Genomic DNA, 57,671 nt, shown 5'->3' with positions numbered 1-57,671 from the left:
TTGGCATACTCAGGATCTAGATGATGAGTTTGATAATCTGACGATGATCAAGCTCCCTCCCTAGTCACCAGAACTCAACCCGATTGAACAAGTTTGGGGCTGGATGAGACAACGTCATTTAGCTAAAAAATGGTATTTTACCAATGATTAGGATATTGTCGAGTCATGCTCACAAGCATGAAATAGCTTTATTAGTGACATCGATAGGGTAAAGAATCTGTGTAAACGTTCATGGATAAATCTGACCAGATGATCATACCGATTGGGATAACTCAACATAAGTTAAAGGGTCAGAATAACCTTCTCAGGGTAATATAAATTGGAGTTGTGGTGAATAATATTTTTAACTATTATATAAAGCTATTTTAATCATTTATACGTAAAACAAAATGAAAATAAAACTCATTGCAATATTGACAACAATAGCATTATTTTCTCAATCTGCTAATGCAGCCAATCTTATCGAATTCTGGAACTCCCCTCAGCATGGTGGGAATGTTTTCAACCGTATGCCAGCTAGTTCTTCTCTTTATCTGGATCTTTCTGGATATAATGCATCTTGGGTTCGTATTGCTTATGGTAAATGGGAATCTGAACACAGAGACTTTCTAATTGGTGATGCAGATCATTTTCGCGGGATAATACAAAAGGATCTTGTTAAATTAAAAAAAGAAATTAACAACGCGGGTGAATCAGGTCTTAAAGTGGTTATAGCTCCTCTTTCTCTGCCTATGTACCGCTGGGCCCAAAATAACGACAATCGGTTTGATGGCCGCTTGTTTGAGAACGAAGAAAACTGGAAACCTGCCATCGCTTTCTGGCTTGAACTAGCAACAGAACTGAAGGATAACCCTCATGTTGCAGCCTATAACATTCTGAACGAACCTGCACCAGAAAAGCTGAATGGATTACCAGAACATTCAGACCTCACCACCATGAGCAATTGGTATAAAAAAGCTAAGGGTTCTAGCTACGATTTAGCCAAATTTTATAATACGATCATTACAGCTATACGCGAAGTTGATCCTCATACTCCCATAATGGTTGATGCCGGTTGGTATGCGGCTGCGGATAGTTTTAGCTATTGGGATCATCCTCTGAAAGATGACAAGGTACTTTACAGTTTCCATATGTACGAACCTTATGCAGCAACCAGCGCACCAAACTTGAAACGTAAGACCCCCTATAGATACCCAGGAGTGGTACCATTTTCAGGAGACAAAAAAGAAATGTGGGATAGTTCGCGCGTAGATACTTACCTTAACATGACAGTTGAATGGGCTAGATCTAGAGGTATCCCTGTGAATCGTCTCGTTGCAGGAGAATTTGGTTGTGTGCGCAAAATGAATGATTGTGCTGCCTATCTGAATGACGTGATTGCGGCGTTTGATAGAAATGCATTACACTGGGCTTTTTACAGCTTTAGAGAAGATGCTTGGGATGCAATGAATTATGAACTTGGTGTAAAGGGTAATGTCGGGTTTGCGTATTGGGAAGCGGTTAAAAACAATAAGCCAGATCCAAGTAAGTACAAGACCTCACCACTATTCTCCTTAATTCAGAAAAAACTCTGAACTTAATGCCCTGAGTGCCAACCTGACATTGGACAGCTATCAATCAAGGTAACATGAATTTTAGGTTCGCTATACCCTTTGTCGTGGCACACTACAGATCAACTATGAAAAATGACAAAGTAAGGTGTCCAGTTAGACTTGTCCAGAATAGGTTGCGACTGGCCAGTCAATCCCTCACTCAAAAGCGAACACTGAAAATGGCCTCATGCATCTACTCACCGTCGTTGTCGATGTTTTAACTCGCGTATCAGCGGGTAATTTTTCTACTTCCATTGGTATACAAACCTACTGAATCCATGAGTAAAATTGAAGATTGAACGATCTCACTTGATAATGGGTAGGACAAAGCCTGACCGTTGCTTAGGGAGTAAGGATAGGACAAAGCCTGACCGTTGCTTAGGGGGTATGGGGTATTGTTGTAATCAAATGATAATAACATAAAGCTGGGGGGGTATCCGCCGCCGCTTCTGAGCGCGATTAAATCATTCCAACCATTAGTTTTCGTGCTAGCAGCATAGATAGGTTGGCTGGTACCTACCGTTTTTGAAATTAATTGATAACGTAAACTGAGTTTGTCCCATTGATAGACGTACATATTACAACCACCAGTACCACAAGCGTCAGGACTTACAAGATGCACCACGGCTTCATCGATACCGTCACCGTTCAAATCATACCAACTAGAGTAATAATAGACTTGAGTTGCGAACTCATTATATAGCCCCCACACAGCTTGGTCGAGGAGCTGCATACTATTTTCTTTCGCTTGCAAGACTTGAGGGCAAGTAAGACTTAGAGCGAGAAGTAGAGTGCTGAAAGAGAGATGACGCATAGATTTAATTCTTATTACTGTGTCAGTGGAGACAATGAGTATACCAAGATTTAGAGTCATAAAATCTGGTTTATTTATGTTCAATTATGTCTTAATAATGACCGTGTAATTAAGTATATTAAAATGAACAGTTTGATTTCACATATTCTATGATGCATTTTTATCGTAAATGGGTTTTGCGGGCTTTGTTGCACAGATCGACGATTCAGCTAAGATGTTCTTTTGTTTTAAACGGTTCTGTTGCAAAGATTACTCTTAGCCCGAAAGTGCTCCGGTGATCTGGCTTCAAAAGCTTAATAGAATCTCGTGAGTGGGTGGAAGAATTTGTCAACTGGTACAACAACGAGCAATAAGTACAGTAAGCTCGATTTTGTGTCACCTGGTGTGCGTCATAAGATGCAAGATAAGAAGGTGTTGTCTAAACGAAAGCTGGTGCTGGAAGATGCGAGGGCTAGAAATCCCACGCGCTGGCCTAATGGTATCAGGAACTGAGATGCTATCGGCTAAGTGATACTGAACCCAGATAAAGAACCTGAAACAGAAGCAAGAAATGCCGCTTAAAATTTGAGTATAGAGTGCCAACTACCTTGAAAAACACCGGAAGGCTCATGATAGGATCTCAGCAAAAGTGAGTATAAGATCACAACATCATTAAATTTGAAAGCCCCCCCCATTTTAGTGGCTAAAACTTGTTCACCTTCTCGCCCTGCGTTAAACATCATTCGCTGGAACCAGTTCTGAAGTATTTTAAAAAGTCTGAACATTAAAATACTAAATCCCTATAATTCAGGAGCTATCCTATTCTTAATTAAACATTTAGCAGTGGTATTGAACGCTCTAGCATTGTTTTTTTTTATAAACCCATCTTTCCACATATTATCAAGAGTATTAATAATTTTATCCGTAATTTCAGGTTTATTGAATTTAGATTCTTCATGGATAAAAGCGAATGCAGATTTAACCTCTATAACCTCACAAATGAATCCAGGTAGTTTATGGTCAACATCCGATAGTAGATCATCTCCAACCAAAATGGCTAGGTCAGCTCTATTATTTTTCAAAAGAAGAATGTTAGTGGGGTGATCAAGAGTGTAATCTTTAACAATACCCTTTAGATCTAAATATTCAATTATCTTATCGGCGATCTCCTCCTCTCCTCTAGTTATCAACATTCGATTATAGTCTAGTGCCCCCTCTTTTCTGATCAAATAAATGTTCATTTTCATAACAGGCCCTAAATTCACAACCACATCTTTGAAATCATTCCTTTCGAAAAGTATAGAAAAATCCGTTTCACCAGTAGATAAAGATCTAGTCACTCGTTTAAGTGGTATAGCCATAATATTAAACTGAATATCCGTTCTCTTTTGAAGTTCTTTTATAATATCTATATAAATCCCTTCAACATTTCCAGTTTTTTCGTTTACAAACCCCCACGGAGGAATATCGTGTATCTGAGCATCAATTTTATTTTTGGCGTATGCCTCAAAACTAAAACTTGATAATATTAAAAAAACAATAAAGTAATTTGTTAAATAAAAACTCATTATTCAATCCTTTTTTATTTATCCATCTGAATTGTATATTATGACAAGTATGTTTTAAATATAGCATCTTAGCGTAGGATAATTTACTGATTCCCTGTCTACCCCTGAAATCCATAAAACCTGCGTACATAAATATACATTTTCAAACTTATATTATTGATTAATATGCATATTTCAAATAAACCCCTCTGTAGGGCTATGGTGAAAAGATCGTAGATTCAGCTAACCTCCTCTTTTTTTGGGCTTGGGCCCCCTTGAATTGTTATCTAAGTAGGCATTTTTATTGCGGCGCATATTTGATAACCCTGTGGTTCAGGCTTGAGTGGTCAAAATGGATATTACGCTCAGCGAATATTGCCTCAATATCACGATAACTGAGTTTATAAGGCTCTGTTGCAAAGATCGTCGATTCAGCTAAGCTCCTCTTTTGCTTTGCTCACTCATGAAACTCTTTAAATATCGACAATTTTCCCAGGGCGACCGCATGAGTGTTTATTCTTTAATCGAGCTATATAATCCAGCGAGTAAAACTTTCTCTAGATGTTGAGGATTCATTAAACAACGCTTTTGTTTACCAACGATGCTGAGCTCACAGGACTGGTATAAGCTGTAATAGCTAACCCAAGTGCTTTAACAATCCAAGCGATAATGCTTTCAGACGGATCTTGCTCTAAGCCTACCACCAAAGCCTCCCTGCGATTTGCTGCATGGGCCCCTAAAGCCTTACCTGCGAGGTAGAGTAAAATGGTGCGTACCGGAGCAGGCACTAGATCCCAGATGTTGAGTAAGTTTGTCAGTAGCGCCTGAAGGTTGGTCATCGCGGCATAGATTTTCTCCATATCATCGATGGATTGGATCTTATTGAGCACATAGATGTCGCCTGCCTTTAGCACGCTATTAATCGAGTGGGATTTGAAGAAATTCCATAGAGAACTCATCATCAGATCGCTTGCCATCGCAAGCTGAATTGTTTCCATCTTAGCTTGTGCGCTGGCATGACTTTCTGGGGCGGTAAGCAGTAGCTTTCTATCAGAAATACCTTGAAAGCTTAACGCTTTTTCGCCCATTTTGTCAGCTTCAACCTCAAGAGATTGGTCATTATTAATCGCAAGTCCATTGCGCTCAATGGTAGGCTTTACACGCCCCTGCTTTTGCTGAACAACATGCCAAGCTTCATGGGGTAAGTGCTTCTCCTGACCTGAAGCTAGATGTATCTGACTACCTTGAGCATAGGCATGAGCATTTAATTAAGCAGGTTTACGGGATCCTTTATGAACCGTAACATCCCCCATATCGAAATCTGACAGAGCCTCTATTCCACCACGTAACTGCGTAGGCAAGCCATTGGGACGATTATCATGCGGCACCTCTGGTGAGCTACTGGCATACAGCTCTGTATTGAATTGTGTGGCCTCACCAAGCTTCGCGATATCTTATAATACCATTTGTGCTGGGGACACGGGACGCCCATCACTAATCACCGCTCTCGAAAGAGTTGGTTTTGGACTGCGAGGGGTGAAACTAGCATTAACTTGAGTGTGATTTTGATTTTTATCGGCGTGAACTTTACTCATCAAACATTCCCTGTTTGGTCATCGCTTGTGATTTAACGTTATGATTAACTCAACCTATCAGGTCGTCGATAAATGTTCAAATAATGACTTTTCCATTTCACCTGATGCTTAGATAACTTCAGCTAAAGAGTTTCGTCATCAATATAGTGGTATTACTACTCATAGCCAGCCTATCTCAATTCATCCTGTATTTGTTAGGTTTAGCCGACAAACACAGGCAATACCAAGCTAATTCAATAAAGCACCGTAACGAACTCTCAAATCAATTTATTGGATTAAGGGCATACAAGGATAGGCTTTCGAAGCTGCTAAAACCTCACTGGAGAACAGCCATCAAGACACTGCAAGACTTAATTAGGGATCCACAGGCATGCTATTAAATTCGTGGAGATCCCTCAGGTATAGACCCAGCTTAGTGGTTTTATGTCTTAAATGGCTCAGTCGTATCTTGAAAGTTCTGGCATGCTCTTCATACATAACTAGATAAGCAGAACATACATAGGCAAGTCCTGCAGTGATGCTAAGCAGGCTTTTTATTTGATATGTGAATTCATTCTATGCTTTTAAGCTTCGCAAAAAACAGTTTCCTTCAGCCACTATACTGATGGCCGTTCGATGGTATGTTGCTTATAAGCTGATTTATCACAATATCGAAAAGTGACTAACTGAACGTGATGTTAACGTTGATCACGCAACAATCAACACTGTTGAGGAAGATGAAAGATTGCCTCTCAACTGTGCCCCTATTTATCTCCATTCAATATTTGCGAAATCTTATACTCAGCTTTTTCGATCACTTCTTTATGCTTGGCACTCGCCTTATTCAAATCAACGCCTCTCTCATTGAAAGTCTGATAATGAACTAGGCTTGAGGTGTACTGGTTCTTCACCACATAAGTAAGAATTGTCTCCATTAACTCACGCGTTGATAACCCATCATCATTATCTGAGTGCGCTAAAAGCCGCAACGCAAACAACGTTAACTCCCTCATTGCTTCCGCATCACTGGTCAGATTTTTGCTTTTTTTGTAATCCACCACGTTTGAATACAACTCAGGGGCACAAGCCACCTGGATCACTTTATTTCTAGCCATCACAAGACACTCCCTTACACTCAAACGTCCAATATAGGTGTATTGCACCGTTGAAATAACAATGAGAATAGAGCAATACACCGGTATTGCGCGCGTTTTTCGAGTATTGCACAGGCAAAGCACCAAAACAACAAACGATGAATAAACAGTAACTTGCAATAACCCTCAAAATGCAATATACGTGCAATACGCTTAACGCCAGCCCCGGCCGCAACTCAATCTAATACGATCATATTGGACCAGCAATATACGTGCAGTACGCTTTTACCGGGATTTCAAACGGTTTTTTTAAAATTTATTTACTGATCATCTTGAACTTTAATTAAATATAAATCAGTAAGTTAACCTTACAATTAGCCGTTTAAATGACCTGTCATTTCTGCGTGGGGTGTGGTCCTCATCTCGACGTAAAACTAACCACCCAATGACTGATGGCTCACTATTACAATTTAGGCGATTTTTTTGCTTAGTATGAACAGATAGCCTGCAGATTGGCGTTTGAAATCACGTTTTTGGGAAGGAGGATGTAGAGTGATTGAGGGTTGCCAGCGCGGCTTTGATTTTTCTAATATAAGTCAATCGTCTGCCTATCTAGTTCTGTATAAAGATCATCCCTGAACCTTCAAGATGCGACAGGATCCGTTATGGCCACTTTGACAATTCAGCCTCACGTACATACAGTGTACATACGATTAAATTCGAATGAAATGCAGTCAAAGCTGCAACAAATATCAAAAACACGGTGTTTCTTTTGATGAAGCTAAGTCCGTATTTTTTGATGCTTGGCATGAGTAATGAGACAAATTTATTACTTGTTTGTCACTGTGAACGTGACGGTGGCAATACGATAAGAATAATGTCAGCGAGAAAAGCAACCAAGAACGAAAGCAGAAACTATCAGCGAGGGTATTCATTATGAAAGAGGAATATGATTTATCAGCAATGAACTCACGTACAAATCCTTACGCGAGTAAATTAAAAAAGTCTGTGACTATACGTCTTGGTGAAGATGTCATTTCATACTTTAAAAGTATGGCAGAAGAGACTGGGGTTCCGTACCAAAGTCTCATTAATTTATATTTACGTGATTGTGTCGCTACACACAAAAAAATCGATATCAATTGGCATACGTAATCACTTCAACCACATCAATAGTCGCAATGAAGGGTGTGGTCCTCTTCTCCTCGTGAAATTAACCCGTCAATGACTGATGGCTCATATTTCAATTTGGACGATTTTTTGCTTAGTAGTAACTGATAGCCTGCAGATTGGCGTTTGAAATCACGTTTCCGGTAAGGAGTATGTAGACGGATTGAGGGTAGCCAGCGCGGCTTTGATTTTTCGAATATAAGTCAATCGTCGCGTGAGGGTCTTGGCACTAAATCCAGCATTGTAGGCACCAACACTATTCCAGTTATAACCATGGGTCGAAAAGTTTTGAGACAACACCCAGGCACCAATGTGGACGTTGTAGCACGCATCCGATAACAGGTTATCTTTATTAATCCCGAACTGAGCAAGACGAGAAAACCATGTTGAGTTTATTTGCATCAATCCATAATCGGTGCTGATTGTTTTACCTTGTGAGTTTTTATTAATATTAATGACGTTGGATTGATAATCACTTTCGACTTTAGCAATAGCAGTTAATAGTTTGGGGTTAACATGATAATAAAGACCAGCCTCATCAAAACAAAACGCGCTGACGTTTAATGAAGTGATGGCCATTAGTGATATCAGCTTTTTCATAGACGCAAAAAATAAAGGCCACAAGTGACCTTTATCATATCAGTTTAGCTTGAGCGTTTACATCGGTAAGATGTATTAGTATTCGCTGGGTAACAAAATGGTGGTGACACTTCTATCGGCTTCGGTGATTATCCAAATCACCTGATCGTTAAAAAGTAAGATGACATTATTCGGCCCCCCCCTCTTAGTGGCTTCATCATTTAATATTTTATCTTCTATCGGAGTATCACCCCAATCACCATTTAAGTGGCGAGTGATAAACAGCCTTAAATCTTTGTCGCTATCAATCGCTGACTTTTGTAGTTGATGAATACCTTGAGTGACAACACAGACACCTAGATCAAAATGACCCGCATTAGACGTATAACATTGTTCCATTGAATTGTTATCTATGTTAGATATATTCATATTTTTAATCCTGTCTTTATTGGTATGAATATTCCCCAGCAATAAACCAATCTATTGCTGGTTTTTTTATTTATGCCGCTTTATTTATCAGTTCATTGTTGTCGGCGTTGGTAAGCTCGGTTAAATATTGATGGGCTTTACTGGCAGCACTGGCCGCTTTAAAGATATATCGCTTGTCGTTGTGTAATCTTTTAAGCCATGACGCGATATAAGATTCGTGTTGAACCTCACCCGTCACGCCTAAGCTAGCCATTAAAAAGCTGCATCCCAATTCGGCAATTAATTCCTCGAAAGCGTAATCCTCAGAACCAAATTTATTTCGCATTGGACGGTCCAGGCGGGGCTTAGCGCCACACCAGTGGACCAGCTCATGAAGACCTGTTGCGTAAAAGTCAGCGGCATTAGTGAAACGCTCACGGCTCGGTAACACGATTTCATCGGTAGACGGTCTAAAAAAGGCGCTCTCGCCTTGTTCGGTAATATTGGCGCCCGTATCGATAAAGAACTGCTCGACATGTTCAAGCGCTTCAAACCCGCTAACAACCTCAATATCATTCACTGGCACAGGCTCGATATTCAGCCCATCTATTTGCTCAACATTAAAGACCGTGAAGCTCTTCAACATTGGAATATTTTCTTTCTCGCCCTGCTGATTTTCTTTTTCCAGCATCTTGTAAAAGATAATGCGCGTGCCCTTCTCTCCCTTACGCACACAACCACCCAGTGCAAGCGCTTGCTTGAACGTCAACCAACTACTGGAAGCAAACCCGCTAGCACTGGCCGCGCACCAGAGCAACAACACATTGATGCCGCTATACGCGTGACGCGTATCAAAATTAACTGGCAACCCACTGCTCCCGTTTGACGTTTCCCATGGACACACCCAAGGCTTAACCCCATTTTCAAGCGCGGCTATCACTTGGTCGGTTATCTCCTGATACAAATCGGTATGGCTTTTCTTGCCCTTCGCTCTGGTTTTTCTTTTGCTGTTAGAGATATCGGATTTGGGGGAGCCTGCTTGTGTCTTGTGGCTGGCAGTCTCGATGAAGGCATTAGTGGAAGTTGGCTGCGTAGGAAGTGAGTGTGTCATTGCGTTAGCTCCAGTGGGTTAAGTTATCGTTTTTTGTTTCCGCCTGTCTTCCTGGACTCAACACATGTTCTGACATGCAGGGGCGCGTAGCGGCGAAGCTTCCCTTGCATGGCGGGTTATGGGGTGAGACAGATAAGAAGGCAGAGCGAGTGCAAAAATGAGATGACCACTGGAGATAAATGACACTCGAAGGACAATGCAGGCTTACGCACACTTAAGCCGTCAAAGAGACTGACAGTGCCTGGTACTTTGCTGTTGATGTTGATTTGCGCTCGCCGCCGGGAAGGATTGGCTATCTGGAACTTAGGGCCACGGCAAGCTTGCTTGCCCGGGTGGCGCAAGTTAGCGATAGGAGGAGCTGGAGACGAAAAGCCCGATAATCGCTCAATAAAAGTTTGAGTTTAACTTCCTATTGCTTCAATTTTTCTTTCTGAGCACAGCGCCACCCATCTTGCCACTCTCTATGACGACTGGTGCTGTAATGATGTGGATTGTCAGTGAACTTAGCTCTGCTTTCATAAGCATCCCAACCTACTACACAGTCTTTAATTCTGCCACCTTGGTCCCGAATCATAAATTCCCTTCATTCAGAATTTTTGATAAATTTTAAATTATCCTGAACATTAATAACAAAATACTCGTCAGATCTAGGACGAAAAAAACCGTCAAAACCTAGTACACTTGGATCACCAATTGCTGTTACATCTTTTGCAAGTTGAGCATGATTCCAAGGTTTTCTGTAGATTTGTCTAAGTATCTCAACGTGATTGCCAGGAAATTCGAGGAGCTTTAGGGTTTTAATAGGCTCCGCTATTAATAATGTCTTTTTTAACTTAGGGTTTTCACTATCTCCCCAGTTCATATAAGATTCTGCTATGTTTTTATCTTTTTCAAGGTGAAACCAAAGAGCACCCTCAACAGAAACCGAGGGATCATGATGACCACCATGATAAATAATATTTGGTCTATGCTCTTTTATAGTTAAATCCCTAAAGTACTCTAATAGACTTTGATTTATTTCTGTTATTTCTGTTATTTCTGCATTATGCGCGTGATTCAAACTAGAGTGCTCACCAACAGCTTTCAGAGATGCATCGAGCACATTTGAATTAGCTTCACTTACACCAAACAAGCCTTTTATCCACTTAATCATAAATTTCCTATCATTTGATTAAGCTGCTTTAAGTACAGCTTGGGTGAATATTTTTGCCATGACCGGCGGAACAGCATTGCCGATTTAACCCCTGTAGAAGTCCCTCCCGCCCCAGCGAATAAGTCGATTCCTTTCATTACAAACTTCCCATCACTTAAATTCAAAATACTCTTTAAAAGCTAACGCTAATTCCTTAGCTTTTGCGTTGCTTGGTTCAAAGTAGTTTTCACCATCATAAGTAGGATCACCACCGCAACAACCACGAGTACCAAATGTGTAAGAATATAGACCTTGTTCCTGGTCTATTTCCATATACTCACCTTCTGACAAACTCAATTCTAGAGTCACTAAACCAAAAATAAAATCTGATCCCTCGGCATCATCTGAATCATGACAATCTATACGTGGAGGATTAAAACCAAGCCGTTTAATTTCATCTATTACGTCTGTCGTAAAAGGCCAAAGCTTCATATTTAAGTTTCCTATCGCGCTAATTGATAATCACGGATCAGAACTTCTAAGGGGATTTTAAGCCCTTCATTAAGCTTTCTGATCATCCCTAAGCTAAGGTGTCTTTTGTAGCTCAAAATCTCACTCACTCGGCTACGTTGCCCCAAATAAGGTACTAAGTCGGCATCCTCTAATCCTGCTTGCTCCATTCTGAAACGGATAGCTTGAACAGGATTAGGCGCATCAATGGGGTAGTGAAGTTCTTCAAACGCTTGCACTAACGTTACCAATACATCAAGTTCATCACGGTCAGATGTATTCGGCTGTGCATCCCAAAGCTGCTCTATACGCTCTAAAGCGGCCTTATTGTCGCTCTCTGTCTTAATTGGTTTAATGCTCATGTTCTTGACCTATTAAGTTTCGTCCTATGCCACTTCTACGGTTTGAACATCCATCGACAATTGACCATTACTAAATGTCGGTTTAAATCTAAACCCAATGCGATACAAGCAGTTCATCAACTTATCGATGCTGAACTTCTCAATGCGGCCATTCACTAGATCACTAACTCGCGGTTGAGTTAGCCCCATCTGCTCCGCAGCTTCAGCCTGTGACCATTTCTTTGCTGTGATGATGTCACGCACTGCAATCATTAAATCTGAGCGTGTTTGTAAGTCTGAGGCTTCTGAACCTTCCTCAACGACTGCTTCAAAGATGTTGTCATATTCTAGAGACATAATCATTTACCTAATTGTTCAACATATAAGCACATTATATCAATACCGATATATATACAAGCACTGATATAAATTATTTTCCAACCTCTGCCATCATTAACTTATAACGCGCTTTGGCTGTTTTCATGGCTTGCCGATCAACCCCGTTTGTAGTCTTAGTAAATGAATGAAGTATGTAAACAACATCATCAAATTTAGCCACATATATAGTCCGATATGCTGGTCGGCCATTCTCGATCAGCTCAACCGCCCCTATACCAACAGAGTCTTGTATGTGCTTATATTTTGAGAACGGGACTTTGTTTTGGGCTATCGCGTTCAAATCGTTACCGAACCGCTTTTGCACTTTATCAGACAAGGCTTTGAACTCTTTAAGCGATTGTTTATTAATAAACTTAAATTTTTTCATTCTTTCGGCTTTCTCCCTCTCTTTTTAGGCTTAGGAAACATCTGACGACTACATTTTCTAATATGGTCAAAATCGATATCCGTGTAGTCTCGTTGACTATCTATGCTCCTATGATGCAAAAGATTCTGAACTACAGGATCTGCATCTAAATCTTTTCGCTTTAAAAGTTTTTGAGCCAATCGAGCCATGCTATGTCGGCCTGTGTGGGAACTAGAGTTAGAGAACCCATAATCCTTGTAAAGTTTGGTAATTAAGTTCTGTACCGCTGTAGCAACATGATATTCCTTTCCTTTCCTTATTTTTCTGGTCAAAGAAAAATGCTTCCACACTCCATGATGAAAACTTAAAAACACATGGCTTTCTGGATCTAAACCTCGATATAACTCTTTATCAGCACCGAGTTTAATTCGATGCTTAACCCGATAACCCAGCCATTTGTTAACGTAAGATCGCTGTTCATCAATAACCACGGGCGCAATGGCGGGATAATTCCCCTTTGTTGCCTCTGCTCTTAGTCTCGTTAAATGAACAAGCTCCCCGTTTTTGTACAGAGCTTCTTTTACTTTCCATTGGCTAACTTCAACAGCTCTAAAGCATGAGCCGAAAGTCATCCACAACATAGCCTGATTACGAGTACACACCAAGGGATCAAATCGCTCATTATCGATGCGCTCGACTAGATCAATAAACTCGTCAGGGGTAACAGTTTCAGGTTGCTTAACGGTGCGTAAGTCAGGAACTTTCCAGATCCATTTAAAGTCAGATTCGCTCATAGTTTTCATATAGGAACTTTCATTTCCTATATAGTAGGGCGAAAATAAAGCGGCTGTCTACAAGCCGCATTAAATAAGGGTATATAGGAAAAAAGGATTAGTAATTTTAAGGCTAAAGACCGCTCCCCCCTCTTTTGACTGGTTATTTATTGGTCGTGGTCGCACCAGCTGCCGCACTGTATAGAGTTACAGTATAATGATTACAGGCTTATACAGCCTTACCTTAAAACAACATTGACAGAAGGAATTTATATGGGAAACAAACGAATTAAAGTAACCAACGAGACTGCTTCAGGTCGGAACACCAATTTTCATGATAACCGTCAAAATAAAGATATGACAAGGCAGCAGTTTGTTGGCGAAATAGAAAAAGGAAACTACTCAAACTATCATGTAAGAATGATCAATAACGTTAAAACACCAGTCTCGAATCCAGACGCGACCAGGAATAACAATCTAGATTAAGATGAATAGACTCAATATACTTCAAACGCTCAAAGGAGGCTCAAAGGAGGGCTCTGTTGCAAAGATCGTCGAATCAGCTAAGCTCCTCTTTTGTTTTAGGCCTGCTATCTCATGACACTCTTTAAGTATCGACAATTTTCCCATGACATTATCATTTGGGCTGTACGTTGGTATTGTAAATACGGGATCAGCTATCGAGAGCTCGAAGAGATGCTCAGTGAGCGTGGTATCAATGTTGACCACAGTACCATTTATCGCTGGATTCAGCGTTATGCGCCAGAAATAGAAAAACGATTAAGGTGGTATTGGAAGCCCAAAGCAGGATTAAGCTGGAAGGTCGATGAAACCTACATCAAAGTGAAAGGCAAATGGGTGTATCTGTATCGGGCTGTCGATAAACAAGGTCATACTGTCGACTTTTATTTATCGTCCAGACGTAATGCTAAGGCGGCTAAACGGTTTCTGGGTAAAGCTTTGAAAGGGCTCAAATGCTGGGAATGCCCCTCCGCCATCAATACCGACAAGGCCGCTTCCTACGGTGTAGCCATTACGGAATTAAAGAAAGAAGGCAAATGTTCTGAAGCGCTTGAACACCGGCAAATTAAATACCTGAACAATGCGGTAGAAGCCGATCATGGAAAATTGAAAAGGCTCATCAATCCTGTGAGAGGATTCAAATCGATGAAGACGGCTTATGCCACTATCAAAGGATTTGAAGTGATGCACATGTTTAAAAAAGGGCAGTTCAATATCTGGTTATCCGGTCAAGGAATAGCTGGAGAGATCCGTCTAATCACCAATGCACTGGTAAACTATTAATAATCAGCCAGATAACCGGAGCCTTTCGGACTAAAAGCAATCTTTGCAACAGAGCCAGCAAATGAAATTAGACGTATAAGCCCAATGGGAGTTATGTTAAATTACTTCCAATATATAGAGGAGATGCTAGGATATTTAGCACCGCCAATAGAAACGCACTCACTTGATACTAGCTCTATTTTTTTTCCTGCTGCCTTTGCAGTTAACAGCATCGAATACATTTCTTTTGCCAAAAAAGTACTGAAATATAAAACACCTGTTGTCTTAACATCACAATCTCCACCTTCAAAGGCTACATCGTAAACATACAGTCTAGACTCTTCTGCTGTAGATGATATAAGTTGAATTCCGTTATCACTTATATCAATAAATCCAGTCCTACTTCCTGCGCTTGCCCCAAACGACATCAACCCTATCAACCCAGCAAAAATAAACTTCTTCATTATTCTTCCGCAATCATTAATGTTTTTATTAAAAATTGATTATATATGGACGATATTAAATGCGCACTATCTCTTTTATGGTAAATCCCCCCCCCCGTTTTTAGCCAAATTATCTCTTCTTGTCGCTTGTCAGAAAAACAAAGAAAAATTGATTGAGCGCGGAGCGCAACCCTCCCGTTAACATACCCGTCGGCTAGGCTGATTGTGTGTAAAGCTCTGGGGAAGCTTGCTATCCCAGATTTTCCACATGAGGACTTAAATATACATTTATGTGATGACCTAGGGAAACTAAAAAATCATACCATGGGACTGTTAACGTGTGTAGAGCATTACTCATCAAGCAATTCGTTTAAATATAGACTAGAGAATGAATATCATGTAATTTCTCGGCATGGTTCAAAATCAGCGATTTTTAGTGAACACTTTCCGAAGCTGAAAAACTGCTGTGACCATTTGCCCCACATAGGTTTTGGAGTATTTCGGGAATTTAAAAGTGTTCACTTAATTTGAACCATGCCCAAATTCCTTACCGTCAAGTTCTATGTTAAGTTTATTTCTGAACCTTCAAGATGCGACAGAACCATCGTTGTGTCACTTTGGCACGCGAACTTGCAACAGAGCCGCCGAAAGTCATCCACAACATAGCCTGATTACGAGTACACACCAAGGGATCAAGTCGCTCATTATCGATGCGCTCGACTAGATCAATAAACTCGTCAGGGGTAACAGTTTCAGGTTGCTTAACGGTGCGTAAGTCAGGAACTTTCCAGATCCATTTAAAGTCAGATTCGCTCATAGTTTTCATATAGGAACTTTCATTTCCTATATAGTAGGGCGAAAATAAAGCGGCTGTCTACAAGCCGCATTAAATAAGGGTATATAGGAAACGGGAAAAACAATATTTAAGCTTAGACACTAGCTTCACAGGCGGCCTCCCCGAATATCTAGTCCATCATTTTAATCTGGCCTTTTGAGCGCCTTTGTTATCCGATTAATTACACTGTAACCGCTATTTAAAGCTGTTTAGCTGTCTTCGGGGGATGCATTCAAAAATAATCTAATTAATCCAGGTAACATCGCTAATTGAATACCGTAATTAGGTGTTATACGATGCACACATACGCAAAACGCAAAAAAACTTAGAAAGGCTACAACCTAACTGAGCTTTACCGTTCTGTAAGCTACAACTTACAGGCGTTTTTTAAGTGCTAACAAAATTTTTAAGATTGCTTGGATCTCATTCGAAAGATACCCAAGTGACTTAATCAACTCTATTAATGCGTCCATATAGGCGCTCCTACAATAGAAATCCAAGCCTGCCCTATGCAGGCTTTTTTTATCTCTAAACAATAGAGACATGACATGGTAGCTATCATTTTCAATGCTGTAAACTACGGATTTTATTGACGAAATCGTCAAAGGTTAGTTAACCAACCTTTGCTTCATGCTTATGCTGCGGAGCTATAGTTATCATATTGATTTTGTTATTAGTTCGGTTTTATAAAATAAATTCGGTTATTTTCAGCCAAACACACAAAAGCCCCATGGCTAGATGCATTTATGGTAGATATAGGAAACGCCAGAGATGAGAACGACCCGCTAGAAAGCGAGGCTGAATTGTTCGTTACTGGAGTGCTACAGAAATATCAGCCAAACTAGATACTGTATATTTAAACAGTACCTAGAGACCTGTTCATGAAAGCCATTCCCAATACAGCCAGCGCCGGCATTACAGGCTTCGAATCGCCTGCCGCCGAATACATCCAGCGGCCACTAAGTCTCGATGAACTGTTAATCGCTCACCCTAGTTCTACTTTTTTTGGTCATGCATCCGGGGAATCGATGCGCAATGTCGGCATATTCGATGGTGATACCCTTATCATCGATAGACATGTTACCGCCCAAAATGGTGATGTGGTGGTAGCTAACTACAATGGTGAGTTTGTCTGCAAGTTAATTGATACTGTCAGAAAACGCTTACTGTCTGCAAACGATGAACATCAACCACTGGTCATACATGAGCATGACCAGTTTTGCATTGAAGGTGTGGTAGTCAGTTCGATACGCTGCCACAGACCCAGCCCACTATTAACCGCTAGCATATGAATAACAGCCCACCCCGCTAATAGCCCCTCACTATTACCTATGTACGCACTCGTAGACGCCAATTCATTTTATTGCTCTGCAGAACAAGTCTTTCGCCCTGAATGGCGAGGGAGACCCATTGTTGTGCTCTCGAACAACGATGGCTGCATCGTCGCCGCCAATCGCCAGGCTAAAGACGTTGGCATCCCAAAATTCAAACCTTACTTTGAGGTCAAGGCACTGTGTGACAAGCACAACGTTATAGCGCTATCTTCAAATTATGAACTGTACGCTTCACTGTCTGCCCACATGATGGACGTGATAGGCCGCTTCGCGCCCAGACAACATATCTACAGCATCGATGAGTCCTTTCTCTCTCTCAAGCATTGCTACCCTGCGATACCCAACCTCACTGAGCATGCACATAAAATCAGACGCGCGGTATGGAAAGAAACCCGCCTCCCCGTCTGTGTTGGTATCGGCGCCACCCTGACACTGGCTAAGGTAGCCAATCATGCTGCCAAAAAACTAATGGGTTATAACGGTGTCTGTCACATAGATTCAAACGAGGAGCGTAAAGCGGTATTACTGGCGATAAAGCCAACAGATGTATGGGGGGTAGGTAATCGAATAGCCAAACGTCTGGACCTAATGGGAATAAAAAACGCCTTCCAACTCGCATCGATGCCGCCAGGCCTGGCAAGAAAATCATTCAGCATTGAAATTGAACGAACGGTCAGAGAACTCAATGGTGAGGAGTGCAAGCAATGGGATGAAGCCAGAGCAGACAAGAAACAGATATTCTCAACCCGAAGCATGGAAGACCGTGTAACTGACAAAGAGGCACTCAAACAAGCCCTCAGTAAACATGTCGGTATAGCGGCAGCGAAGGCCAGAAAACAAGGCTCTGTCTGTGGCTCCATGCTCATATTCGCAAGCAACTCTCCTTTTGATGAAAGGCCCACAGGCTTTAAACAAACCATAAAGTTCTCATTTCCCACCGCCGACACCCTGCAAATGACACACGCGGTGACAGCGGCCACAGACGCACTCTTTCAGCCAAATGTCAGGTATTACAAGGTCGGAATAGGGTTACTGGATTTGTGCTCATCCAGTCATGTGCAATCAGATTTATTTGAGACCATCAGCGACCCTAAACTTATGAGCGTCTATGACGCACTAAATGCCAGATTTGGCAGCGGCGCTATGTTTCTGGCTGCACAAGGTATTTCGCCGAAATGGAGAATGCGCAGAGACAGACTCACGCCACAGTACACGACAAACTGGGCAGATATACCCAAGATTCAATGTCGATAAACAGCCGAGGATACCCCCTCAGCAAAGTATCAATCATATGCTGTCAGTGAGACCAGTTGATCTAACCTGATTTTTTTGATTCAATATTCAACTCACACAATGACATGCCAAGGAATAACAAATTGAATTCTCGCGATTTCACCACTAAAGAAGAGAATGGCCAAATAACAGCAGCGCAAAGTAAAAGTTACTGGACTGTTGATAAAGGCGGAATGCTAATCACTGGCAGCGTTGATGGGCAGGATATATTAGAGTTTTCATCCAAACCGATTCAAAATAAATCTGCCTTAGTTAAGTGGGCTCTGAGAGTATTCTATTAACAGTTAGCTGTAATATAAAAACGCTACAGTAGCTTGTACAACTGTGGCCCAATATAATCACTGTAAATCGTTATTATTTAGGTACGTCTTAGAGTGATCACTCCAAGACGTTATTGCCCAAAAATTAGCTAGGGGAAATGTGTGTTCACATCCTGTTTATCAGCTTTTGCCATAACTCAGCTAATGTGAGGTGAAAAATACAAGACCTGACCCTAAAACTATGGAGTATTGGAGCAGCCTAATTAGCTACGACCCTTTGTTGGTACGTCTCCTTTGTTGATAATGATACAAAGACACCGTGAGCGATTACGGCTGTCCGGCTGATTAAGTAATGAAGTAAGAGCGGCGGTAAATATGTGATGGCTGTGCCGTTACTGATAGTGGAAACGCAATACCTTGTTGGTATAAATATCGACGAGGGCTAAAGGTTTTTTAGAAAGCGGAAGTTGAAATGTATAACCCAAAAAAGGCAAAGAGAGATGATGAAGGCCATGATGTGGATGTAATAAAGCTCAAACCATATCAAACAATTAACTGCGAGCTGTATAAAAAACGATTACCCCAGAAAAGCAAATTCCTATAGCATAAAGCATACCAAATAACATGGATGTGGCAGCGGCCAAGTTCAACACGCGATTTATGCCTTGCAAACAACACAACGCATAAATACTAAGACGTTAGCCACTTATGCCGTATATGCGGCATTCAAATTTTATAGGGATTTATATGATGAAAAAACTATTGCTATTATCAACTTTGTTTTTTGCTTCTCAAGGCGGAGCTCAAACTTGGGTTGAGGTCGATGATGCAAGTAAATTGCTATGGCAAATGAGTGCGGGTGGTACTGTTTATTTCAGAAATTTAAATGAATTCGATTCAGCTCAAGGTGCTTGTTGTTATGCATACAATCTGGATACAACAACTCCAGGTGGCAAATCAATATGGAGCATGATCTTAACTAAGATGGCATCAAAGAAAAGAATTACTTTAGGTTTCCCAAGTGTAGCTTCAAATGATAATCCGCAAACGTTAAACTACATCGGTCGGCATTCTCATGCTTCAAACGAATGATTTTATTAGCTAATCCATGTATGAACCCCACCATCATACATAGCTAATGTAAGATGGTTCGAATGAAAAAACAGGAGTTCTTTTATGACAAATTCTCAGATTATTGGTCTTGATTTAGCAAAGAATGTTATCCCAGTTTGTAAGATAGATAAGCATGGCGAGTTAATATCAAATAAAGCCATTAGTCCTAAGAAGCTAAAAGAGCTGCTGGCAAAATCAACCACATCAATAGTGGCAATGGAAGGGTGTGGTAGCTGTCATTACTGGGGAAGGCTAGCTAAAACGAAAACGGATAAAGGAGTCGGAACTAATTAGGGATTTCGAATGAAATTCAGATACTTTTTCTTATCTGAGCTTCTTTAGCATATCTCGCCCTTAGCGTAGGATAATTTACTAATTCCCTGTCTACCCCTTATCTAATTCCTGCTCCTTGACTTGCTGTGGAGGAGGCGTAACACGTCTCCGTCGTAGAAGGGAGATCAATCACGACCCCCCAGTCCTTACCTAAAGCAAATGCTGTCAGTACCATAGACATTGCAATTTTAGTGCGCTCTACTCCCATATCTGATACACGAAAACGCACACTATTACCTATACAAAAATTTGCAATGTTTTCATTAGACATCTCGACTTCAAAGCTGCCATCACTACTATATGCACTGATGTTGCTAACTTCTCCCCAATACCATGCATTTACAGCATGGCTATTAAAGCTGAAAGAGGTAAGTAAAAAAATACTTAAAAAAATTTTCATTTTTAGTTTCCTTGAGCACGCGTACAATACGCAGGCTATTTTTCCATAAAATAAATCGTACACAGTTCTATCTCATATTCGAGGAAAATAACGAAGACACGCAAAATTGTCAACTTGACCCTTGTTCAAAGTAGAAGTAAACCCTCAATTTATAGCCGCTCGCTCTCTACTTGCGACAGAACCATGTATGGTCTGCTTATCTAGCTCTGTATGAAGATAAATAACTTTCAAGATACGACAAAACCTAAAATAAAAGAGTGACTTATCTGAATCAACGATTTTTGCAACAGAGCCTTATTTCTTGTGTATGCCTTCTCCCTCCCGGCCAGCGAAAGCACATAATGCCATAGTTACACTACGAGCATATGCTCTAGAAATACATCGTTCGGAGACTTATATCCCGAGTTGCTCTCTTTAGTGTATTGGGGGGATGCTCGGTTCTGAAAATACCGGTCCTCCTAATAAAGCTCTATTCTGGTTAAATCCTCAGAGCCATTAACGATAGTGCACAAATCATTTCCTTTTAAAGCAATTGTTTTTTGTGCTGCATATGCAGTCAGGATTTGACTTAACATTTGTTTGCCAAATTCAGATTCAGTCGCTATCACATAGTCCCATGAATGGTTGGTATGACAATGCCCAGAACCTCTGGAAGGTGCTTCATCTACTTTGATGAATATAACCGAACCGTATGATTGACTCATCATTGTTTTGGTAATCTTTACGTCTTTAATTTCTGATGCATTCCCGGAGAGTGCTATCAATGAGAGTGCTGCAATGGTTAATGTCTTCATGTCTTCATGTCTTCATGTCTTCATGTCTTCATGTCTTCATGTCTTCATGTCTTCATGTCTTCATGTCTTCATGTCTTCATGTCTTCATGTCTTCATGTCTTCATGTCATTCCATTTAGTTCTTGGGGTTGGAGTAAAGCGAAATTTTACATTATTCCTGTGCCAGATTTGACATCAGGCCTGTTACAAAATGTATCCCTTAAGTTTCATTGGTTTACATTTAATGGGGGGAATGTAAAATCGAATTCCTTTCGTAATGCCAAGTTGCTGCAGGGTGTCGATTCATGCTTAAAAATGTTGCGCTATTCGCTCTCTTGTTTATATCTATCGTTGCTCGTGTTGAGGCGGGTACGCTTCCTGATTGCGATAAACATGAAGTCTACACCGACAGCAATGGCGATATTATCCTCAGAATCCCACCGACATTTGTACTTATTGCCGGCGAAATAAATATCCCCCTGCTTATTACTCCTAAAAATGGGGTGTTTAAGTTAGTTGAGTCATCCAATTCATGGGCACTTATCCCGATGACTCAAAGTGAGTTTGATTCACTCTCTCCTACCCCTGCTAGCCATTTAGCGCTTGAATGCCATGACATTGATGGCGACGGGGTCGCGGATATATTTATCCGCGACAGCAGCAGTTATCGTGACAGTTTTATTATTACTAACCTGCAAGGCACGGCCAATGTGGATGCGTACAGTGATGCGCGTAATGGAATCGACCTGTCACAAGGGGCGCAGCTCACCATTGTTGACGTTAACGGCGATGGTATCAACGATATTGTCTCCGGTGATACCACCTACTTAGGCTCACGTTCCGGCAAGCTGATTGATACCTCTCCCGCTCCAGAGTTTACTCATCCGGGGAATGTCATTGGCCTCTCTGCCGGTGAATTTAAAGTAACCGAGGCGGGGGCCGCCACGTACAATATTCCTCTTAGTTTACCGCCAGGAACTTCTGGTGTTGTGCCACAAGTCGGGCTGGCTTATAGCAGTCAGAGTGGCGATGGCATTTTAGGGGTTGGCTGGAGTATTTCTGGCCTGCCTGCCATTAGCCGCTGCCCTAAAAACCTCGCGATTGATGGGGTGCTTGATGGCATAAACTTTGACTCGGGCGATAGCTACTGCCTCAACGGTCAAAGACTGATGTTAAATGCCAACAGCACTGATGAGTATCACACTGAAATTGATAATTTTAGTGTGATTAAAGCCTACAGTGGTCGCTCTGGTCCTGAATACTTTACCGTTACGACTCAAGCTAACGAAGTCCACTATTATGGTAAAGCCCCTGTTATCTCCCCTGCTACTGATGCTTATATCGAGCGAGGTGGCTTTCCGGCTGGCTCAGAGGCCTCTGCGTGGGTGTTAAAAGCCATTGTCGACCATAAAGGCAACTACATTCGTTATGATTATGAGAAGGACACCGCGGCAGGAAGCCATCTACTCACCAATATAGCCTATGGCGGCAACTTAACCCACGCCCAACCCGCTTACAATAACGTTGAATTTCGATATATCGATGCAGCGAGTCCTTGGCAGGGGTTTGCTCATGGCGGCGTCGTCTCTCGCAATAAGCAGTTGGACCAAATCATGGTCAAGCAAGACGCTGACATATTCAGAAACTATCAGCTGATTTGGTCGAGAACCATTATTCCAGAAGAGCGTGATTACGTCATTGGTATTCAGGAGTGTTTCGATACCAATGCGAATAACTGCTTACCCGCAACCACCTTTGAGTTTGAGCAACCCAGCAGAAAGCCGTCAGCCGCAACGCTATACGAACCGTTTGAAACAACCACTACCGACATTATTCCCAGTAACTCAAATCGAATGTTTGCTCAGGTGGCCGATTTTAATGGTAATGGCTACGCTGACATGCTGGTGCCTAATGGCAGTGGCTGGGCTATCTATACCAGCGAGTGGCAAATACAATCAGGTGGGGTGGATACTGGTAGTGATGTTAAGTGGAAAAATGGCTATTTGAGTCAGCACCCCCTTGAAAGAACGATTAAGCGCAGCGTGGTGTCAGATAAGTACGAAACGGTTGCCGACTCAAAAGTCGGCGAAAAAGGGTACGCCCAAGTCATCGATTTTAATGGGGACGGAAAAAATGACCTGCTCATTCCCTTTGCATCGGGTGATTGGCATGTTATTACCCTGGACCCCGGCACAAGAGAAATACTGGAGTGTGAGCCAGATGGCCGCGGTGGGCAGTTTTGTGTCAATACTGATGTCAGTTACGACTTTACCTATAAATCACTCAACATCTCTTCATCGGCGTATAAGGACACTATTGTTGCCGACGTCAACGGCGATGGGCTTCACGATATCGTGTTTAAACAGGGAAAAGACTTATTTTACTATCAAAATCTGGGCGGCAGCTTCTCAGCGGCTAAATCCATTAACGTTGTTTATGGTGATTTCTATTATGAGCTAAACAAGCCTGAAAATGGGGTCTCTGTTTCAACCTCATCGCTTGATTTCATTAACGCTTCCATGATGGATGTGAATGGCAACGGGCTCAGCGATATCATCATGAAGCATGAGTACAGGTGGACGCAAAGCTGCCTTGACCCAAAAATGCTCGGCACTCGCTCGACTTGCGTACCGACAACCAGCTCATCAAGTCAAAATGGGGTGTATATTGCGTCAATGATTGATGGTGTTATCACCTACACCTATAGCAATACGGTCGATGCGGCTTCTGACTTACTTCGCACCGGTGACTTCAATGGTGACGGTCTGACCGATATTGCGGTTCGCAGTAGCTGGGGCTGGCGATATTACCTCTCTAAAGGCGATGGCACGTTTACTGATTGGCAGGCCCTGTCGGTGCTGGAGGCCGCCGATGCCGATATCGCCAACCGCCATATATTTATCGATATTAATGGCAATGGTCGCACCGACATATTAGAGGCAACCAGCTCTAATATGTACAATATCTATCTATCAGTGCCGAGCACCACAAAGGGTGGTGTGGACTTTGTTAATCGCGGCTCAATGAGTATTGGCAGCGATAGTAAGGCGACAGTTCGCCTGGCCGATATCAATGGTGATGGCAAGGTGGATCTGCTCAGTGCGTCCTCTGATTCTGGGCACTGGAAGCTACAGCAAGCCGCTCGCTCCTACATCAAGGACCATGTTGTCACCAAAATCACTAACGGTTTTGGGGTTGAGACTGATATCGCTTACGCCACGCTCAATAGCGGCATCCCATTAATCAACATCGACTCAAGCCAAAAGCCGGATAGCACTGACTATATTACGCCGTTCGCTGGCATCTTCGTGGTAACAGAGGCGGCGACTCAATCCAGTAGTAGTGAGTCGGCGTTACTGCAATACCGCTATGGCGGATTTTTAGCCCATAAAAAAGGCCGGGGTTATCTGGGGTTTGAAACCGTGCAAACCACCGACCCGCAATCAGGGGTGGTGACTACAACCAAGTACAATCAGCTGTTTCCGCTGACGGGGATGCCTATTGGCACGACGCGTGAGTATCAGGGGGTGTTACTCAGTACTGCAGATAACACTTACACGCAAGCGACCAGTGCCAATGGGGGGAGGCGGGTTTACCTGAAGACCTCCCGTGAGGAAAGTTACAATCTGGACTTATCATCTAACGGCGTAACGCCGACGGCTCACCAGAAGGTCAGCGAGACGTTGACCACCAACGGCTATGACAACTGGAATAACTTACTCTCCAGTACCGTTGACATCAAAGACGCCGCTGGCTCACTGGTGCATCGCACGACAACAAGCAACCAATTTAGCGATGGGGCTTACAACACATTAACTCCAGCGGCATTGTCCTTATCCCTGTCCCACAGTCAGGTGGCGAGCCAGACCGGCGCGAATCCAGATGCACAACAGTTTGGCCGCCTCTCTCAAACCAGTGTCACTAAAACGCGCTATAAAAACACCGCCTCTGGCAGCGCCGAATCTCAGAGCCGGCTGAGTAAATTTAGCTATTACGGCAATGGTATGCTGCGTGAATCACTGGTGAATGGATTCACCACCGCCTTGTTTTATGACAGGTTCGGAAACCGAGTCGCAGAGCAAGCCTACGCAAAAGTGGATGCAAGTAATTATCAGAAGCGAGGGCAGTATTGGTTCTATGACAGCCGAGGCCAATACCTGGCCAGCCAGATGAACCAAAGCGGTGAAACAGAAAGCTATCTTTATAACGGCAGTGCTGGCAGCGCTGCGACCAAGGGTCTGATTTACAGCAAAACGACTACAGGGCCGAATAAGCTGGCCTCAACCAGCCACTTTGATGTTCAGGGTCAAGTAATACGCCAAATTCTGGCCGATGGTAACCAGACCGAGGTTAGCCGTACTTTGTGTAGCGGTTGTGGCAGTAATTTCATCACCGAGACGACCGACAGCTCCAATAAGCCACAAACTCAGACCTATTTAGATAGGTTTGCCCGGGAGCGCGAAAAGCGAGTCAGGGGCTTTAATGGCAATTGGATTGTTGCTGCGACAACCTATGACAAGCTTGGGCAGGCCACTCACCAATCTGTACCCAACTATGGCTCTGCTTCTGCGGTGACGACGCAACAGGACTTTGATGCATTAGGTCGAGTCTATCAGCAAAGTCAGCCGACCGAATCCTCGAGCGTGTGGGTAACAAGTAAAATCAACGGTTTAGTGACCACCTCAACAGATGAAAACGGTTTAGTTTATAAAGATACGCACAGTGCGGATGGTAAGCTACTGACTCGCACCGACCCCAAACTTCAAACGATTAACTATTATTACGACGCGTATGGCAACAGCGGAAAAGTGACCACTCGCGCCAAAAACCAAACTGACAGCTGGCAAAGCCAGTCAATTAGCATCAACTACGATAACTACGGGCGTAAACTCGCCACCGATGACCCAGATAAGGGCCGTTGGAGTTATGACTACAACGACTTTGGCGAATTGATAAAGCAAACGGATGCAAAGGGTCAGGCAACGACCATGGGCTTTGATGTCATGGGGCGCATGACATGGCGCAAAGATAATACGAACCTTGCATGCTGGGGCTATGGCAGTAGCGCAAATAAACATAACGTGGGCAAGCCTACCTGGGTTAAACAGTGGGCTAGGCAGAGTAGTTGCAATACGTCAGCGGCAGTTCAGAGCAGCGAGAATTACTCGTATGATTCATTTGGTCGTCCAGAGCAAACTGATTTTGTCATCGATGGCAATAGCTACAATACCCGCAGTGAATATAATGACAAGGGTCAACTGAGTCGCCAGTATTACCCCTCAAACAATGGCGCCTTCTACGTTGACTTTCATTATAACGCTGACCATTTCCTCTACCTGCAAACCGATAGCAGTAACCGTAACCTACGCAGAATCACTGCCATGGATGCGCTAGGTAACATCACCAGTCAAACCTTTGGTAACGGCACCAGTGAGGCGCGCGGGTTTAGCAGTCGCACCGGGCGCATCAGCACCGTCGAGCTTAAAAAAGGCAGTCGACAAATCCATCAGCTTAGCTATGGGGATTTTGATGGCAAGGGTAACGTCATGTTCCGCGCCCATAACTATTACAACGGCGCAGGAGTGCTGTCTTTAGCCTTCAGTGAAGACTTTACTTACGACACGCTAAACAGACTAGAGACACGCAGTTTAAGTGTCGGCTCAGGCAGCTTGACCGACTACAGTTACGATGAGCAATACCAATACGATGGCTTTGGTAATATCAAGAGTCGCAAGGGTTACTCTGGGGGCAGTTATTCCGTTAATCTTGCCAGTTATCAATACCTGCAAACTACCAGCGTTAATCGGTTAAACAGTGCATCAGTGGACGGGAATCGCTATAGCCAGTTTACTTACGACAATAATGGGAATACCACCGCAGACGGCAACCGCACCTTTACTTACAATGCCTTCGATAAGGCGAGCCGTATTCAGTCAGGCGCACAGTACACCGATTATCGCTATAACCATAATCGAGCAGTGTTGAGCCGTAATGACTACCGACAGGACGAGGGTGAATGGAAGACATTTTCAACGGATTATGTGGGTAAGCTTTACCAGCAGGAGCGTCGCTACAAAGGTGATACCCTTGAAAACACCCGCCATAAATACATGGTCGGCAACATCATGGTGGTGCGAAATCAAAACAGCACGCTTGGCAACAGTGAAGAGGTTCAGTATCAGCATAGCGACCATCAAGGCTCAATTATCAGCATCACTAACCAGGCCGGTGACGTATTAGAGCAGTATTTTTATACCGCCTTTGGTAAGCCGATGAAATTGGCGGGCGATAGCATTGTGCAAAGCGTTATCCCGATGGAGCGAGGCTATACCGGTCATGAGATGCTGCCAGGCTTAGATATTATTCAGATGGGCGGGCGGATTTATGACCCTACCCTTGCCCGCTTCCTGCAGGCAGACCCCAACATCCAGGCGCCAGCCAACCTGCAAAACTATAACCGTTATAGCTACGTGCTCAATAATCCATTGACCTATACTGACCCCAGTGGCTACTTCTTCAAAAAAATATTTGGGTTCATTAAGGATAATTGGCGAGTCATTGCCGCCGCAGTGGTGACGTATTTCACTGCCGGAGTAGCGTCTGGCTGGGCGGCGTCCTGGGGCTTTACGGGGGCAGTTAGCAATGCCATCGTTGCTGGGGCCATAGTCGGCGCTGCAGGGGGCTATGTGGCCACGGGGTCATTGCGCGGGGCCATGATGGGGGCGCTCTCCGGGGCGGTATTTGGCGCCATTGGCGGGCAAATTAATGCCGATGCGTTGAGTGGGGGAACCTGGTCAACTGGTGAGCAAATGTTTGCACACGCGATGGCCGGCGGCGTCATGTCAGAGTTACAAGGGGGTAAGTTTGGCAATGGATTTATCACTGCCGGTATAATGAAAGGCGTTGGAAAAATACAGACCGGAGTTGAGTTTGGCAGAACCATGATACAGTCACTGGTCGGTGGCACACTGTCCAAATTAACTGGCGGTAAGTTTGCCAACGGAGCCATCACTTCGGTCATTCAGTATGTAGTTAATGAAGTGTCTAACGCCTTAGGCTTAAGTAAACCCAAGGCAGGAGCTCGCTACAAAGATACAGAGTGGCGCAAAACTGGTCGATATAGAACTAAGAAATTGTTTGAAGTTAACAATGAGCATAAACTTACTAATTTACTACTGGGGATGGGTAAAAATCATATAGTTGGTCAAATAGCAGATAGCAATATGAAATTCGCTTCTATTGTCTTGGACAAAATACCCACAATAGACTTGTTTGAAAATACAAGTTTTTCTGGCTATCAACGTGAATACCAATTATTCGAAGTTGAGTTTACTCAGTTAGAGAGTGGCAGGCATTATTGGAGCCAAGTGCCTACAGAATCGATAATGTGGATAAGTGATGAAGTTTTACCAATAATAACGCATACAGAGACTAAGTACTGTATTGGAGGGTATACATGTCCAACATACTCAAATTAAAAAAAATTAAAGTGATCTTGCTTTCTAGCTTTTTACTTATAATGTTGTATTTTTTGATTCTATTTTTAAGTGGAAACTTATCTAAAGTTATTATTGATTTAGAGGTTTTTGAGGATCCTACAAAAGTTGTGTTGGCTTTGGAGGATAGTCGTAATATAGAACCGTCAATCTCTGATTTCATTAACAAAAATGGAGATGTGGAATACATTGACCCTAGAGACATCGAAAAAATCAGAACTATTGAACAAAGTCAGCTTGAAAAATCAATAGAACGCTTTCGGCAAGAGCAGTCCCGACGGGATGATATCAGTTTGCTGTGGAGTGTTCATGGGCTGCTTTTGATCGTTTTGATCTTTTTTGTATTTATTGGGGAACCTGATGAGGAAGAGTTTAAATCAAAGGCATTATTTCTATTATCGTTTATGGCATTGAATCTACTGCTTGCAAATCTTATGCTTATCACAACCATGACAATTGTAGCGCTAGCCGGGCTTATTTTTAGAAAGTATTACCCTTATCTTATGTTTATGAAATAGGTCTTTACGGCTTTGTTGCAATGCTAAATCATCAGGTCTTTTGATGAACTTAGGTAGTTCTGCACGTCCGGTTCTGTATGGAAGTGTAATTGATTTGTATGTATTTTAGCGGTGGCAATTCCCAACAGCCTGATTCGTCTCTCACTATATATAGTGAGAGACGGCATAAATGACTGTATTTATGCCGTTAAAATTTGGTGTTATAACACCTAACTTCTAAATTTTCCCCACTAATTTCAAGCATACTTTTGAGAGCTACGATATAACATACAAATCAATTACACTTCCAAGTTGAGGCCGTTGTATTGGCTCAGGGAGAAGCGTACAGCTTCCCGAGGCAACGGCTGTTTCTATTATGCCAGCCATATTTTTGATGGCTGAAGCCGCTCACACCCCAGCAGTTAAAAGCTGCTGCCCCTTAAGCGAGGATGAGGCATGACATTACAGGATTGGTTAAATAAACAAGATGAAAGCGACTGCTATTGGTTAATTGCTCAAGCTGGGGAACAACCTGTGTCATGGCACCAGTGTTAGGTGCCGATGCGGCTCGCCAGTTTATTATTGCTTCAACAGGTCAAGACCCCGTTATACAATTAGCATTAAGTGTCGGCTCTACTGAAATCCAAGCCAATATGATAGCTGATGCAACAACCTATACAACTACCCTGTTGTCAGGTGCTACTGCGTGGAAAGGAATATTCAGTTTATCTGGTCAAAGCATAGGAGTTGGTACTGTAGGACTAGGGGCTATGGACGCATATACAATTCCATATTCAGTTGGACAATTGCCAAGTAATGGAAACGATTAAATGTATAAGGTACGTATATTACTAATCTTGTGGGTGGGTATGATTATTGGTGCCATCACGTCTGGAAGTGATGAGTATGACACTGATAAATATAAAGAATATAACGGTGTCGTGTTGGGTTCTCGATGTAAAAAGCCGCTTAAAAGACCGATGCAACTACAACTAAAACTAAAACTAAGTAATGGTGGTGTGGAACATTTTCTTGTTAATACCAATTGCGAATTAGGTAAGGGAAATGATTACTTAGGCAAAGATGCAATAGTACAGACTTATAATAAAAAGTCATTCGGCTTGACTATTAATGGTGAAGTTGTTGAAGGTTACAAGGAAAGTATAGCGATAACGTTGAATTCACCTTATCGAATGATATTTGTATTGCTGGCGATATTCATGTCTATGTATATAGCAATATGTGTGATTAGAGTGCGCCGGGGGGCAAGGCAGGGCTAACTGTAGATGCCTCAATTTTGATGCTGACTTGGCGACACGTGAATCTCCATGTCGAATGCGACTTTACACGGGGAGCCGCTAACGATGTTCAATTTGATCTAAACCGAATCTTGCTTTTGACAGTAGGTAGGGACTGGTCATTTCGAAGGGGAGGTGTGACTAACTAATTGTTATTTATCAGTGAAGTAAGTGGCGTAAGTTGTCATTTTTACCGCTTTTGTACGTAGGCACTTCAATCAGGTTACGGATGAGGAGATAGCGAAGATAGAACATATATTAAACACGAGAGTGAGCCTCGCTCGGATATTATTCACCTTATGACATATTTATGCAGCATTTGAACGCGGCTTAAGGTGTAAAGTGTTGAGTTTCATGTGGTGGAGGGGCTAAAGACTAAGACGTTAGCTACAACCTCATAATCAGGAAATATTTATGCTTCGAATATTATTTTTAACATTTTTTTTATTTTCAACATTCTCATACGGAGCTGCGGGTGACAGTGTAACAACGGGTAAGGATGTAATAAGCGAGCTAAAAATACAGCTATATCAAGGTAAAGCTCATTATTATTTTATGCCGTCAAAAGGCTATTGGGAAATAGAAGGGTGCGAAAAAACTAAATATGCTTATGTTGAAGAATCTGATTTTACTAAATCTATATTATCTGTTGGGTTAACCGCTCGGACAACGAAAACACCCGTTAAATTTATAGGTATCTGTGGGAGTGTTGAAGGGGATATGACATACATGCAAATCACTAATATTGTGATGTAGCTAACAAGGGCTCTGTTGCAAGTTCGCGTGCCAAAGTGACACAACGATGGTTCTGTCGCATCTTGAAGGTTCAGGAATAATCTTCACATAGAACTTGATAAGCAGGCGATACATAGGCCAACCCTCCAGCTGAGCCTGTAAATAATTTTGCATGGGCAGCTTCAGGTTCATTAGTGTTTTTTCCTCCTGCAGCTCCCGCATTAGCTTATATATCTTTATCTTTATCATCTGCGAGTACTTTAGCGGACGCATATATTAACTTTGAAGATTTAAGTGGCGTTAATAGTAACAATAGTGCTGCATTAGGTATGAGTTGGTCTACTTTTGCGACTCAGAAAATGTTACCTAATGCTCTACCTGCACCTCTGAGGCGTCCGGCGACGTGTGATTTTAGACTCTATTGCTACAACTACAAGTACTGCAGTATTTTTGAATGAAGGAAATAACTAGCAATGAATAATAAAAGTGAAAGAAACCTATATGGTGATATGGGAATGTTAGGTGGGCTGATTACTGCTTTACCTTGTTTCTTGATTGCTCTATTTACTAAAGGATGGTGGTTTGGGGTGTTGGGGATGGTTTTCTTTATATGGATGTTCCCTCTAAAAGAAGTTGTATTCTTGTCAAAAAGAAATTTAACCTTTGGCCTACTAACATTCCTTTTAGTTATTATGTCTATCTACTCTACGTATTCCTTTCTAGAATGGCGTGGTTTTGTTGGGTACTTGATGTATTGGTTTTTGTCATTTTTCTGGGGTGGAGCTTACTATTTCTTAACAACAAAATAAATGGCACCGTCAATCCTAAACTCTAATATTTCCCCATTGCTGCTGGTGTAGATTTCATATTTATCACAATCAGGAAGGAAGTGTGATCTCTCTTGAGATTGCACCAGGGCTACGGCCCAACTCTTTAGCGATACAACGTATCGATGTACTGTAAGCGTCCGAGCAAGTACATCTTCAACAAATGTCAATGACCCCTCATATTAACTCCTGGCTATTTACTAGGAGTTAATATGGCTCTGTTGCAAAGATCGTCGAATCAGCTAAGCTCCTCTTTTGTTTTAGGCCTGCTATCTCATGAGACTCTTTAAGTATCGACAATTTTCCCACGACATTATCATTTGGGCTGTACGTTGGTATTGTAAATATGGGATCGGTGTTTTTCAAGGTAAGTGTGGAACAGCGAGCTGGCTTTTGGCTCCGCGCAGCGGCTTAGTTCAACCTTTGTATAGTGCGCATGCGCGTTCACCTCATTAGACCAGTTAAAGTACGCATAGCTAATCTACTGTATATAAGAGGTTAATGAACCTATTGCCTTAAGCGAGCACCACAACTTTTGCATTTTTTCACTTTGATTCCGGAGCCTAAATTTTGCTTACATTTAGGGCATTTCCAATAAATGGTTAAGAAAAGTAAATTCACAGTCATTCCAAAAATGAACATTAAATTCGCGTTTGACCGAGTTATACCAATAAAGCTTTCAGAACCTAAAATGAAGATAGTAGTCAATGGAAGCCACATTAGAACTGCAAATATTTTAACTAAGATCGAATTACGATTAACAATTTTAAATTGGCTCTTAATCTCAGGTTCTTTCATGGTTATCCTTGGGTATATAACGCTACCAACCGTGGGGTGGTTGGCGCGATTTGTTGTGACTTTGTTGCAAGAAACGCGACAGCTGACGGAGTCGGATTACTTGGCCTTGTTATGAGTTTATTCCAAAGTAAAACCAGCTAGCCACCACTACGGCAATCACGAGAAAATGCTTGAATTCCCTTAAGGGGCCCCCGTTGATAAAAACAGCAGCATCCCGCTTTTTTTCAATAATCTTAAGTTCAGCAATTAACATCTCAGATTGAAGTATTTTTCTTCGTGCCCAGTACTCATCTGCTGCAACAAGCAGAAGCAATATGAATGCAACTAAAGAAAATATAATGGACGAAATCTCAGTTTGCGACAGAACCGTAGCAGATCCAGTGTAACGACCTAATTTATAATGGTGTTCTATGAGTGTTATGCCATCAGCGCTTTTAACCCGCGAGACTTAATGATGTTCAGCAGAACGACTGCTGGTCCTGTTGGTTTTGAGACACCTCGCTCCCACCGTTGTACACTCACTGGTGAAATGTTCAATGTTTCCGCTAGAACAGCTTGGCTGATGTGATTTACAATCCTAAGGTTCTTGATTTCGTCAGCGGTTATGTCTTCATTGAAGATAAGGTTACTCTTATCGAACTCACGCAGAGTGATTTGGTCAACAAGCCTTTCATCAACCAACCCTTCAAGATCGTCGCGTAAAGAGTTAAGGATATCGCTCATATTTCACCTCGATTAATACTTTTGAATCTGACTTGATTTTACTTAGGTCAATGCCAAAGTAAGTCTGTGCCATGATTTTTAGTTCTTTTAGCTCTTTGTCAGAAATCTCTTTAGCAGACTTCTTAACAGTGTTCTTTTTGTACCCAACCATGAAGACAATACGTTCACCTTCCTTCATCGCTATAATGTTTCGGGTTGCTCCACTTTTACCCTGACCTTACGTTGCAATCCGCTTTTTGTAGACACCCCGCCCAATTCTGCTTCAAAAAGTCCATTTTCCATCTCTCGAACGACATCAACTAATTGAACATCAGAGATACCTTCACTGGCGGCAAACTTGTTAAAGCTCTTTGATTTAAATACTCGCATCATACCCACACTGTGATCAATATGATTATGGTCACATTGATTACACTTAACAAATATAGCATGGCAATGTCAGTTTGATTGCATAACGACATTATCTTTTTTAATGCACTGACTAAGATACCGTGCACGTTGATTCAGCCTAGCGCTCATAATTTAGGGCGTGATCATTCTCCGATGATTCATGCATAAGACCCTACAGGTGATCCACTGACGAGTCATTCAGGCATCAGCCCTCTACTCTACCCTAACGCTATCAACCTCGTGTAGTCCCTCGTTCATCAAGGACCGCTGACATGACGCCGGTGGTGAAATACAGCTGCTTATGTACCATAAGTACATCCGCTAAAATTGCATTACACATATCCTTTTTACTCTCAGTTTCGAGGTGAAGAAACAGTCCATTTAACAGGTCGACTTTCTGGTACAGCATAAATTCATTAGTCATTATTCTCATCCATCGTTGGCACACTAAGACAGTGCCTCTGCCATTATTCACACATTAGCAAACAGGAACAGATAAAATGGATACTGTCATTCATCTACTCAGTAAATGATTGAGTCGATACACTAGTCCCCTCCCAGGAATTAAAAATAGTCAAATTCACTCTCTTCTTTATCAAGCAGGCGCTCGAACTGAAGCTGACCGTCACTTACCCACCACATTCGACCTGAATCGGTAAAAATTCTTAACCCCATGGCAAGCTGCTCAAGCGTATCGTGTTCGGTTACACCATGAGACGCGAGATACCGCAACACCTCCTCAGAGAATTTGGCCTGTTGGCTTCCCCAAACGACATCTGTACAGTTATTCCCACAAGTCCAAGTATCGCCGCTGCCGCGACTCTTAACGCCAGAGCTAAGCCCAACAGAGTAAACTTGCCGCCATTTGGGGATGGGCGCCCTATCCTGTTTTTTCTCGATGGAAGCATTGTGTTTAAAGATAAACGCCCGCGCTATTTTGAGCTGTTTGTAGTCCAGCTTTTCATCATCACTCATGGGCCTGATGGTCCACTTATCTCCCCGAGTGATCACCGATCTGACACCAATCTTTCCATCTGCTTTTGTCGCCAGGGCGCGCAGCCCAAACACCCGCTTGGTCATCTCACCAAATTCGTTGCCACATTGAGTTTCTTCATAGTCGAGTTTAATAGGGTTAACTGCTAAAGCTGCTTCAAACGCCTTCCAGTTTGAACTATCAGCGGCGGCGCGAGCAGGTTCAATCTCTGCCGGCTGCGGGCACGCTTTCAGCCTTCTTAGCTCACGCCATACCTGGACTGATGACGATCCAAAAAATTGAAACTGACGTAAACGGTAACGACTGGCCCAGGCTGCAGCATTAGTTGCAGCGTCATGGGCTGACAAACCCGATTCAAAATCGAGTTCCCCTTGCATGTGTTCACCTTTAATGTTTTTCGACAGGTACTTAATGATGTAACCCACTGCTGAACCTTTAGCTTTGTCTACGGGCTCGATGACTAAACGGTGTTCTGCCGCCCCTTCTTCGTCACCATCAACTTCAAACGCGTACTTTTCCAACAACGCGTTAAGCACCTCGGCATGCTCCGGATGAACGAAGATCAGCATATGCCAATGCGGCGTACCATCTTTGTGTGGTTCAGTGACTCGTAGTCCCTGAATGTGGATATTGCGGTATGACAAAGCCGCCCGGATTTTTCGCCATTGTCCAGACAGATAAGCCTGAGTAAAACGGGCGCTTTCACCATTCCATTTATCAGAGTTGAAGTGATATTGACTCGGTGCAGTCAGGGTGATCATCAATCCGTTTTGGCCTTGTTCTTCGGCCACTTCCTCAAGCCCCCGCGCCCTGACGATCAATTCAGTAAACCGATTGGCAGGATTAGCGTTACCCGCCATGGCTGCATCAATCAGTGGCAAAACCACACCCGCTTCCGATTCAATCATGGTGCGCTCTAGCCAGTCAAGGCTACTCTTTTGCTGTTCACACCACTCATTAAAACTGTCACGACTCAGAAAAGGGCTGTCTTCACCGACCAGGCCTGCAGCAACATTCAGGTGCTCACAACACAGATCACGTAAGGTACGCAGTTGATTGAGCCACCATTTAGGACTGGTCATACGCAATATGGCGCACTCAGCCGCGGCGATAATATGATCACTTTTCACCGCGCAATAATAAGGCGGGATCACTTGCCACAGCTGACAAATAACAGCAGCTGCGTCATAAGCCTTTAAAAAAGCAATATCACCCTGGTTCTGGCTCCCTGCATCTCTCACTTCATCGAGTACGGTTAAGGCCAAACGATTAGCCACATCTTTGAGACGTTGACTATTGCGGTATTTGATTAACGCAAAGCCGCCGTAGTGAGTTGTTTTTCTGCCGTTGCTTGCATTCACGTGTTTTGAGGTGGTACTGAGAAAACTACCGACATTGTGGAATGGGTATTTCAGCCAGACTTGGTTGATAAAGTCAGTGGTCTTTCTCAAATAGATATTAGCGTTTCGCAGTCGTCGCGTAGTACTAATAGAGCTGTCTTTGGGGGTCAAGCGGCGCTGATATTCAGCACTGATCTTAATCCGGATTTTATTCGGCAGATGGCTCAAGCGGGCATTGGCAAAACGGCGGTTACTATTGAGCACCGCATGATTGGGCGAAACCTCATCGAGTAAGGCATTGACCTCGAAAAGTGCCTGATGCGCATTGGCATTCTTTGGCCGTTCAACCGTTTGATAGCCGTCGATAAAGTGGCGTTCCTGGTGATCTTCTGCAGTGAGTACGCTGATTGGTTGAACAGGCAAGGTGTGTGGCTTGAATAGGCACCTTCCCCCTTTAGGCGGGGCTTTGACGAATCCAGAAAAAAGCGCCGAGGGTAACGCCCTGGACTGCGGTGATACAATTGGGGAATACATTACATTCCCTCGATCCCATGCACTACGTTGGCTTTAACTAGTGTGCGGCGGATCCCTTTAGCAAAATTAACCAAGCCATGGCCCATCGCCTGCCAGTACAGACAGTTCAACGCACCTGAATGTTTGGCAATAGACGAGGTGCTAGCGTCAGCGAGCGAATGTGAGTTTTCAAGATAACGCCTGATCTCACTCCTTAAATCGCACTTTTCAGCGCGATAGTGGTTAAGCAGGTGATGACAAACGGCAGTGTTCATCGCTTCACTCTGATAACGGCAAACTGCAACGCGTTTACCCACTTCGATTAGATGACTCATGCCACCTCCTCGCTTCATATGCTTCCAGTAATGTCTTCATATGGTCAACGACTGCACCACTCAATTTCCAAAGGTTGATGTCATCCTCAAGACACCAAAGTGCAGCGCTATTAATGCCTACCGCCTGATTAAACGCAGACTCGACATTGGGAAGCACACCTAAATCAAGATTAATCACATGATCCACATAGACATGAGCTAATATTCTCCGCATCGCTAAATGCTTCGGATTGGCTAAATCAAACTTCCCAACTTGAGCGACGGCTTTGGCTAATGCATTCATTTAAGTCACCACTTGATTAACGTGAATGTGATTACGAATGCCAATAAGGCGAATTCGGAGTGCCTTAGTGACATCCAGCTCAAGGCTTTCGGAGATGGCATGCAATGATTCGATAACCGATTCGGCAACAGCAGGCTCAACCGGATAATTAGGATTAGATAACGCGGCAATCACTTTATTCGCTTCATTGCGAAAAGCTTCATCAATTGTTAAACTCAATTTTGTCGTTTCCATATCTGTTATTCCTCAATGTTTAATTGAAATGAGCCGACACGGCCACATCCGCTGCGAACGGAAGTGGCTTTTTAATGCCTGTCTTTTGCTTCTTGAATTAACGATTTAGCTGTGGACAATCTCATCCCTTTTGGCTTGTGGTCGAAACGGTCACGAGTCAACAGGGTTCTGCCGAAGCGATCGCTGATATCACAGAGCGCGATAATCGATTGACGGATCTGTTCACGCTCGGCAATCGTCATACTGTCTAGTGGGGTATTGATATGAGTACTTGGCTTAAGTTTGGCACCATAGAGGATCATGGCTTTTTGCTGATCGGATAACTGGCAATAACGACTGGCGACACAACTACGATCTAAGAGTTCCCTTAAGCAATCAACACCATGGATGACCTGAGTTACCTCATTGCCTTTTGGCTCATCATTTTGTTTCAGTCCCTGATTAAGGTCCGTTGCTATTTGGGGTGCGATTTTTGACACCAATGGCTGTAATGTTTTCATAAAATCCCCGATCACATCAGCACTGTCATTGGCCCAGTTTGTACGGAATAGACCGCGACAGATAAAACAGGCATAACGTGAAGCTGCAGTTCAACGTCATGTGCGTAAAGTCCTCGTTCTGTAATTACTCAATCCGCACTCTTACTGCTTCATGGCACTGACAATCGCAGTGCCTTTACATCAAGTGAAATTGAGCTCATACAACAATCCATCCTGCATGCAGTGATTAAATGCGTTTATGCCCAGATAACGGATACAGCAGAGTGAGCAGCCACTTATCACGCTGTTTCTGGCTGAAAACCTGTCTTAACAAGATATGACTGCTCACCGGATTTTTTGTGTACGCTCAGATGGGGTAAACACAAACGTAAAAAACCTTTTACTCACCTTCATTTAAAGAGGTAACAACTCAAATGATGATGTTAGTTGGTTCTCAGGATAAACAGAGCTCAGAAGCTTCTTTCATTAAGGCCAACATATTGATATAAGGCCGTTCTTGCGGCTTACACTTAGGGCGAATAGGTAGGCGTCCTTCACGGACAAGATATCGAACATTGTCAACGGTAGTGCCCGTGCGGCGGGCATACTCTTCAAATGACAAGAATGGGGCGTCAATGTGTAGTGATAGATTACTCATTTGATGCTATCCTCAAATTATGTGTCTTTCTGTCATGTTGAGTAACAGAGAGTAAAATCAACTGGCGAAACTATGATTGATCAATTTTACATCAATAGCAACAATGAAAAGGTAAATGTTTATACTTTTATTAAAAAACCGCTAGCTACGAAAGGTGGAAAGGTGCTAGTTGACCGACTTTTGCACGTGTTTAATCTGAGGAATAAGATTGAGTTATCAGAGATAATTGGTGTATCCACTGGGTCTATTGCAACTTGGCAAACACGGTCAACCGTACCCTATGAGCTATTAATTCGAATTCACTTGGCCACAGGTATTTCAATAGCGTATTTACTCTTTGATAAAGCTGAAGTTGATCTAAATGTAATGCAATATTGTCAGGATCCGAACAAGACGGCTAATTTTGCTTCGATTAATCAAAACATCCACAGTTTTCACTACCCACTACATCAGCTGCTCCATTGTGACGGTGGCGTCCCCATCATAAACCGCTTACTGAAGGTGTTAGGAGTTGAGAGTAAAGCTGAATTAGCCAGGTTATGTTCAGTGAACATAGGCACATTGGCCACGTGGCAAACCCGCAAAACGACACCGCATGAGTTGCTTTGCCGAGTTCATCTCGCTACTGGCGTTTCTATGCATGATTTATGCTTCGGTTATGAGTGGGAAGATCGTAAGGCTCAAGAAAACGACGTTGAGCCTGTTGATAACACATGCTCATCTCAGGACTCGCTAACCGACGGTGTAACGGGTTGTGATAACACCTATGTGCTTGATAACGGCAAGCTGACGACCACAACCCACTATGTGGCCAATAATTTTTTCTGGTCGAACATTGGTATTTCTCCCGCATCAGATATCGTGATAATTAGTGACAACAAATCATATTTCATTGATAAAAAAGCCTTAACGGTAACGAAAGGACTGTACCTATTTTTGGTAAATGGTGTATTTCAACTCGGTGAGTTACGACAACTACCGGACGGTAACGTGTATTTTATTGATGGTGATGATAAATATGAGGTTAACCCTGAAACCACCGAAGTACATGGCAAGGTTGTTTCAGTATTAGCGCGTTATTAAGTCATTGATAAATGAACTGGAGCGCCATGAGCAATCACCCGTGACGCTTAGTGCACTTCGTCAGCAGTGAACGGGGCGGGAAAGATGGCAGTGAAAAAGACAAAAAAGCCCGAACATCTACGGACTAAAGATTTATTCTTGCAGGTAACAGCCAAGATAGCCAGTTACCTAGAGAAATAGCTCACTTCATTGTAAACTGAAACGCCTGCTGTGTGGTCGCGGCCCCTCCTCATGTCGCTGGAAGCAAAGCCTGCCATAGGCAGCTTCCAGCTTTCAATAACTTATCTAAAAGATATAACCATACTCCGACATAAAATATACCCACAGCCTGACAAATCGGAGCCATCACCAACATCCCACTATCATAATGAACACCTTCATTACAACTAAGACACAATCTCTCGCTAGCTCACTTTTGGACAGAAACGTTTTAGATCATTGAGTCGAAACAGCCTGACATTGATTAGAAAAAGTATCTTAAATTATCAGAAAGCCCTAATTAGTTTCGACCCCTTTATTCAACGTGGCAGTTGTTATGGGAGAGGAACCCCTACCTAACAATTGTGGTGTCTTGATTATACTACGACACTCATAAGATTTCCCTTTAAAATCATCTACTTCCGTAAGGTAGGCGCGTCTAACTGTTCGGCTGTAGCAATGATAATATGGCGTATCTTAAATACTAATTTGAGTGCTGCGGGACGGGGCATAATAACCTCCTACTAAGGCTCATCATTAAAACTTAGTCGGAGGAATGTAAGTATGCCATTAACCATGCCTGTCCATATTTTTTTTATAGCGCACAATAAAATTGCTATGATTCTACAAGCTCTAGCCGTTTATCCTTCATGTTTATTGGTAACGTTTTCAAGCCAGCTTCGCTATATTTGTAATTAATATAATTAGCAACTTTGCTTTCATGGGTTGATAGTAAAATTTGCATATCTGGAAACTCATATCTCATTAGTTGTACAAAAGAAGCCATATTAACTTCATCCATTGTCTGGACGGGATCATCAATCATTATGGTAGAAAGCTTCGGAGGATAAACTTTATTCATCGCTAACATAAAGGAAATAACAACGCCGGCAAGCTGTCCTGAGCTCATTGTGTTCCATGCATCATGACTATCATTGGGAGTCGCGCTGAACTGTATAAACCCCTTAGCTCCACCTCTTTCTGGGGTAATTAAAAAAACACCACTACCTTCAGGTCTCGACTGCAATATTTTTGAGCTATAAACAAAAAGCGGTATAGCAATATGTTTCGCAACGGCTTTTTCATATGCCTTAATTTCATCGTTAAAAACTGAGCTAATGGCTGATATTACGCCTCTTTTTTGTGTTAATTTTTTAACTTTTGTTCTTAAAAGGGATAGCTCTTTTTCTTTCGCTTTATAAGATGCTGAGCTTTGTTGAACCATTAACCGAGATAGTAATGTTAAGTCCTTGGTTATATCACTCTCATCAATTGATAATCTGTCATTTTCATCAAACGCTAAATTAAACACTTTCAAATCTTGAACATAAAAAGGGTATTCTTTTGGTACTTCAGCTTCAATCAATTTCTTATGACTATTGATAAACCGTATAAGCTGATCTTTGACTTCGCCATAGTCTTGATTAATGTCAAATAAAGTGCCATCTAGAAATGATGAACAATCTCCAACATTGGTATTAAGCCAACTTCTTACTCTTACCATTCTGTCGAAATCAGTCTTTTCAATATACTTAACCTTAATCAAGGTTTCAAAATTAATGCTAATGTACTGTTCATACATAGCCGTAAACCGCTTCATTTTGACAACTAAAGGCGTCACAAGCTCTTTTATAAGCCGTTTAGTCACCTCAGCTAATAATTTACCATTTTCACCTAACTGATCGTCAAAACGCTTTGTTTGTACATCATACTCATCGAGTAAATCCTGCCATTCTGGCTTTATATCGCCACATAACGGGCAAGGTATACCTTCGTGCTCCTTACTTTCATCATGCCCAATATGCCCTCTGTAATGCGATAATAAACTCTTACGGCATCCCTCAATTTTAACTATTAGTGAATTAAATGAGCTATTAGTCAGTAATAAAGCATTGAAGGTGGCAATATCTGTTGCGAACATATCGTAGTATTTGGGAAATTTCTCTCTATATTTATCTAGAATATCTTTACTAAGAGCACTTGGTTCACCGTCAAAAAGTCTAATCAGATCGTTGTAGCTAGTTGCTTTTTTACACGTTTTTTTCCAAATTAAGTAATGTTTATTCAGTTTTACTATCGCTTGATAACTCTCAACAATGCCTACCTTTACAAAGCTATCAAGCTCAGCTGTACGTTTAGTGGTTATTTCTTTAAGAAGATAATTGAATTTTAATTCATTAAATTTTGAAAAATTCTTTAAAACCCAATCAACCCCTTCTAAGTTATTTTTGTAAGAATTAAGTTGTTCCACTGTACTTGACGACAAATCAGCTAACACAGAAATCTTACCGCTTCCAAGTATTGTTTCTTCATCTGATTTTTGAACATTAGGCTTTGACAACTCAGCAAGTTCATTTCCGATGTCAGCAATTTTAGGTGTATAAGCGTCAATTTCTTCTTTTACTTTAGTCTTAAGAGCATCTAATTTTATCGCCTTATTTGTTTCTTCTATCGTGCCAAACAAGTGACTTATTTGTTGATGGCGCTTATTTTCATCTAACTTTAAAAAATGGCAGGTTTCTTCTTGTTGAATATAATTAAACAAGGTAAAGGTTGAATCTAACTTTTCATTTTCTAGAAGCTGCTTTAACTTTTTTATATCAAGTGGAGTACTTCTCAAGCTATCAGTAACTAAGTTATCTAACCACTGTTCACTCTCAAATCGGTCTATTACGTCTCTATACTTGGATACTTTCCCTTGCGCCCCTGAAATGTCGGCAGGGATATATATACCGATGACTAAAAGCGTTTCATCTCCATTTAGTAATTCTAATTTAATAGTAGTTGGCTTGCCATTATCCCCTTTAAGAATATGATCCTTTTTTGATTTAATGTCAGTATGCTTTATTCGGGAAATTTGACCCGTAAAGCATAACTCCACAGCATCAAAAATAGTCGTTTTACCAAAACCATTCGGGCCATCAAAAAGAACCAAATCACGATCAGTAAAATCAAAAATCATCGGTTCGATAAAAGACTTAAAGTTTTCTATTAGCATCCTTCCTAATTTAATCATCGACCGTTTCCTTAACTATTTCGTTGATCCACTCATCTAACTTATTGATATCTAGTGCTAACAATTCACTACAATTGATACGCTGCTCTGTAGATAATTTGTTATCTATCTGTTGTTGTAAATTTTGTTGATTGGACTCTTTTACTAATAAGGTTAAGAAAGGTAGTTTTTCATACAGCTTCGCGGTAAAAAAATACTCAATACCGCTGCTATTAAGTCCCAATGACTTTGTGCTCGTAAATTCATTAAATCTTTCAACGTCAGAGATTAACCCTTGCAAGTAGGACGTATAGTTATCTTTATTCTGATCAAAGCTTACTGCAACAACTGTGCGCTCGTTAGTTGTAACGGATAGCACTTGTTTCTTAAAAAAATATGGATCTTCTTCTATCGCGATAGACTGTTTCAGTACCTTCAGTTGCTCACCTATTTCATGGGAGGTAAAGATGATTAAAGTCGCATTTTTATCAAATGAAGGTGATATTTCTACATCATCTAAACCACCAACACTTAGTTGTTCAAATTGTTCAAATCCATCTTTTATCAAAGAAAACAACTTGATTTGAATATCGTTAATGACATCAGCCAGCAAGTTTTCCGGAAGGTTAAGGTATATAAAATAATCACCATGCGGTTTATGAGCGATATAAACTGAAGTCGACCAATCACCTTCAGTAAATGGTGTTTTTGCCAGAGAAAACTGTGACTCAACGAAAATGCGCGCCATCAGCTTATCAAAAAATTTATCCATTAATTTCCCCGAATGCTCTACGACTGTCCATAAATTTAATGTCCTTTCCGTTCGTGTATTTATCTGACTCTTTTGCCTTTGGTGGCGAATTTTTGTAGCTGCATATTTCTGTTATTTTTTCTATGCCAGCTGAGAATACATCATTAGCGTCAGTTGAATTAACGACAATGTAATCAACATTTTTATCAATTGCTGATTGGTTTCCATGATTATCTACTAGGCCTTTTTTTACTGTATTAATTTCAATTTTTTTGCGTCGTTCACTAGTTAGGTTAAAGTTGATACAACTAGGTTGATATTTCGAAATGTTATTTGGACAATTCAACGTTAGCTCACCTGAAGGTTTTATAATTTGTTGAATAAAATCTAAAAAGACGTTTTTAATTTTTTCTGGCTCTGATATTGCCTCATAGAACTGACGAACATTATCGCCCAGTATTTTGTGCGGATAGATTTGTCTTAAAAAACCAATGCAGTCATCAGGAAAATAATCCTCAATGATATTAATGCGCACAAATTCCAGCCTAAAGACAAATTGGCGATATGATTCAACAGCAGCTTCTGACGTTGAGCTTTTTATCTCTTGATAAAGCTCATCAAGCTGCTCGCTGTAGGCGGTTTCAAAATTTTCACGGCAAATCAAATTCCAATATTGTGCGTTGTGAACTCTGTAGTCTTCTCTAAGCTCATTAACAATGGCTTTGAATGAAAGCGTTGGCTTAATACGTTGCAGGTACGGAATATCATTATCTCGTTTATCTCGAATGTGCTGGTGTCTGGTGACTATACTTTGATCAAGCAATGCACATAGGGCTGCTTTATATAATTTAACCTCAGCGTCACCAAAGCTTGTTCCTATATGTATCTTTTGTAAAAGCTCATTAATTAGATGCTCAACTTCAGCATTAAGGGCGTCATCGGATAGCGCTAAATTGTATGCAGTTGGCTTATCGAAGCTGAGAAAAATATCCATTTCAGCTAGGCTTTTAGGATTGGTTAAACCGCCAACTAAATGGCTAGGAATGCCTTTGACCTGGGAAATATCCGCTGACGAAATATCAACTTCTTCGGAAGTATGGAAATAGGTAATTGATGAGTTAAACGCTTTTTGTAACAACAGTTCAAAATCAGTAAAGCACTTAATCAGGTTTTCGCGGTATTGGCTATCAACACTTTTTATCTTCTCTTCCCAGTTGCTGTCGAGTAAGTCATTATCATCAATTAGGTTGTTATTATTTATTTCACTTTTGATCGCGGCTTTTAATGCAGCCGCATCACCTGATTTTTGACTTTTTATTTTAAAATATTTAAATATATCAGTATCAGACAATACACCGTTCTTGCGATGTAAAATCGTTGCGATAGCGTCAACATGATCCGTAAAGTTGTTCGCCGCTTTATGTTTAACCTGATGAAGAGATAAGTAATCTTCATTCTTTTTGATCGAAAAATCTTCAATCCATTCATATTCAATATGATGCTCATCAAGAAAAACATCAAAAGCTGGTAAATCGATACCCGCTTGCGCTTCTCTGGAAATGTTGACTAAACAAACATAAAGCCCAATTTTACCTTGATAATTATAGCCATTCCAAGAAGGGGTCGCATCATGCAACACACTTTTAACCGTATCTGCCATTTTAAATTCCTTTTTAAGTGAATAGCTAATTAAAAGAACTAGTACAACAATAAATAACTAAGACACCCATTGTTCAATCTAACTGATTGGGTGTTTTTGGGGAATGGCTTTTGCTGCAAAGCGTAAAAAAATAGGGGGAGGGTTGATATGAATCAATTGCTTGCGCTATTCTCTCTGCTTTTTCTCAAAAGAGTGAGTGCTGCTAGCTTGTCTTCATCCCTGAATGGCTACTTTCATGAGTAGCCTGCATTTCCCTAACTGCACCCACAATAACCTACTTTTATTGTGGGTTTCAATATACAGGCCGTTATTTTATTGAAAAATATAAGATAAAGGGATCGGAACGAATAAGGTAAAATAGCCTCAAGTTTCATTTTAATACTAACTCGTTTGGGGCAAATCGACCGTGTCAGCGTAGACTAGCTGACATGCCTATGGACAGATACGAGTTAAAGTTAAAGCTCTATAATGTCATTATCGCATTAGGTTTGTATGGCCAAATTCTGAAAGATTAAGGAGACTGTGGTGGTCGGCCTGTAATTAGGGGGACTAAACGCGTCATCTCTTTATTTTCTATAAACCGACATCTATTCAGTTTATGAACTATCTTTCTATTTTGATACTTTCTTTTTATATTTTTTACGCGATTCTCAATTGTCCAAGAATTACTCTCGGCCAGAAAAGCGTCAAGCTTTGAGTAATTATCAATAAAGCTTGTATTAAAAGTTCCCAACCCTGACTGAACTAAATCACGAATTATAAAACACAGGTATTGATGTACTTCAAACCATCTAGATATCTCAACAACATTTAGAGATCTAACCGCTGTAGTCATCGCACAATTCTCTTTTGTGCTTTTTGAATTGAGTGCATGCACCCACTGACCATGAGCTATTTTATTTCTAATGTTCTGAGGTTTTTCGATATAAGAAGCAATAACATCCCTAATATGATCTCTTTTTAAAGCAATGCCAGTATCTACTTGATAATCCCCTACATGGCTTAGAGCAAGGTCTAACATGCACTTCCACTTATCAACAATCGAGTATTTAGCCTGCACGTTCTTAATTTCAGGGTATGAGAAACCATTAGGCGTATAAAGAATTTGAAGAAACTGAGCTTCAGATAGTGAACTGTAAAGAAGAGAATAGAAATTAGTTTTTATAGCCACTTTAAAATCATCACCTTTAAGAAGGTAATGATTTATATCCATAGTTAAATTCTTCTCGACTTTTTTTAAATATCGAACATTTCGACTTTGAATTTTGAAGAGTTCTTTAATTTCAGATTTAGTCATGGGATCTCGAGTGATGGTGGGGGGGCGGGAATCGAACCCGCCTCTCCTCTTCTAATACAAGTAATAGAAGTGACGCATTAGGCCTAACTATGCTACCCCATATGTTTGAATCTAAAAGATTATACATATACAAATGACCGAGCACAAGAATTCAGACAAGAGCCTTATAAAGCTTACATCAAGCGCCGCTGTATACGGTCGCTTGGATGCACTTATTAAGCCGTGGAAGCTGATGACCTTAAGTCTTGGGACCAATGAGTTTCACCCGAAATCGTTGTAGCAACTTCATCTAACAATAAATCGTGAGGTAAAATGTCGGAAGGAATAGTCCCTTCTAGCCCAAATCGTATAGTTGTTTCAGCCCACTCAGAATCTTCAGGGCCTACCGAAGGTTGCAGTGCATGACAAAATACAGCTCGAACATTTTTGTTCTTATAATCAAATGTGTTTATAGAATTTGCTATTTTTTTGTGACGTTCAAATTCAACAAAGGGCCCGTGAAGAGTCTCATATGCTATGTGTACTATAGTATTGCCTTCATCAGGAGCTTGATTTACCGCTTTATTGAGTAGTTTCTTAACATCTTTGGCTTTTTTATCTATTGATGCGTCAGATAGGCACTCCCACTTTGCGCAGTAAGCCTTATGAACGCCAGTACAGAATAAATTTAAAATATGCTCATCATCATCAGGGCCTATTGCATTTATCCCTTTAGGTGAGTGCACTTGAGTATAACTCCCACTTCTTTCATACCCCCCTGAAAACAAAGCGACCATTTGTGGGGAGTTCCAAGATACTTGATATTTATCGAAATGTTTATTAACTTCATCCATATTTATATAATCTACAGATACAATTATTTGGTCATTCTCCAAGCACCTGCCAGAGCTAATCATTCCATTATCAGCAATTTCAGTAAATGCTGAAGCTATAATTGTTTGCGGCGTATCTGCCACTTCAACTTTGAAAGTAACATCTAAGAATGTTGGAGTCTTAAAACTAGACATGACATGAACCAGTTTATCCCAGCGTATATTCCATTCTTTCCTTTCTATTTCAGAATATTCAGTAACTTTCGCTTGTCTTTTACACTCTACGTAGAAACTTTCTGCCCCCTTCTCTACTAATAAGTCTGGTGTTTTTTTTATGGCTGTTTCAGGAATAAATGAAACACTCCAACCATTTCGTGCATACATCAATGCAACACTGATTTCAAAAAGCATTGAATCAGGTTGGTTATTTTTGCCCTTTAGCAATTCAGCCAGCTTTTCGTTTATCCCAGATATTTTTTTAGCTAGTTCAATATGTCGCCCAAAAGCTGAAAAGAAAGGGAGTATTCTGCAAGACTGTGATGGTTGACTGACATATGGCCGGTAATATTGTGATTCAACAAGATACAGGTACCAAGCAGTCCAATCTTGATGAAATGCAATTCTTTTATTTGAATCTGATAACTCTTCTCTATTCCCCCCTTTATTAGGAAAAAAACTATGTTGTTGCCTTTTAAAATATGAAACAACATCTTTTCTACGTTGGTTCCATTGCTCTTCGCCCATAATTTCTAGAAACCAATCTAATGCTTTCTTTGCATCTAGAATCCATGGTTCTTTTTTTCTGTCTTCTAGGTACTGCTCATGCTTTTTCCATCTACCATCATTATTTCCACTATTTATTTTCTTTGCTCTTTGTTTTTTGACGTTACGACAGACTTTTATTTTTTTACTTTTATTTTTATTTTTTTTCAACTTTATTCTCGATAGAAGAATTTATATATGAATTAACGGTGTCACCCATCATGCTAGCAGGCTCCTTTGTTGCCATTCATGCTATCTGAGTGGTAAAGCTTTCTCAACGATGTGATGCTTGTTTTGCGGGCTTTACACTCAATATAGAAATATTAATGGGTGATCATTGATGCCATCATCCATGTTATCTGCACAGTCATAGGATCAGGTCTTGATTCTTGCCCGATGCATTGACTTAGGTATGGCAAATATGACTAAACAATTTGTGCAATACTTGTTGCTCTAGCAAACTTTGGGGCAAAGGTGAGTCAGCCACGCACTCTGTCATTACTGTGGGAACATGACCGCATAAATACCAATCGATTTTTTCATGTTTCTACTGTGATAGCTACATGAGCAAGTTCAACTGAAAACATAAAGCCAAATTTAGCCAACAACACACAAGATCTTTCGCTATCATCTTCGATTTTATTCAGCACCTCTTTAACGAATTTCTGCTCTCTTTTTCGAACATACGCTAGAGTTCTCGGGAGTTCCTTTAACTCAATTTTTGACTTCATAAGATCATGAGCAAGCTTATTTCTGATGTTCTTTATTTCATGCAAAGGAGGTAGTAACTCTCTAAATTCTTTTTTTTCACTAGCCTCTTCAAACTCATAAATATTGATAAATGACTTCAACGTCTCAATTTTCTTACCTAGCATTGCATCTTTTATTTCAGGCTCGATACAGACTAGCAAGTTACTAATTTTGTGTTCAATGAGAAGAACAATGCTAAAAAACATTCCCGTTTTTGCATTAGACTCTTGAGTCCTAGCTTTAAGCCACTTATTACCCTCTGCTACGATCTCTATCAGTTTTTGCGTATTTGCTTCCGGTGATTGAGGCACTCGATAAGTAATAGTTGGCTTAGCTTGAGCCTTTGGTTTTTTATAATAACCAAATTTATTAAGTAATTTTTCCACGATTCCCTCTTAAACATTCAACACCTGCAATAAGGTTGTACCTAAAGAGCCAATAAAACGCACTGGTAAGCTCCTAGTATCGTAAACAGGATACTTCCATGAGAAAAAGTATGTCAAATAACTCATTGGTAAAATGTGCTTTCTGTCAGCGCTGACTCACTTTGGGGCAGAAACGTGTCAGTCTGATTCGTATCGATGTAAAATAGATTGCGCGACTAGGGTATGCCTTTAGCAATAGCTTGAAAAACGTTTTGGGGCTCTTTCGAATCCAATTCGCCATGAAAAAACCAACAAGGCTACCCATTTTTTCAATACTTATTTGTTGGTTCGCGTGCCAAAATGACACAGCAATTGCTTGTTGAACACTTTAAGACCATAATATCCATGTGACACTTTGACACGACAGGATAATTACATTATGGCTACTACTTTGCCTCGCATCACTGCAAGAGTTGATGTCGATACACAAGATTTACTTACTAAGGCGGCAGCAATTGCTGGTATGTCTAGTATTAACTCATTTGTCTTGAGCGCTGCAATCGAAAAAGCAAAACAAGTTATTGAGCGTGAGCAATTGCTAAAACTTAGTCAAACTGATGCAATGTTGTTGATGAAAAGCTTAGACCGCCCAGCAACGACAAACTCAAAGCTTAAAGCTGCTTCTGAACGTTACGAGAACAAAGTTCAATGATGAATACGGTACTTCTAGACAAAGTTAAACACGGTAGAAACCGATTCAACTGTGGTATTGAATCTCTTAACAACTATCTGAAAGTGATGGCGAGTCAGCAAGCAAAGAAAGACAACACCAGAACTTTCGTTTTAGAAGATGATAACGATAACTCGCATATCATTAGCTTTTATACACTAACAATGACACCAATTGACTTAAAGGCTTTACCCGATAAGTTACAAAAAAAGCATCAATCATCTACTTCTGGCGGTCTCATTGCCCGTTTAGCTGTCGATGATCGCTATAAAGGGAAAGGCTTTGGTGAGTGGTTACTTATCGATGCACTACGAAAGCTACTAGCCGCCAGTGACAGCGTTGCATTCCCAGTGGTTATTGTTGACGCAAAAGACGGCGCAAAACACTTCTATGAGCGCTATGGATTCAAAACATTTCAAGATGAAGAGAACAAACTCTTCATCACCATTTCTGATGTTAGAGCGAGCTTAGGCTATTTAGAAGACTAAAAAATACCTTTCTTTCGACTATAGACGCCATCTTTTAATAATCTATGGGTTAGAAATAGACATCAAGGACTATAGACGGCTCAATGAAACATAAATCACCGTACCGCTGTCTATTCAAATAAGTTCTCGTAGGGCAAACTCGCATTAACAGCATGTGAATGAGTAATAGATCTAAATGATAATGTGTTATTCCTTAAGCTCTAATTTATGTTGTTATGCGAACGCGCTAAGGGACTTGCTGTATTAATGGCGTCATGGTCCAGCGCTTTTCTAATTTCTTTCCTTCTTTTAAGTTGATGGTTCCTTGTTGAGAAATGATAGCTTGTCCTTCTTCACTTAAAATATAGTTCATAATATCTCTGGTCTTTTGCTGGGGGTGATTAAGCACAACCATATATAACGGCCTAAAATAGGGATATTGCCCAGATGCAATATTCTGCTTCGATGGGTAAACACCATCAATCGATAATATTGACACAGCTCTTTTTCTTGCAGAACTGATGCCAGTAACAGCGATACCGTAAATGGAACGAGACTCAATGTTCTTTTCAAGCGGTCCTGACGATTCATGTTGCAAGGTTTTTATGGGTAATTCAAAATGAGGGTCATCAAAAATGAGCATTCTGAACATGTAACTAACGCCTGAAATGGATGAACTCCTGACATTGACATCTATCGCCTGATTATCCCCCCCAAGAGATTGCCAGTTACTGATTTTACCAACATAGATATTTCTTAATTGCTGTGATGAGATGTTTTTTACCGGGTTACTTTTATGTGTAATGACGACAATCGCATCCCAAGCCACATGAACCATCGTCACGCCTTGTTCCTCACTGACGATGTCCCCATTTAGCCGTAAGACATGCCTACATGAGCCACCCACATCCGCTATCCCGTTGGCTGTTAAACGAATTCCTTTAGTGGCGCCGCCCCCAGCCATTCTAAACTTGATGTCATATTTTTCTGTATATGCCTTAGCTATTTCTTCCATAAATGCCTTTCTTGATATCCCACAGCCCATCCAGGTGATCCTTTCATTTGCATACAGTGGTGAAACATTCGAGATCAATATGAAAGCAGTAAAAATACAGATTAACCTGTGCTTAGCAATCAAGGCGGCACCCGTCATTTAAGGGCTATATTTAATGACTATAGGTCAAATATGGGGAGGATGGTGCAACGGAACGGTAAACTATAGAGCGACAACTAGGATAAGGATTTATTCGTCCGAAAAATAGGTTAACCCCCGTCTTTAGACGGGTAGTTGTGGCTGCTCGCTTTCATAAATCGCAATTCTCGCACTTATCCGGTTTTTCTTTTAAACACATTTCTACCTGGCACAGACAATGGCTCGGCAACGTCTATGAATGGGCGGGGAAAATCAGAAATGTAGAGATGGGGAAAGCCGGATTTCAGTTCACTTCACCGCTTCAAATTGGCAAATGTCTAGATTTGTTTGGAGAAGAGTATTTATCCCAATTTCAATATTTACCACATTTTGATAAGGAAGAATTAGTCTCATATTTAGCACGTAGTCATATCGGATTTATCTTGATACATCCATTTCGAGAAGGGAATGGACGTTTGAGCCGATGACTCTTAGACGGTATGGACAACAAAGCTGGATTAGTCTTGTTAGACTACAGCCTTTGGGATAAGCACAAAGATTTTTACATCGCTTCCATTCAAGCTGGTGTATCACATGACTACCAGTCATATGGAAAGACTCGCTATGGATATCATTTAGTGGGCTAATGACAGGTAACGGTACTTGCCCTTGTTGTCTTTTAGCTTTTGTTCAATCGAACGTACCGACGCTCTTGTTTCAATCGCGGTAGAACTAGCAACGGCTCTGTATATCATTTTTTGCGTGACTTTTTTCTTCCCACTTTTCATGACTCACGCTCCTGTACAAGCTAACACATATTATTAATGCTCCATCACAAACTGCCATTTATCAATCTGGAGTCAATAAGCATCAGTGCACTTACCGCTAACAATACCTTTTGCTGATAAAGAATTCAGAATCTATCAATTATAAACCACACTATAACCTTCCCCCAATACATGCCACCACGTTGAGCGTATGATAAAAAACGCCTCAGTGAATAAGCAGACAAAAAACGGGCGCTCATAGTCAAACTCAAAGGCACATTTTTAGCGAACCATTATGAATATTGAACAGTTCACCATGAAAAAGACGATGACAAACTCTGGCTAGGTGCAAAGACCGATAAGTTAGCACTTGTCTGAGTTGATAAAGAGGTGGCACGATGTTCACGGCCGCCAATTGATCAATCCTGAACATTGATAAATTGTAGCTTGTGGGATACAATTCTATGAAATATACGGTGCATAAAACGGCAGAATTTGATAAATGGCTTTCAAAAATGAAAGACAAGAGCGCGTTAAAAGCGATACTGATGCGGATCATGCGAGCGGAAAATGGCCACTTTGGTGACAGCAAAAGTGTGGGTGCACCGATACTAGAGATGCGGATTTTTGTCAGTAAAAGCTATCGGGTTTATTTTACCACCCGCGATCAAAAAATTATCTTGTTATTGCATGGTGGCCACAAAGGTACACAGCAGCAAGACATTAACAAAGCCCATGCGCTTCTCGCTCAGTTGGAGGATTGATATGAATACGATAACAACGGCCTTTAATCCTTTTGATTATATGGATACCCAAGAGGAAATTAATGCATTTCTGCGTGACTGCTTAGCAGATGAAGATCCCAATGTGTTTGTTTCTGCTCTCGGGCATTTAGTTAAAAAACACGGGGTAACTGATATCGCCGAGCTCACCGGGTTAAGCCGTGAAAGTTTATATAAAACATTTAACGGAAAAACACAGCCTAAGTGGAGTACGATATTCAAAGTGACTCATGCGATAGGGCTTCATCTTAAAGTCGCTTAACAGGCCGCTAACGGAACATTAGCGGGGTAAAGTATCCGCTTTAAGGTGAGTGTGCTTGACTCGCCATGAAGTACAAGGCTGCAGCTCGCGTAGATTAAAAATCGGTATCCATCGCTCCTTGGGGCCGTGCGCTTAAACAATAGCACGAGTCCCTTTCTCGACAAGGTGAAAACCTGATGGCCTGCTTGATAAAGCTCAAATTGATTGAGCTTTATGACACAGCAACTTTCTGCCCAGAATTTATCAATTAATAAACAAAATTATTAGTTTCTCCCCCAATACATGCCACCACGTTGAGCGTATGATAAAAAGCGCTTCAATGAATGAGTAGAAAAAAACGGGCGCTCATTGTCAATCTCAAAGGAACATTTTTTGAGTGAACAATAATGAGCATTGATCACTATAAAGAAAGCCGATGACAAACCCTGGCTAGGTGAAAAGGTCGATAACCGTCGATTGTCTGAATTGAGAAATAAGTGGCATGATTTTCATGGCCGCCAATTGACCAAACCCGAACAGCGCATGGCTAAGTTAACCATGGATAAGTCATGCCATGGGCGACCCTGTTGCCAGCAAGATCACCGTTAATGACTTGGCCAACTATCGCTAAATGCGACTCGATGGTGAAGTTGAAGATGCCCAGAGCAACAACAAAGTGAAACCGCACACGGTCAATCACGAACACGCCTATTTAATGCATTAGCGAGCCTAAAATAAAAGAGACGCTTAGCTGATAATGATCTTTGCAACGGAGACTCAAACTTGGACTTATATGATGCTTAATGACAATAGCCCACTAGTTCAGTAAAGGGACAAGGCATAATTTTCTCCCTCGCTAATGCCAATCGACTTACTATCCAAAACCATATTTTAAACTAATGCTATTCGGATTAGCAATAACGTATATAGCAGGTAGTTCCCAAGAGTCATTTGCATTAATAAATATTCCTTTATTAACGATTTTCACCCTCAATTATTATCGTTTTTATGATGTTTTCCATATTGAAAACGTGTAAACAATCACGAATAATTACCTTCGTAGCGACAAAGAACATCATATAAACACTTGGGGATTAACACCTTACAAAATAACACATCTAAATCTTTACTTAGCAATCACATTATGTATAATTTTAAAAGTTAAATTGATTTTTTGGGGGACAAAATGGCTATTAATATATCTATATTCAAATCATTTAGTGCTCTCCCATTCCCACCTCAATTTTCTTGGTTCACCAGAGAGCCGAGCATTAACCTCAGCACCATAAGATCACACTCTTTCTAATTATTTAAAATAAATTTATTTCCATAATTTTACTTTATTAAAATAGAGAGTTAATGCTGTGATTAATTTACCTCAACCTTATAAAATTAAGGCCGTTGAGCCTATCCACCTTCTCACTAAGCAACAGCGAGCACACGCGATCACTGAGGCGGGGTTTAATCTTTTCCTGTTAAAAAGCGATCAAGTCTTCATCGATCTGTTTACCGACTCTGGCACCGGCGCCATGAGTAACCAACAGTGGGCGGCCATCATGCGGGGAGACGAATCTTACGCTGGCAGCTCAAGTTATTATGCATTGGAAGCTGCGGTAACGGCTATTTTTGACTATCAATACACCATCCCCACCCATCAGGGACGAGGCGCAGAACAAATCCTGTTTCCTATTCTCATCCAGGATATGCAAGACAAACGAGGCGGGAAAAACCCGGTATTTATCTCCAATTACCATTTCGATACAACCGCCGCACACGTGGAGCTCAATGGCGCAAAGGCGGTCAATGTTGTCATTGAAGAGGCCTATAACGCCGACACGTTTCACCCGTGGAAGGGCAATTTCGACCTGACGCAATTGCTCGCAACCATTGAACATCATGGCGTCAATAATATTGCTGCCATTATCATGACCGTCACCTGTAATAGCATGGGGGGTCAGCCTGTCTCGATGAATAATATGGCCGAAGTTTATGCGATAGCTTCGCTTCACCAAATTCCGGTCGTTATTGATGCGGCGCGCTTTGCTGAAAATGCGTGGTTTATCAAACAGCGAGATCCAGACTATTTTGATGCCGATATCAAAGACATTGTGAACACCATGTTCCAGTATGGCGACATGTTTACCATGTCAGCCAAAAAAGATGCCATGGTCAATATTGGTGGTCTGTGCTGCTTCAAAAATAATGAAGAGCTATACCGAAAAACCCAGATCCTGTGTATCCCGATGGAAGGCTTTGCCACTTATGGAGGATTAGCGGGCAGAGACATGGAAGCGATGGCGGTAGGACTGTATGAAGCATTGGATCACGCCCACCTGACATCGCGAATAAATCAAGTCGCTTTCCTCAATAACAAGCTCGCAGATGCTGGCGTGCCCGTGCAACATCCTTGTGGCGGTCACGCAGTGTTTATTGACGCCAAAGCCTTCCTGCCCCACATACCCGCTCACCAGTTTCCTGGGCATGCACTCGCCATCGCCCTCTATCAGGAAGCGGGGATACGCAGTGTAGAAATAGGCTCATTGTTACTTGGACGGGATCCAGACACGGGTGAGCAAAAAACATCGCCAACGGAGTTGCTCAGGCTCGCGATCCCCAGACGAGTCTATACCAATGAACACATCGCGTATGCAGCCGATGCCATTATTAATGTGATGAAGCACAAAGTGCAGATCCCAGGCTATATATTCACTTACGAACCACCTGTACTCAGACATTTCCTCGCAAAATTAACGCCGGTTTAATCACCTAATGAAACTCATGTTTTTCAATGGCATGAGTTTCCGCTTACACGCCCCAGTTTGTCGTTATGCGCTAATGGACTCACTTGTTATCTCAGCCAATGAATATAGGTAATGGTACTAATGAACTCTCCGTCTGAAACTAAAAAAGTCTCGTTGATCTACGGCGCAGCCATGGTGATCAGCACCGCTGTGGGTGCAGGCATGATGAGTTTACCGATAGTCAGTATTGGTATGTGGTTTTTCCTCAGTGTCGCTGTGATCATAGTGACGTCATTATATATGCTTGCAACGGGTTCCATGTTACTTGAAGTGAATATGAAATACCCTTTAGGCACCGGGTTTCATTCAATGATAAAAGATTGCCTGGGTGAAAAATCAGTTTATATCAATGATATAGCGATGATGTTTAATGGTTTTGTTTTATTATATGCCTATATTACCGCAGGGACACATACGGTGATGATTTATAGTGAGTTATTCACAGGGTTTGAAATAAACGCATCTCTATCCGCCTTATTATTTACTGCAGTATTAGGGGCGGTCATCTGTTGTAAACCCATTATTATAAGTAAGGTATCAAGCGTACTTATTTTCACCATGCTGTGTACCTTTGCGTATATACTGATAAACCTTGGCTCAACCGTAGCTTTAAGTAACATAATTAACCATCAACAATCTGTATTCAGTATCACGATACCATTATTACCTTACGTCATATTAACCTTACCATTTTTCCTTGCTGCGACAGGTTATCAACAGATAATTCCCATGTTAAGAACGCTATATAAAAACAAACCAACTAAAGTCATGAAAAGTATTTTATTGGGCCTGTCACTGGTCAGCTTATTTTATATCTTATGGATGTTTGTCATTATGGGAAATCAAAGCCAAAGTGACATGATTAATACCGTCAATACGGAAAATGCGGATATTGAAGGCATCGTGTCACTGATCAGCCACAACAATAATGAGCTGAGTGCGGTGCTATTTTTCTTTGTACAAGTGGCGGTGATCACCTCCTTTATCGGTGTCGCTAAAGGCTTACTCGATTACCTGTCAGACATCATGATCAATCAACTGA

59 protein-coding genes and 5 pseudogenes (2 of these 64 cut by a window edge) are annotated in these 57,671 nt (G+C 41.4%); 27 read left to right on the top strand and 37 right to left on the bottom strand.

Going from position 1 to position 57,671, the window contains the following annotated elements:
* Nucleotides 1-253: pseudogene (locus tag FS373_RS18320) on the top strand (IS630 family transposase) (it extends 708 nt beyond the left edge of the window).
* Nucleotides 254-389: 136 nt separating this feature from the next.
* Complete coding sequence (locus FS373_RS18315; protein ID WP_152830126.1) at nt 390-1,574, top strand: glycoside hydrolase family 5 protein; 1,185 nt, start codon at nt 390-392, stop codon at nt 1,572-1,574.
* 247 nt (nt 1,575-1,821) lie between these two features.
* Here the strand turns inward: FS373_RS18315 and FS373_RS18310 are convergent, their stop codons facing one another.
* A complete protein-coding gene (locus tag FS373_RS18310) occupies nt 1,822-2,325 on the bottom strand; it encodes a hypothetical protein (RefSeq protein ID WP_152830124.1) in 504 nt (167 codons plus the stop codon).
* 359 nt (nt 2,326-2,684) lie between these two features.
* Between FS373_RS18310 and FS373_RS31595 the strand changes: the two are divergent.
* Nucleotides 2,685-2,913: pseudogene (locus FS373_RS31595) on the top strand (IS3 family transposase); the annotation flags it as partial.
* Between the two features lie 272 nt (nt 2,914-3,185).
* Here FS373_RS31595 and FS373_RS18305 read toward each other — a convergent pair.
* The 4 genes and pseudogenes from FS373_RS18305 to FS373_RS32125 form a co-directional block, all read right to left on the bottom strand.
* Entirely contained in the window at nt 3,186-3,953 is a 768-nt protein-coding gene (locus FS373_RS18305; protein WP_152830122.1) for a substrate-binding periplasmic protein, read from the bottom strand.
* Between the two features lie 283 nt (nt 3,954-4,236).
* Nucleotides 4,237-4,338 (bottom strand): annotated as a pseudogene (locus FS373_RS18300) (IS6 family transposase); the annotation flags it as partial.
* A gap of 169 nt (nt 4,339-4,507) precedes the next feature.
* Nucleotides 4,508-5,020: a hypothetical protein gene (locus FS373_RS18295; RefSeq protein ID WP_152830120.1), complete on the bottom strand. Its 513-nt coding sequence runs from the start codon at nt 5,018-5,020 to the stop codon at nt 4,508-4,510.
* Nucleotides 5,021-5,386: 366 nt separating this feature from the next.
* The gene (locus FS373_RS32125) at nt 5,387-5,527 is read right to left on the bottom strand and encodes a hypothetical protein (protein ID WP_227992962.1); all 141 of its coding nucleotides are present in this window, start codon (nt 5,525-5,527) and stop codon (nt 5,387-5,389) included.
* A 149-nt stretch (nt 5,528-5,676) separates the two neighbouring features.
* Between FS373_RS32125 and FS373_RS18290 the strand changes: the two are divergent.
* A pseudogene (locus tag FS373_RS18290) lies at nt 5,677-5,907 on the top strand (IS4 family transposase); the annotation flags it as partial.
* Nucleotides 5,908-6,270: 363 nt separating this feature from the next.
* On the opposite strand, the gene FS373_RS18280 reads toward FS373_RS18290, so the two are convergent.
* Entirely contained in the window at nt 6,271-6,621 is a 351-nt protein-coding gene (locus FS373_RS18280) for a hypothetical protein (RefSeq protein ID WP_152830118.1), read from the bottom strand.
* 915 nt (nt 6,622-7,536) lie between these two features.
* Between FS373_RS18280 and FS373_RS18270 the strand changes: the two genes are divergently transcribed.
* Nucleotides 7,537-7,755, top strand: coding sequence for a BrnA antitoxin family protein (locus FS373_RS18270; protein WP_152830114.1), 219 nt, complete (start codon nt 7,537-7,539; stop codon nt 7,753-7,755).
* A 147-nt stretch (nt 7,756-7,902) separates the two neighbouring features.
* On the opposite strand, the gene FS373_RS18265 is transcribed toward FS373_RS18270, so the two are convergent.
* The 10 genes from FS373_RS18265 to FS373_RS18225 form a co-directional block, all read right to left on the bottom strand.
* Complete coding sequence (locus FS373_RS18265; protein WP_227992961.1) at nt 7,903-8,349, bottom strand: lytic transglycosylase domain-containing protein; 447 nt, start codon at nt 8,347-8,349, stop codon at nt 7,903-7,905.
* Between the two features lie 96 nt (nt 8,350-8,445).
* The gene (locus FS373_RS18260; RefSeq protein WP_152830111.1) at nt 8,446-8,778 is read right to left on the bottom strand and encodes a type I restriction endonuclease subunit M; all 333 of its coding nucleotides are present in this window, start codon (nt 8,776-8,778) and stop codon (nt 8,446-8,448) included.
* Between the two features lie 70 nt (nt 8,779-8,848).
* Nucleotides 8,849-9,868, bottom strand: coding sequence for an ArdC family protein (locus tag FS373_RS18255; RefSeq protein ID WP_152830109.1), 1,020 nt, complete (start codon nt 9,866-9,868; stop codon nt 8,849-8,851).
* 409 nt (nt 9,869-10,277) lie between these two features.
* Entirely contained in the window at nt 10,278-10,442 is a 165-nt protein-coding gene (locus tag FS373_RS31590; protein ID WP_194165890.1) for a hypothetical protein, read from the bottom strand.
* 9 nt (nt 10,443-10,451) lie between these two features.
* Nucleotides 10,452-11,021, bottom strand: coding sequence for a hypothetical protein (locus FS373_RS18250; protein ID WP_152830107.1), 570 nt, complete (start codon nt 11,019-11,021; stop codon nt 10,452-10,454).
* Between the two features lie 150 nt (nt 11,022-11,171).
* Nucleotides 11,172-11,492 (bottom strand): hypothetical protein, encoded by a 321-nt coding sequence (locus tag FS373_RS18245; protein ID WP_152830105.1) that lies wholly within the window; start codon nt 11,490-11,492, stop codon nt 11,172-11,174.
* Nucleotides 11,493-11,503: 11 nt separating this feature from the next.
* Nucleotides 11,504-11,872 carry a helix-turn-helix domain-containing protein gene (locus tag FS373_RS18240; protein ID WP_152830103.1) on the bottom strand — a complete coding sequence of 123 codons (369 nt, stop codon included), beginning with the start codon at nt 11,870-11,872 and terminating at the stop codon, nt 11,504-11,506.
* A gap of 24 nt (nt 11,873-11,896) precedes the next feature.
* Complete coding sequence (locus tag FS373_RS18235; RefSeq protein WP_152830102.1) at nt 11,897-12,208, bottom strand: helix-turn-helix domain-containing protein; 312 nt, start codon at nt 12,206-12,208, stop codon at nt 11,897-11,899.
* Between the two features lie 73 nt (nt 12,209-12,281).
* The gene (locus FS373_RS18230; protein WP_152830101.1) at nt 12,282-12,617 is read right to left on the bottom strand and encodes a type II toxin-antitoxin system RelE/ParE family toxin; all 336 of its coding nucleotides are present in this window, start codon (nt 12,615-12,617) and stop codon (nt 12,282-12,284) included.
* Nucleotides 12,614-13,399 carry a tyrosine-type recombinase/integrase gene (locus tag FS373_RS18225; RefSeq protein ID WP_152830100.1) on the bottom strand — a complete coding sequence of 262 codons (786 nt, stop codon included), beginning with the start codon at nt 13,397-13,399 and terminating at the stop codon, nt 12,614-12,616. Before FS373_RS18225 ends, FS373_RS18230 begins: the two co-directional genes overlap by 4 nt.
* Before the next feature lie 243 nt (nt 13,400-13,642).
* Between FS373_RS18225 and FS373_RS18220 the strand changes: the two genes are divergently transcribed.
* Nucleotides 13,643-13,855, top strand: coding sequence for a hypothetical protein (locus FS373_RS18220; RefSeq protein ID WP_152830099.1), 213 nt, complete (start codon nt 13,643-13,645; stop codon nt 13,853-13,855).
* Nucleotides 13,856-13,966: 111 nt separating this feature from the next.
* Nucleotides 13,967-14,674, top strand: coding sequence for an IS6 family transposase (locus FS373_RS18215; RefSeq protein ID WP_152830098.1), 708 nt, complete (start codon nt 13,967-13,969; stop codon nt 14,672-14,674).
* 101 nt (nt 14,675-14,775) lie between these two features.
* On the opposite strand, the gene FS373_RS18210 is transcribed toward FS373_RS18215, so the two are convergent.
* Both FS373_RS18210 and FS373_RS18205 read right to left on the bottom strand, forming a co-directional pair.
* Nucleotides 14,776-15,117, bottom strand: a complete 342-nt coding sequence (locus tag FS373_RS18210) for a hypothetical protein (protein WP_152830097.1) — start codon at nt 15,115-15,117, stop codon at nt 14,776-14,778.
* Between the two features lie 550 nt (nt 15,118-15,667).
* Nucleotides 15,668-15,922: a hypothetical protein gene (locus FS373_RS18205; RefSeq protein ID WP_152830096.1), complete on the bottom strand. Its 255-nt coding sequence runs from the start codon at nt 15,920-15,922 to the stop codon at nt 15,668-15,670.
* Between the two features lie 890 nt (nt 15,923-16,812).
* On the opposite strand from FS373_RS18205, the gene FS373_RS18200 reads away from it, so the two are divergent.
* The 5 genes from FS373_RS18200 to FS373_RS18180 all read left to right on the top strand — a co-directional run bounded on the left by FS373_RS18200 (nt 16,813) and on the right by FS373_RS18180 (nt 20,225).
* Nucleotides 16,813-17,223, top strand: coding sequence for a LexA family protein (locus FS373_RS18200; protein ID WP_152830095.1), 411 nt, complete (start codon nt 16,813-16,815; stop codon nt 17,221-17,223).
* Nucleotides 17,224-17,262: 39 nt separating this feature from the next.
* Entirely contained in the window at nt 17,263-18,519 is a 1,257-nt protein-coding gene (locus FS373_RS18195; protein ID WP_152830094.1) for a Y-family DNA polymerase, read from the top strand.
* 122 nt (nt 18,520-18,641) lie between these two features.
* On the top strand, nt 18,642-18,839 hold the full coding sequence (locus tag FS373_RS18190) for a hypothetical protein (protein ID WP_144044797.1): 198 nt from the start codon (nt 18,642-18,644) through the stop codon (nt 18,837-18,839).
* Nucleotides 18,840-19,565: 726 nt separating this feature from the next.
* The gene (locus tag FS373_RS18185) at nt 19,566-19,910 is read left to right on the top strand and encodes a hypothetical protein (protein ID WP_152830093.1); all 345 of its coding nucleotides are present in this window, start codon (nt 19,566-19,568) and stop codon (nt 19,908-19,910) included.
* A gap of 84 nt (nt 19,911-19,994) precedes the next feature.
* Nucleotides 19,995-20,225: a hypothetical protein gene (locus FS373_RS18180; RefSeq protein WP_152830092.1), complete on the top strand. Its 231-nt coding sequence runs from the start codon at nt 19,995-19,997 to the stop codon at nt 20,223-20,225.
* A gap of 97 nt (nt 20,226-20,322) precedes the next feature.
* On the opposite strand, the gene FS373_RS18175 is transcribed toward FS373_RS18180, so the two are convergent.
* Nucleotides 20,323-20,664 (bottom strand): hypothetical protein, encoded by a 342-nt coding sequence (locus FS373_RS18175; protein WP_152830091.1) that lies wholly within the window; start codon nt 20,662-20,664, stop codon nt 20,323-20,325.
* Between the two features lie 458 nt (nt 20,665-21,122).
* Nucleotides 21,123-21,458 carry a hypothetical protein gene (locus FS373_RS18170; protein ID WP_152830090.1) on the bottom strand — a complete coding sequence of 112 codons (336 nt, stop codon included), beginning with the start codon at nt 21,456-21,458 and terminating at the stop codon, nt 21,123-21,125.
* Between the two features lie 283 nt (nt 21,459-21,741).
* Here FS373_RS18170 and FS373_RS18165 point away from each other — a divergent pair, with 283 nt between their 5' ends.
* The 6 genes from FS373_RS18165 (at nt 21,742) to FS373_RS18140 (ending at nt 32,271) form a co-directional block, all read left to right on the top strand.
* Entirely contained in the window at nt 21,742-28,914 is a 7,173-nt protein-coding gene (locus FS373_RS18165; RefSeq protein WP_152830089.1) for a toxin TcdB middle/N-terminal domain-containing protein, read from the top strand.
* Nucleotides 28,893-29,450 (top strand): hypothetical protein, encoded by a 558-nt coding sequence (locus FS373_RS18160; protein WP_152830088.1) that lies wholly within the window; start codon nt 28,893-28,895, stop codon nt 29,448-29,450. Before FS373_RS18165 ends, FS373_RS18160 begins: the two co-directional genes overlap by 22 nt.
* 518 nt (nt 29,451-29,968) lie before the next feature.
* Entirely contained in the window at nt 29,969-30,259 is a 291-nt protein-coding gene (locus FS373_RS18155; RefSeq protein ID WP_152830087.1) for a hypothetical protein, read from the top strand.
* Nucleotides 30,260-30,709, top strand: coding sequence for a hypothetical protein (locus FS373_RS18150; RefSeq protein WP_152830086.1), 450 nt, complete (start codon nt 30,260-30,262; stop codon nt 30,707-30,709).
* 432 nt (nt 30,710-31,141) lie between these two features.
* On the top strand, nt 31,142-31,483 hold the full coding sequence (locus FS373_RS18145; RefSeq protein WP_152830085.1) for a hypothetical protein: 342 nt from the start codon (nt 31,142-31,144) through the stop codon (nt 31,481-31,483).
* A 452-nt stretch (nt 31,484-31,935) separates the two neighbouring features.
* Nucleotides 31,936-32,271 carry a hypothetical protein gene (locus tag FS373_RS18140; RefSeq protein WP_152830084.1) on the top strand — a complete coding sequence of 112 codons (336 nt, stop codon included), beginning with the start codon at nt 31,936-31,938 and terminating at the stop codon, nt 32,269-32,271.
* Between the two features lie 1,233 nt (nt 32,272-33,504).
* On the opposite strand, the gene FS373_RS18125 is transcribed toward FS373_RS18140, so the two are convergent.
* From FS373_RS18125 to FS373_RS18080, 9 genes and pseudogenes are all read right to left on the bottom strand, one after another.
* A complete protein-coding gene (locus FS373_RS18125) occupies nt 33,505-33,810 on the bottom strand; it encodes a helix-turn-helix domain-containing protein (RefSeq protein WP_144044792.1) in 306 nt (101 codons plus the stop codon).
* Nucleotides 33,794-34,179, bottom strand: a pseudogene (locus FS373_RS32775) (type II toxin-antitoxin system RelE/ParE family toxin). Before FS373_RS32775 ends, FS373_RS18125 begins: the two are co-directional and overlap by 17 nt.
* A gap of 253 nt (nt 34,180-34,432) precedes the next feature.
* Complete coding sequence (locus FS373_RS18110) at nt 34,433-34,624, bottom strand: hypothetical protein (RefSeq protein ID WP_144044789.1); 192 nt, start codon at nt 34,622-34,624, stop codon at nt 34,433-34,435.
* Nucleotides 34,625-34,764: 140 nt separating this feature from the next.
* A complete protein-coding gene (locus FS373_RS18105) occupies nt 34,765-37,068 on the bottom strand; it encodes a replication endonuclease (RefSeq protein WP_152830081.1) in 2,304 nt (767 codons plus the stop codon).
* The gene (locus tag FS373_RS18100) at nt 37,068-37,382 is read right to left on the bottom strand and encodes a hypothetical protein (RefSeq protein ID WP_227992956.1); all 315 of its coding nucleotides are present in this window, start codon (nt 37,380-37,382) and stop codon (nt 37,068-37,070) included. Before FS373_RS18100 ends, FS373_RS18105 begins: the two co-directional genes overlap by 1 nt.
* Nucleotides 37,357-37,665, bottom strand: a complete 309-nt coding sequence (locus FS373_RS18095; protein WP_152830080.1) for a hypothetical protein — start codon at nt 37,663-37,665, stop codon at nt 37,357-37,359. Before FS373_RS18095 ends, FS373_RS18100 begins: the two co-directional genes overlap by 26 nt.
* A complete protein-coding gene (locus FS373_RS18090; protein WP_152830079.1) occupies nt 37,666-37,899 on the bottom strand; it encodes a hypothetical protein in 234 nt (77 codons plus the stop codon). It abuts the gene before it with no gap.
* A 71-nt stretch (nt 37,900-37,970) separates the two neighbouring features.
* Nucleotides 37,971-38,399, bottom strand: a complete 429-nt coding sequence (locus FS373_RS18085) for a hypothetical protein (RefSeq protein WP_152830078.1) — start codon at nt 38,397-38,399, stop codon at nt 37,971-37,973.
* Between the two features lie 433 nt (nt 38,400-38,832).
* Nucleotides 38,833-39,036 carry a DNA-binding protein gene (locus tag FS373_RS18080; protein WP_152830077.1) on the bottom strand — a complete coding sequence of 68 codons (204 nt, stop codon included), beginning with the start codon at nt 39,034-39,036 and terminating at the stop codon, nt 38,833-38,835.
* Between the two features lie 72 nt (nt 39,037-39,108).
* Here FS373_RS18080 and FS373_RS18075 point away from each other — a divergent pair, with 72 nt between their 5' ends.
* On the top strand, nt 39,109-40,119 hold the full coding sequence (locus FS373_RS18075) for a helix-turn-helix domain-containing protein (protein ID WP_152830076.1): 1,011 nt from the start codon (nt 39,109-39,111) through the stop codon (nt 40,117-40,119).
* Nucleotides 40,120-40,933: 814 nt separating this feature from the next.
* On the opposite strand, the gene FS373_RS18065 is transcribed toward FS373_RS18075, so the two are convergent.
* The 6 genes from FS373_RS18065 to FS373_RS18040 form a co-directional block, all read right to left on the bottom strand.
* Nucleotides 40,934-43,333, bottom strand: a complete 2,400-nt coding sequence (locus FS373_RS18065) for an AAA family ATPase (RefSeq protein WP_152830075.1) — start codon at nt 43,331-43,333, stop codon at nt 40,934-40,936.
* Nucleotides 43,326-44,084: an ABC-three component system middle component 1 gene (locus FS373_RS18060; protein WP_152830074.1), complete on the bottom strand. Its 759-nt coding sequence runs from the start codon at nt 44,082-44,084 to the stop codon at nt 43,326-43,328. Before FS373_RS18060 ends, FS373_RS18065 begins: the two co-directional genes overlap by 8 nt.
* A complete protein-coding gene (locus FS373_RS18055) occupies nt 44,077-45,723 on the bottom strand; it encodes an ABC-three component system protein (RefSeq protein ID WP_152830073.1) in 1,647 nt (548 codons plus the stop codon). Before FS373_RS18055 ends, FS373_RS18060 begins: the two co-directional genes overlap by 8 nt.
* A gap of 511 nt (nt 45,724-46,234) precedes the next feature.
* The gene (locus FS373_RS18050) at nt 46,235-47,020 is read right to left on the bottom strand and encodes a hypothetical protein (protein ID WP_152830072.1); all 786 of its coding nucleotides are present in this window, start codon (nt 47,018-47,020) and stop codon (nt 46,235-46,237) included.
* 215 nt (nt 47,021-47,235) lie between these two features.
* On the bottom strand, nt 47,236-48,765 hold the full coding sequence (locus FS373_RS18045) for a hypothetical protein (RefSeq protein WP_194165889.1): 1,530 nt from the start codon (nt 48,763-48,765) through the stop codon (nt 47,236-47,238).
* 368 nt (nt 48,766-49,133) lie between these two features.
* Nucleotides 49,134-49,730, bottom strand: a complete 597-nt coding sequence (locus tag FS373_RS18040; RefSeq protein WP_152830071.1) for a hypothetical protein — start codon at nt 49,728-49,730, stop codon at nt 49,134-49,136.
* Nucleotides 49,731-50,148: 418 nt separating this feature from the next.
* Between FS373_RS18040 and FS373_RS18035 the strand changes: the two genes are divergently transcribed.
* Together FS373_RS18035 and FS373_RS18030 are read left to right on the top strand one after the other, a co-directional pair.
* The gene (locus FS373_RS18035; RefSeq protein WP_152830070.1) at nt 50,149-50,421 is read left to right on the top strand and encodes a DUF1778 domain-containing protein; all 273 of its coding nucleotides are present in this window, start codon (nt 50,149-50,151) and stop codon (nt 50,419-50,421) included.
* Nucleotides 50,418-50,927 (top strand): GNAT family N-acetyltransferase, encoded by a 510-nt coding sequence (locus FS373_RS18030; protein WP_152830069.1) that lies wholly within the window; start codon nt 50,418-50,420, stop codon nt 50,925-50,927. The genes FS373_RS18035 and FS373_RS18030 overlap by 4 nt, the downstream gene beginning before the upstream one ends.
* 226 nt (nt 50,928-51,153) lie before the next feature.
* Here FS373_RS18030 and FS373_RS18025 read toward each other — a convergent pair whose 3' ends face one another.
* The gene (locus tag FS373_RS18025; protein WP_152830068.1) at nt 51,154-52,059 is read right to left on the bottom strand and encodes a substrate-binding domain-containing protein; all 906 of its coding nucleotides are present in this window, start codon (nt 52,057-52,059) and stop codon (nt 51,154-51,156) included.
* A 137-nt stretch (nt 52,060-52,196) separates the two neighbouring features.
* Here FS373_RS18025 and FS373_RS32770 point away from each other — a divergent pair, with 137 nt between their 5' ends.
* Entirely contained in the window at nt 52,197-52,526 is a 330-nt protein-coding gene (locus tag FS373_RS32770; RefSeq protein WP_416221767.1) for a Fic family protein, read from the top strand.
* Between the two features lie 147 nt (nt 52,527-52,673).
* Here the strand turns inward: FS373_RS32770 and FS373_RS31585 are convergent, their stop codons facing one another.
* Nucleotides 52,674-52,826, bottom strand: a complete 153-nt coding sequence (locus tag FS373_RS31585) for a hypothetical protein (protein WP_194165888.1) — start codon at nt 52,824-52,826, stop codon at nt 52,674-52,676.
* 443 nt (nt 52,827-53,269) lie between these two features.
* Between FS373_RS31585 and FS373_RS18015 the strand changes: the two genes are divergently transcribed.
* The 5 genes from FS373_RS18015 to FS373_RS17995 all read left to right on the top strand — a co-directional run.
* Entirely contained in the window at nt 53,270-53,569 is a 300-nt protein-coding gene (locus FS373_RS18015; RefSeq protein WP_152830067.1) for a type II toxin-antitoxin system RelE/ParE family toxin, read from the top strand.
* Nucleotide 53,570: 1 nt separating this feature from the next.
* Complete coding sequence (locus FS373_RS18010; protein ID WP_152830066.1) at nt 53,571-53,849, top strand: addiction module antidote protein; 279 nt, start codon at nt 53,571-53,573, stop codon at nt 53,847-53,849.
* Between the two features lie 393 nt (nt 53,850-54,242).
* A complete protein-coding gene (locus FS373_RS31580) occupies nt 54,243-54,437 on the top strand; it encodes a hypothetical protein (RefSeq protein WP_194165887.1) in 195 nt (64 codons plus the stop codon).
* 755 nt (nt 54,438-55,192) lie between these two features.
* On the top strand, nt 55,193-56,590 hold the full coding sequence (locus FS373_RS18000) for a tryptophanase (protein ID WP_322619527.1): 1,398 nt from the start codon (nt 55,193-55,195) through the stop codon (nt 56,588-56,590).
* 120 nt (nt 56,591-56,710) lie between these two features.
* On the top strand, nt 56,711-57,671 hold the 5' portion of the coding sequence (locus FS373_RS17995) for an aromatic amino acid transport family protein (RefSeq protein ID WP_194165886.1). 260 nt of this gene lie beyond the right edge of the window; 961 of the gene's 1,221 nt are visible here — the first part of the coding sequence; its start codon is at nt 56,711-56,713; its stop codon lies beyond the right edge, outside the window.

Source organism: Shewanella sp. YLB-07 (genome assembly GCF_009377275.1).
This window is presented reverse-complemented; position numbering and strand designations above follow the sequence as displayed.

Coding starts and splice junctions, on each gene's coding strand:
- FS373_RS18235 (WP_152830102.1), bottom strand. CDS start 12,208: ATGTCTCTAGAATATGACAACATCTTTGAAGCAGTCGTTGAGGAAGGT.
- FS373_RS18255 (WP_152830109.1), bottom strand. CDS start 9,868: ATGACACACTCACTTCCTACGCAGCCAACTTCCACTAATGCCTTCATC.
- FS373_RS18245 (WP_152830105.1), bottom strand. CDS start 11,492: ATGAAGCTTTGGCCTTTTACGACAGACGTAATAGATGAAATTAAACGG.
- FS373_RS18170 (WP_152830090.1), bottom strand. CDS start 21,458: ATGAAGACATTAACCATTGCAGCACTCTCATTGATAGCACTCTCCGGG.
- FS373_RS18080 (WP_152830077.1), bottom strand. CDS start 39,036: ATGAGTAATCTATCACTACACATTGACGCCCCATTCTTGTCATTTGAA.
- FS373_RS18175 (WP_152830091.1), bottom strand. CDS start 20,664: ATGAAAATTTTTTTAAGTATTTTTTTACTTACCTCTTTCAGCTTTAAT.
- FS373_RS18105 (WP_152830081.1), bottom strand. CDS start 37,068: ATGTATTCCCCAATTGTATCACCGCAGTCCAGGGCGTTACCCTCGGCG.
- FS373_RS18050 (WP_152830072.1), bottom strand. CDS start 47,020: ATGACTAAATCTGAAATTAAAGAACTCTTCAAAATTCAAAGTCGAAAT.
- FS373_RS18195 (WP_152830094.1), top strand. CDS start 17,263: ATGTACGCACTCGTAGACGCCAATTCATTTTATTGCTCTGCAGAACAA.
- FS373_RS18180 (WP_152830092.1), top strand. CDS start 19,995: ATGACAAATTCTCAGATTATTGGTCTTGATTTAGCAAAGAATGTTATC.
- FS373_RS18210 (WP_152830097.1), bottom strand. CDS start 15,117: ATGAAGAAGTTTATTTTTGCTGGGTTGATAGGGTTGATGTCGTTTGGG.
- FS373_RS18185 (WP_152830093.1), top strand. CDS start 19,566: ATGATGAAAAAACTATTGCTATTATCAACTTTGTTTTTTGCTTCTCAA.
- FS373_RS18265 (WP_227992961.1), bottom strand. CDS start 8,349: ATGGCCATCACTTCATTAAACGTCAGCGCGTTTTGTTTTGATGAGGCT.
- FS373_RS18310 (WP_152830124.1), bottom strand. CDS start 2,325: ATGCAGCTCCTCGACCAAGCTGTGTGGGGGCTATATAATGAGTTCGCA.
- FS373_RS18110 (WP_144044789.1), bottom strand. CDS start 34,624: ATGACTAATGAATTTATGCTGTACCAGAAAGTCGACCTGTTAAATGGA.
- FS373_RS18160 (WP_152830088.1), top strand. CDS start 28,893: ATGTCCAACATACTCAAATTAAAAAAAATTAAAGTGATCTTGCTTTCT.
- FS373_RS18065 (WP_152830075.1), bottom strand. CDS start 43,333: ATGATTAAATTAGGAAGGATGCTAATAGAAAACTTTAAGTCTTTTATC.
- FS373_RS31590 (WP_194165890.1), bottom strand. CDS start 10,442: ATGATTCGGGACCAAGGTGGCAGAATTAAAGACTGTGTAGTAGGTTGG.
- FS373_RS18055 (WP_152830073.1), bottom strand. CDS start 45,723: ATGGCAGATACGGTTAAAAGTGTGTTGCATGATGCGACCCCTTCTTGG.
- FS373_RS18230 (WP_152830101.1), bottom strand. CDS start 12,617: ATGAAAAAATTTAAGTTTATTAATAAACAATCGCTTAAAGAGTTCAAA.
- FS373_RS31585 (WP_194165888.1), bottom strand. CDS start 52,826: ATGAAAAGTGGGAAGAAAAAAGTCACGCAAAAAATGATATACAGAGCC.
- FS373_RS18305 (WP_152830122.1), bottom strand. CDS start 3,953: ATGAGTTTTTATTTAACAAATTACTTTATTGTTTTTTTAATATTATCA.
- FS373_RS18205 (WP_152830096.1), bottom strand. CDS start 15,922: ATGAAAACTATGAGCGAATCTGACTTTAAATGGATCTGGAAAGTTCCT.
- FS373_RS18220 (WP_152830099.1), top strand. CDS start 13,643: ATGGGAAACAAACGAATTAAAGTAACCAACGAGACTGCTTCAGGTCGG.
- FS373_RS18260 (WP_152830111.1), bottom strand. CDS start 8,778: ATGAATATATCTAACATAGATAACAATTCAATGGAACAATGTTATACG.
- FS373_RS18165 (WP_152830089.1), top strand. CDS start 21,742: ATGCTTAAAAATGTTGCGCTATTCGCTCTCTTGTTTATATCTATCGTT.
- FS373_RS18090 (WP_152830079.1), bottom strand. CDS start 37,899: ATGGAAACGACAAAATTGAGTTTAACAATTGATGAAGCTTTTCGCAAT.
- FS373_RS18075 (WP_152830076.1), top strand. CDS start 39,109: ATGATTGATCAATTTTACATCAATAGCAACAATGAAAAGGTAAATGTT.
- FS373_RS18125 (WP_144044792.1), bottom strand. CDS start 33,810: ATGAGCGATATCCTTAACTCTTTACGCGACGATCTTGAAGGGTTGGTT.
- FS373_RS18155 (WP_152830087.1), top strand. CDS start 29,969: ATGGCACCAGTGTTAGGTGCCGATGCGGCTCGCCAGTTTATTATTGCT.
- FS373_RS18270 (WP_152830114.1), top strand. CDS start 7,537: ATGAAAGAGGAATATGATTTATCAGCAATGAACTCACGTACAAATCCT.
- FS373_RS18280 (WP_152830118.1), bottom strand. CDS start 6,621: ATGGCTAGAAATAAAGTGATCCAGGTGGCTTGTGCCCCTGAGTTGTAT.
- FS373_RS32125 (WP_227992962.1), bottom strand. CDS start 5,527: ATGAGTAAAGTTCACGCCGATAAAAATCAAAATCACACTCAAGTTAAT.
- FS373_RS18150 (WP_152830086.1), top strand. CDS start 30,260: ATGTATAAGGTACGTATATTACTAATCTTGTGGGTGGGTATGATTATT.
- FS373_RS18250 (WP_152830107.1), bottom strand. CDS start 11,021: ATGATTAAGTGGATAAAAGGCTTGTTTGGTGTAAGTGAAGCTAATTCA.
- FS373_RS18225 (WP_152830100.1), bottom strand. CDS start 13,399: ATGAAAACTATGAGCGAATCTGACTTTAAATGGATCTGGAAAGTTCCT.
- FS373_RS18100 (WP_227992956.1), bottom strand. CDS start 37,382: ATGAGTCATCTAATCGAAGTGGGTAAACGCGTTGCAGTTTGCCGTTAT.
- FS373_RS18240 (WP_152830103.1), bottom strand. CDS start 11,872: ATGAGCATTAAACCAATTAAGACAGAGAGCGACAATAAGGCCGCTTTA.
- FS373_RS18060 (WP_152830074.1), bottom strand. CDS start 44,084: ATGGATAAATTTTTTGATAAGCTGATGGCGCGCATTTTCGTTGAGTCA.
- FS373_RS18095 (WP_152830080.1), bottom strand. CDS start 37,665: ATGAATGCATTAGCCAAAGCCGTCGCTCAAGTTGGGAAGTTTGATTTA.
- FS373_RS18025 (WP_152830068.1), bottom strand. CDS start 52,059: ATGACGGGTGCCGCCTTGATTGCTAAGCACAGGTTAATCTGTATTTTT.
- FS373_RS18315 (WP_152830126.1), top strand. CDS start 390: ATGAAAATAAAACTCATTGCAATATTGACAACAATAGCATTATTTTCT.
- FS373_RS18200 (WP_152830095.1), top strand. CDS start 16,813: ATGAAAGCCATTCCCAATACAGCCAGCGCCGGCATTACAGGCTTCGAA.
- FS373_RS18030 (WP_152830069.1), top strand. CDS start 50,418: ATGATGAATACGGTACTTCTAGACAAAGTTAAACACGGTAGAAACCGA.
- FS373_RS18140 (WP_152830084.1), top strand. CDS start 31,936: ATGAATAATAAAAGTGAAAGAAACCTATATGGTGATATGGGAATGTTA.
- FS373_RS18215 (WP_152830098.1), top strand. CDS start 13,967: ATGACACTCTTTAAGTATCGACAATTTTCCCATGACATTATCATTTGG.
- FS373_RS18145 (WP_152830085.1), top strand. CDS start 31,142: ATGCTTCGAATATTATTTTTAACATTTTTTTTATTTTCAACATTCTCA.
- FS373_RS18010 (WP_152830066.1), top strand. CDS start 53,571: ATGAATACGATAACAACGGCCTTTAATCCTTTTGATTATATGGATACC.
- FS373_RS18295 (WP_152830120.1), bottom strand. CDS start 5,020: ATGGGCGAAAAAGCGTTAAGCTTTCAAGGTATTTCTGATAGAAAGCTA.
- FS373_RS18015 (WP_152830067.1), top strand. CDS start 53,270: ATGAAATATACGGTGCATAAAACGGCAGAATTTGATAAATGGCTTTCA.
- FS373_RS18035 (WP_152830070.1), top strand. CDS start 50,149: ATGGCTACTACTTTGCCTCGCATCACTGCAAGAGTTGATGTCGATACA.
- FS373_RS18085 (WP_152830078.1), bottom strand. CDS start 38,399: ATGAAAACATTACAGCCATTGGTGTCAAAAATCGCACCCCAAATAGCA.